Annotated in this window: 51 protein-coding genes and 1 tRNA gene (1 of these 52 running past the window's edge); 19 read left to right on the top strand and 33 right to left on the bottom strand. The window is 44.2% G+C overall.

Annotation, left to right across the window (positions count from 1 at the left end; all coding sequences use genetic code 11):
- Positions 1 to 852, top strand: the 3' portion of a protein-coding gene (mltG, locus tag B4G81_RS02425; protein ID WP_294079692.1) for an endolytic transglycosylase MltG. It extends 192 nt beyond the left edge of the window; 852 of the gene's 1,044 nt are visible here — the last part of the coding sequence; the start codon falls outside the window, past its left edge; the stop codon is at positions 850 to 852.
- Positions 853 to 865: 13 nt separating this feature from the next.
- Here mltG and B4G81_RS02420 read toward each other — a convergent pair whose 3' ends face one another.
- Positions 866 to 1,798, bottom strand: coding sequence for a bifunctional riboflavin kinase/FAD synthetase (locus B4G81_RS02420; protein WP_294079705.1), 933 nt, complete (start codon positions 1,796 to 1,798; stop codon positions 866 to 868).
- A gap of 258 nt (positions 1,799 to 2,056) precedes the next feature.
- On the opposite strand from B4G81_RS02420, the gene B4G81_RS02415 reads away from it, so the two are divergent.
- The 4 genes from B4G81_RS02415 to B4G81_RS02400 all read left to right on the top strand — a co-directional run bounded on the left by B4G81_RS02415 (position 2,057) and on the right by B4G81_RS02400 (position 7,036).
- Positions 2,057 to 3,298 (top strand): 3-keto-disaccharide hydrolase, encoded by a 1,242-nt coding sequence (locus B4G81_RS02415; RefSeq protein ID WP_294079703.1) that lies wholly within the window; start codon positions 2,057 to 2,059, stop codon positions 3,296 to 3,298.
- A 250-nt stretch (positions 3,299 to 3,548) separates the two neighbouring features.
- Positions 3,549 to 3,908, top strand: coding sequence for a ribosome silencing factor (rsfS, locus tag B4G81_RS02410; RefSeq protein WP_294079690.1), 360 nt, complete (start codon positions 3,549 to 3,551; stop codon positions 3,906 to 3,908).
- A gap of 56 nt (positions 3,909 to 3,964) precedes the next feature.
- Positions 3,965 to 6,082, top strand: a complete 2,118-nt coding sequence (ftsH, locus tag B4G81_RS02405; protein WP_414703150.1) for an ATP-dependent zinc metalloprotease FtsH — start codon at positions 3,965 to 3,967, stop codon at positions 6,080 to 6,082.
- A 378-nt stretch (positions 6,083 to 6,460) separates the two neighbouring features.
- Positions 6,461 to 7,036 carry a superoxide dismutase gene (locus B4G81_RS02400; protein WP_294079698.1) on the top strand — a complete coding sequence of 192 codons (576 nt, stop codon included), beginning with the start codon at positions 6,461 to 6,463 and terminating at the stop codon, positions 7,034 to 7,036.
- 61 nt (positions 7,037 to 7,097) lie between these two features.
- On the opposite strand, the gene pgeF is transcribed toward B4G81_RS02400, so the two are convergent.
- The 3 genes from pgeF to B4G81_RS02385 are packed head-to-tail and all read right to left on the bottom strand — an operon-like array spanning position 7,098 to position 9,651.
- Positions 7,098 to 7,916, bottom strand: coding sequence for a peptidoglycan editing factor PgeF (pgeF, locus tag B4G81_RS02395; protein WP_294079688.1), 819 nt, complete (start codon positions 7,914 to 7,916; stop codon positions 7,098 to 7,100).
- Between the two features lie 9 nt (positions 7,917 to 7,925).
- Positions 7,926 to 9,074: a GTPase ObgE gene (obgE, locus tag B4G81_RS02390; protein ID WP_294079684.1), complete on the bottom strand. Its 1,149-nt coding sequence runs from the start codon at positions 9,072 to 9,074 to the stop codon at positions 7,926 to 7,928.
- 1 nt (position 9,075) lies between these two features.
- Positions 9,076 to 9,651 (bottom strand): adenylate kinase, encoded by a 576-nt coding sequence (locus B4G81_RS02385; protein ID WP_294079682.1) that lies wholly within the window; start codon positions 9,649 to 9,651, stop codon positions 9,076 to 9,078.
- 107 nt (positions 9,652 to 9,758) lie between these two features.
- Between B4G81_RS02385 and B4G81_RS02380 the strand changes: the two genes are divergently transcribed.
- Complete coding sequence (locus tag B4G81_RS02380; RefSeq protein ID WP_294079680.1) at positions 9,759 to 10,106, top strand: hypothetical protein; 348 nt, start codon at positions 9,759 to 9,761, stop codon at positions 10,104 to 10,106.
- Here B4G81_RS02380 and B4G81_RS02375 read toward each other — a convergent pair.
- The 3 genes from B4G81_RS02375 to radA all read right to left on the bottom strand — a co-directional run bounded on the left by B4G81_RS02375 (position 10,099) and on the right by radA (position 14,037).
- Entirely contained in the window at positions 10,099 to 12,366 is a 2,268-nt protein-coding gene (locus tag B4G81_RS02375) for a cation:proton antiporter (RefSeq protein ID WP_294079678.1), read from the bottom strand. The genes B4G81_RS02380 and B4G81_RS02375 overlap by 8 nt on opposite strands.
- Before the next feature lie 112 nt (positions 12,367 to 12,478).
- Positions 12,479 to 12,549 (bottom strand) — tRNA-Cys (locus B4G81_RS02370).
- Positions 12,550 to 12,669: 120 nt separating this feature from the next.
- Positions 12,670 to 14,037, bottom strand: a complete 1,368-nt coding sequence (gene radA / locus B4G81_RS02365; RefSeq protein ID WP_294079675.1) for a DNA repair protein RadA — start codon at positions 14,035 to 14,037, stop codon at positions 12,670 to 12,672.
- A gap of 73 nt (positions 14,038 to 14,110) precedes the next feature.
- On the opposite strand from radA, the gene B4G81_RS02360 reads away from it, so the two are divergent.
- Positions 14,111 to 16,252, top strand: a complete 2,142-nt coding sequence (locus B4G81_RS02360) for a Tex family protein (protein WP_294079673.1) — start codon at positions 14,111 to 14,113, stop codon at positions 16,250 to 16,252.
- Between the two features lie 167 nt (positions 16,253 to 16,419).
- Here the strand turns inward: B4G81_RS02360 and B4G81_RS02355 are convergent, their stop codons facing one another.
- The 10 genes from B4G81_RS02355 to B4G81_RS02310 form a co-directional block, all read right to left on the bottom strand.
- A complete protein-coding gene (locus B4G81_RS02355; RefSeq protein WP_294079671.1) occupies positions 16,420 to 16,965 on the bottom strand; it encodes a hypothetical protein in 546 nt (181 codons plus the stop codon).
- Between the two features lie 129 nt (positions 16,966 to 17,094).
- Positions 17,095 to 17,721: a ribonuclease HII gene (locus tag B4G81_RS02350; RefSeq protein ID WP_294079669.1), complete on the bottom strand. Its 627-nt coding sequence runs from the start codon at positions 17,719 to 17,721 to the stop codon at positions 17,095 to 17,097.
- A 73-nt stretch (positions 17,722 to 17,794) separates the two neighbouring features.
- A complete protein-coding gene (locus B4G81_RS02345) occupies positions 17,795 to 19,054 on the bottom strand; it encodes a metallophosphoesterase family protein (protein WP_294079667.1) in 1,260 nt (419 codons plus the stop codon).
- Positions 19,047 to 20,450, bottom strand: a complete 1,404-nt coding sequence (dnaA, locus tag B4G81_RS02340) for a chromosomal replication initiator protein DnaA (RefSeq protein WP_294079665.1) — start codon at positions 20,448 to 20,450, stop codon at positions 19,047 to 19,049. The genes B4G81_RS02345 and dnaA overlap by 8 nt, the downstream gene beginning before the upstream one ends.
- Positions 20,451 to 20,979: 529 nt before the next feature.
- Positions 20,980 to 21,873 carry an MlaD family protein gene (locus tag B4G81_RS02335; protein WP_294079662.1) on the bottom strand — a complete coding sequence of 298 codons (894 nt, stop codon included), beginning with the start codon at positions 21,871 to 21,873 and terminating at the stop codon, positions 20,980 to 20,982.
- 17 nt (positions 21,874 to 21,890) lie between these two features.
- Positions 21,891 to 22,979, bottom strand: coding sequence for an N-acetylmuramoyl-L-alanine amidase family protein (locus B4G81_RS02330; protein ID WP_294079660.1), 1,089 nt, complete (start codon positions 22,977 to 22,979; stop codon positions 21,891 to 21,893).
- Positions 22,980 to 23,087: 108 nt separating this feature from the next.
- Positions 23,088 to 24,143, bottom strand: coding sequence for an MlaD family protein (locus B4G81_RS02325; RefSeq protein ID WP_294079658.1), 1,056 nt, complete (start codon positions 24,141 to 24,143; stop codon positions 23,088 to 23,090).
- A gap of 31 nt (positions 24,144 to 24,174) precedes the next feature.
- Entirely contained in the window at positions 24,175 to 24,909 is a 735-nt protein-coding gene (locus tag B4G81_RS02320) for an ABC transporter ATP-binding protein (protein ID WP_294079656.1), read from the bottom strand.
- A 6-nt stretch (positions 24,910 to 24,915) separates the two neighbouring features.
- Entirely contained in the window at positions 24,916 to 25,728 is an 813-nt protein-coding gene (locus B4G81_RS02315) for an MlaE family ABC transporter permease (RefSeq protein ID WP_294079654.1), read from the bottom strand.
- A 183-nt stretch (positions 25,729 to 25,911) separates the two neighbouring features.
- The gene (locus B4G81_RS02310) at positions 25,912 to 27,021 is read right to left on the bottom strand and encodes a TlpA disulfide reductase family protein (RefSeq protein WP_294079652.1); all 1,110 of its coding nucleotides are present in this window, start codon (positions 27,019 to 27,021) and stop codon (positions 25,912 to 25,914) included.
- A 143-nt stretch (positions 27,022 to 27,164) separates the two neighbouring features.
- On the opposite strand from B4G81_RS02310, the gene B4G81_RS02305 reads away from it, so the two are divergent.
- Positions 27,165 to 27,317 carry a hypothetical protein gene (locus tag B4G81_RS02305; RefSeq protein WP_294079650.1) on the top strand — a complete coding sequence of 51 codons (153 nt, stop codon included), beginning with the start codon at positions 27,165 to 27,167 and terminating at the stop codon, positions 27,315 to 27,317.
- A 38-nt stretch (positions 27,318 to 27,355) separates the two neighbouring features.
- Here the strand turns inward: B4G81_RS02305 and B4G81_RS02300 are convergent, their stop codons facing one another.
- The 11 genes from B4G81_RS02300 to B4G81_RS02250 all read right to left on the bottom strand — a co-directional run bounded on the left by B4G81_RS02300 (position 27,356) and on the right by B4G81_RS02250 (position 42,103).
- Positions 27,356 to 28,222 (bottom strand): alpha/beta hydrolase, encoded by an 867-nt coding sequence (locus tag B4G81_RS02300; RefSeq protein WP_294079649.1) that lies wholly within the window; start codon positions 28,220 to 28,222, stop codon positions 27,356 to 27,358.
- A gap of 89 nt (positions 28,223 to 28,311) precedes the next feature.
- On the bottom strand, positions 28,312 to 29,712 hold the full coding sequence (locus B4G81_RS02295) for a DUF4374 domain-containing protein (protein WP_294079647.1): 1,401 nt from the start codon (positions 29,710 to 29,712) through the stop codon (positions 28,312 to 28,314).
- A gap of 61 nt (positions 29,713 to 29,773) precedes the next feature.
- Entirely contained in the window at positions 29,774 to 32,182 is a 2,409-nt protein-coding gene (locus B4G81_RS02290; RefSeq protein ID WP_294079645.1) for a TonB-dependent receptor, read from the bottom strand.
- Between the two features lie 214 nt (positions 32,183 to 32,396).
- Positions 32,397 to 32,729: a DUF2149 domain-containing protein gene (locus B4G81_RS02285; protein WP_294079643.1), complete on the bottom strand. Its 333-nt coding sequence runs from the start codon at positions 32,727 to 32,729 to the stop codon at positions 32,397 to 32,399.
- Entirely contained in the window at positions 32,722 to 33,330 is a 609-nt protein-coding gene (locus B4G81_RS02280) for a MotA/TolQ/ExbB proton channel family protein (protein ID WP_294079641.1), read from the bottom strand. Before B4G81_RS02280 ends, B4G81_RS02285 begins: the two co-directional genes overlap by 8 nt.
- On the bottom strand, positions 33,330 to 34,031 hold the full coding sequence (locus B4G81_RS02275; RefSeq protein ID WP_294079636.1) for a hypothetical protein: 702 nt from the start codon (positions 34,029 to 34,031) through the stop codon (positions 33,330 to 33,332). Before B4G81_RS02275 ends, B4G81_RS02280 begins: the two co-directional genes overlap by 1 nt.
- Positions 34,032 to 34,101: 70 nt before the next feature.
- Positions 34,102 to 38,349: a cobaltochelatase subunit CobN gene (locus B4G81_RS02270; protein WP_294079634.1), complete on the bottom strand. Its 4,248-nt coding sequence runs from the start codon at positions 38,347 to 38,349 to the stop codon at positions 34,102 to 34,104.
- 37 nt (positions 38,350 to 38,386) lie between these two features.
- Positions 38,387 to 40,594: a TonB-dependent receptor gene (locus B4G81_RS02265; RefSeq protein ID WP_294079632.1), complete on the bottom strand. Its 2,208-nt coding sequence runs from the start codon at positions 40,592 to 40,594 to the stop codon at positions 38,387 to 38,389.
- 82 nt (positions 40,595 to 40,676) lie between these two features.
- Positions 40,677 to 41,279, bottom strand: a complete 603-nt coding sequence (locus B4G81_RS02260; RefSeq protein WP_294079631.1) for an HmuY family protein — start codon at positions 41,277 to 41,279, stop codon at positions 40,677 to 40,679.
- Positions 41,280 to 41,345: 66 nt separating this feature from the next.
- Positions 41,346 to 41,840, bottom strand: a complete 495-nt coding sequence (locus B4G81_RS02255; protein ID WP_294079630.1) for a hypothetical protein — start codon at positions 41,838 to 41,840, stop codon at positions 41,346 to 41,348.
- A 38-nt stretch (positions 41,841 to 41,878) separates the two neighbouring features.
- A complete protein-coding gene (locus tag B4G81_RS02250) occupies positions 41,879 to 42,103 on the bottom strand; it encodes a hypothetical protein (RefSeq protein WP_294079628.1) in 225 nt (74 codons plus the stop codon).
- 290 nt (positions 42,104 to 42,393) lie between these two features.
- Between B4G81_RS02250 and rpe the strand changes: the two genes are divergently transcribed.
- The 11 genes from rpe (at position 42,394) to B4G81_RS02195 (ending at position 52,877) form a co-directional block, all read left to right on the top strand.
- Positions 42,394 to 43,044, top strand: coding sequence for a ribulose-phosphate 3-epimerase (rpe, locus tag B4G81_RS02245; protein WP_294079626.1), 651 nt, complete (start codon positions 42,394 to 42,396; stop codon positions 43,042 to 43,044).
- A 133-nt stretch (positions 43,045 to 43,177) separates the two neighbouring features.
- The gene (locus tag B4G81_RS02240) at positions 43,178 to 45,142 is read left to right on the top strand and encodes a ComEC/Rec2 family competence protein (protein WP_294079625.1); all 1,965 of its coding nucleotides are present in this window, start codon (positions 43,178 to 43,180) and stop codon (positions 45,140 to 45,142) included.
- A gap of 35 nt (positions 45,143 to 45,177) precedes the next feature.
- On the top strand, positions 45,178 to 46,236 hold the full coding sequence (locus B4G81_RS02235; RefSeq protein ID WP_414703149.1) for a DHH family phosphoesterase: 1,059 nt from the start codon (positions 45,178 to 45,180) through the stop codon (positions 46,234 to 46,236).
- A gap of 122 nt (positions 46,237 to 46,358) precedes the next feature.
- Positions 46,359 to 46,916, top strand: a complete 558-nt coding sequence (locus tag B4G81_RS02230) for a DUF4827 family protein (protein ID WP_294079623.1) — start codon at positions 46,359 to 46,361, stop codon at positions 46,914 to 46,916.
- Between the two features lie 21 nt (positions 46,917 to 46,937).
- Entirely contained in the window at positions 46,938 to 48,320 is a 1,383-nt protein-coding gene (gene glmM, locus B4G81_RS02225) for a phosphoglucosamine mutase (protein WP_294079622.1), read from the top strand.
- Between the two features lie 71 nt (positions 48,321 to 48,391).
- Positions 48,392 to 49,237 carry a hypothetical protein gene (locus B4G81_RS02220; RefSeq protein ID WP_294079620.1) on the top strand — a complete coding sequence of 282 codons (846 nt, stop codon included), beginning with the start codon at positions 48,392 to 48,394 and terminating at the stop codon, positions 49,235 to 49,237.
- Positions 49,238 to 49,256: 19 nt separating this feature from the next.
- A complete protein-coding gene (locus tag B4G81_RS02215; protein ID WP_294079694.1) occupies positions 49,257 to 50,489 on the top strand; it encodes a sigma-54 interaction domain-containing protein in 1,233 nt (410 codons plus the stop codon).
- Positions 50,490 to 50,498: 9 nt separating this feature from the next.
- Positions 50,499 to 51,005, top strand: coding sequence for an LptE family protein (gene lptE / locus B4G81_RS02210; protein ID WP_294079619.1), 507 nt, complete (start codon positions 50,499 to 50,501; stop codon positions 51,003 to 51,005).
- 4 nt (positions 51,006 to 51,009) lie between these two features.
- Entirely contained in the window at positions 51,010 to 51,780 is a 771-nt protein-coding gene (locus tag B4G81_RS02205) for a hypothetical protein (protein WP_294079617.1), read from the top strand.
- Between the two features lie 38 nt (positions 51,781 to 51,818).
- The gene (gene secG, locus B4G81_RS02200; RefSeq protein ID WP_294079615.1) at positions 51,819 to 52,181 is read left to right on the top strand and encodes a preprotein translocase subunit SecG; all 363 of its coding nucleotides are present in this window, start codon (positions 51,819 to 51,821) and stop codon (positions 52,179 to 52,181) included.
- 54 nt (positions 52,182 to 52,235) lie between these two features.
- The gene (locus B4G81_RS02195) at positions 52,236 to 52,877 is read left to right on the top strand and encodes an outer membrane beta-barrel protein (protein WP_294079613.1); all 642 of its coding nucleotides are present in this window, start codon (positions 52,236 to 52,238) and stop codon (positions 52,875 to 52,877) included.
- Positions 52,878 to 52,919: 42 nt separating this feature from the next.
- Here B4G81_RS02195 and B4G81_RS02190 read toward each other — a convergent pair whose 3' ends face one another.
- The 5 genes from B4G81_RS02190 to nadB all read right to left on the bottom strand — a co-directional run bounded on the left by B4G81_RS02190 (position 52,920) and on the right by nadB (position 57,626).
- A complete protein-coding gene (locus B4G81_RS02190; RefSeq protein ID WP_294079611.1) occupies positions 52,920 to 53,213 on the bottom strand; it encodes a DUF721 domain-containing protein in 294 nt (97 codons plus the stop codon).
- Positions 53,214 to 53,218: 5 nt separating this feature from the next.
- Positions 53,219 to 54,325, bottom strand: coding sequence for a DNA replication/repair protein RecF (gene recF / locus B4G81_RS02185; protein WP_294079609.1), 1,107 nt, complete (start codon positions 54,323 to 54,325; stop codon positions 53,219 to 53,221).
- A 67-nt stretch (positions 54,326 to 54,392) separates the two neighbouring features.
- Positions 54,393 to 55,154 carry a diadenylate cyclase CdaA gene (gene cdaA, locus B4G81_RS02180; RefSeq protein ID WP_294079607.1) on the bottom strand — a complete coding sequence of 254 codons (762 nt, stop codon included), beginning with the start codon at positions 55,152 to 55,154 and terminating at the stop codon, positions 54,393 to 54,395.
- A gap of 6 nt (positions 55,155 to 55,160) precedes the next feature.
- A complete protein-coding gene (folP, locus tag B4G81_RS02175; RefSeq protein WP_294079605.1) occupies positions 55,161 to 56,000 on the bottom strand; it encodes a dihydropteroate synthase in 840 nt (279 codons plus the stop codon).
- Positions 56,001 to 56,045: 45 nt separating this feature from the next.
- Complete coding sequence (gene nadB / locus B4G81_RS02170) at positions 56,046 to 57,626, bottom strand: L-aspartate oxidase (RefSeq protein WP_294079603.1); 1,581 nt, start codon at positions 57,624 to 57,626, stop codon at positions 56,046 to 56,048.
- Positions 57,627 to 57,671: the final 45 nt, after the last annotated feature.

The following is a 57,671-nucleotide window of genomic DNA, read 5'->3' as shown; positions in this document are numbered from 1 at the left end:
AAGGCAAATCTCCCCTCTGAAAAAATATTCCGGATGCTGGCTGAACGGATGAACTATCCAAATAAAGTAAAAACCGGGAGATATTCCATTGAAGACGGCATAACCATGCCCGATGTAATCCGCCGGTTGAGGTCGGGGAATCAGGCTCCGGTAAATCTTACTTTCAACAATATACGTACCGGCGAGAATCTGGCCGGGCGTCTCTCGCAACAGCTGATGGTGGACAGCCTTTCATTATTGCAGGCTATCGATAATCCTGCCAATGCTGAAAAATTCGGGTTTAACCACTATACATTTGTCTCAATGTTTATTCCAAACACTTATGAAGTCTACTGGGATATGAACATCGATAATCTGCTGAACCGCATGAAAAAGGAATATGACTTTTTCTGGAACGGAGAACGGATGGAGAAAGCACGAAGAATCGGTCTTACACCGATACAGGTCTCTACCCTTGCCTCCATCGTGGAAGAAGAGGCTACATATGCAGACGAATACCCTATTGTGGCAGGATTATACTTGAACCGGCTAAACAGGGGTATGCGGCTGGAAGCAGACCCGACAGTCAAATTTGCAGTCGGGGATTTTTCATTGCGTCGTATCCTATACAGGCATCTCGAAGTGGAATCCCCTTATAACACTTATAAAAACGACGGGGTGCCGCCGGGACCCATCCGAATTCCATCCATACAAGCTATAGATGCCACTTTATCACCACAGCAGCATAATTATTTGTTTATGTGTGCCAAAGATGACCTTTCCGGACGCCATAATTTTGCGACTACCCATGCTGAACATGCTCGTAATGCAGCGGCATATCAGAAGGCGTTGAATGAAAGAAGAATATATTAGGAATTAAATAAAGTCAATATTCCGACTCCATAAGCCGTTGTTTTACAGATCTCCTATCTTGGTGTATCTGCGCCACCAGTTCCTCTTTGGAAGCAAACTTACGGTCGGGACGGATAAAATCGATAAATTCCACACATATCGATTGATTATATAAATTGCCATCAAAATCAAAAATATTGACCTCCACACTTACCTCATTATCTGAATGCAAGGTGGGTCGCCGCCCTATATACAACATCCCGGTATAGGCAAGATCCTGTAAATACACTATCACAGCATAAACACCTAATTCCGGCACTACCTTATAGCGTTCCCAGACCTGCATGTTGGCAGTGGGAAAACCAATCGTGCGTCCTACCTGGTAACCCTCCACAATCTTACCTGATAACCTGTAATGATAGGACAACAACCCGTTGGCCTCTTTTATCCTGCCCGCCTTTAAAAACCGGCGTATTTGTGAAGAACTAACCTCTTTATTGTCTAACCGAAATTGGCTTGCGAGGACTACATCTATTCCCAGCTCTTTTCCGTAACGGCAGTATTCGGAAAAACCGTCTTCCCTGTTGCGTCCGAAACGATGGTCATACCCTACCAGTAATGTATCAACATGCAGTTGCTCTTTCAACACCTTTTGCATGAATTCCTTGGCGGACAGTTGTGAAAGCTCTACGGTAAAAGGAATACTTATACAATAATCGATACCGGTCAAAGCCAGTTGTTCCACTTTCTCATCAAACCCGCATAAAAGAGCAGGTTGATAATCTTTTTGCAGCACTTTACGCGGATGTACCGGGAAAGTAATCACCGCGGAGGGCAAACCCCGTCGTTCAGCTTCTCTTTTTACTTGATCAATCAAATGCCTGTGTCCAATATGCACACCATCAAAAAATCCGACCGTCGCTACGAACGAAAGACTGTCAATTCCTTTCTCTACCGCTAAATCAATAAAATCCACAATCGAGTCAATTTATCTATTAAACTGCGAATATAAAACGAATTTGGCAAAGCATTGTTTAAAATTGAAAGATTCTTCTGCATTTTTCCTCATAAAAAAGAAAGAGGGAAACAAAAGTGTATGAAATGATGGAAATGCTTTTATATTCATACTATTTTTTTAACTTTGTACTTAAATTTATCCCAATATAAAATTTAATCCTTTAAAGAAAACGTGATGAATTCTAAATTTATTTTATTATCAACTGTAATGGTTATGCCTATTCTGATGGCAGGCTGCACCACAGGAGCAAAGCACAACACGCTGACGCAACAGGAAATTGCCGACGGATGGGAGCTTTTGTTCGACGGTACCACATTAAACGGATGGCGTGATTACAATGGGGAAGCACTGACCGCTCCCTGGTTTGCCGAAGATGGCATGATTCAGGCCAGAGGCGAAGGCGCCGATGAACACGGTTACATCGTTACCGAAAAAACGTATGAAAATTTCGAATTGGTATGGGATTGGAAAATCGCAGATGGTGGCAATAGCGGGGTGTTATACCACGTAGTGGAACATCCGAAATTCGCCGTCCCTTACGTGACAGGACCAGAGTATCAACTGATAGATGACCTCGGATTTCCCGAACCACTGGAAGAGTGGCAAAAAACGGGAGCCGACTATGCCATGCATACCACTGATCCGGCAAAGACCTCCATTAAACCGGCAGGCGAATGGAATACTTCGAAAATCGTTTTTGACAATGGACATGTAGAACACTGGCTGAACAGTGAAAAGGTGATTGAATTTGAAGCATGGACCGAAGATTGGTTTACGCGCAAACACAGCGGTAAATGGGAAAATGCTCCCGAGTACGGATTGGCACATAAAGGTGTAATCTGCCTTCAGGACCATGGTTCAGCTGCATGGTTCCGTAATGTGAAGATTAAGGAATTACCCCGGAAGACCAAAGAAATCAGCTTATTCAACGGATCAGATTTACACGGCTGGGAAGTATACGGCACTGAAAAATGGTATGTGCAGGATGGGCTTCTGGTATGTGAAAGCGGTCCTGACAAGCAGTATGGTTACCTTGGCACACGCGAATATTACGATGATTTCGACCTGACGGTTGAGTTCAAACAGGAAGCTGATGGTAATTCCGGAGTATTTATCCGTTCATTCGTTGAACCGGGTGCCATTGTCAATGGATGGCAAGTGGAAGTAGCTCCTAAAGGTCATGACACCGGGGGAATCTATGAGTCTTACGGACGTGGATGGTTAGTACAGATCCCCGACGAAAAAGAAGAGATATTAAAAGAAGGAGACTGGAATACAATGCGTATCCTGGTACAAGGCGATAACGTAAAAACCTGGCTCAACGGTGAAGAGATGGTTGACCTGACCGATGAAAAGATTGGCAAGGCACAAGGACGTATCGCATTGCAAATCCACGACGGAGGTGGCATCAAAGTACTTTGGAGGAACCTGCAACTAAAAACATTGTAATTGATATCAAGCAGGGAAGATATGTTTCAGGATAAAGTAGAACCCTGTCCCATAAAGACGGGGTTTTATTTTCCCTACCCTACCTGCATTACAGATCTCCCCGGCTCCCAGTCTCCCCAAAACCATCCAATCATCACTCCCTGTTCCGATTCATCGGGATCAACCCTTACTTTCCACTTTTCATATTTATTTGGATTTTATTTTGAAAAAAGAACCTATCTTTGTATGATGAACTCACTTAAAATAAAGAATGACAGAAAAAAACGCACTTTTACAAAGTATTATTGAAGGAATTCAGGAAAAGAAAGGAAAAAATATCAGCACTATTCAATTAAAGGGCATATCAGGCACCCTCTGCGATTATTTTGTTATTTGTGAAGGCAATACACCCACACAAGTATCTGCATTGGCAGATTCAATAGATGAAATCGTAAAGAAAAACACGGGGGAAAATCCTATCCGCATACATGGACAACAAAAGGCCGAATGGATAGGCATGGATTACGGCAACATCATTGTGCATATATTCCTACCCGAACTGCGCAGTTTTTACAATCTCGATAATCTTTGGGAAGATGCCCGGATAGAACATATACCTTCTATAGACTAAAAACTTATTCTTCCAAAAATTGTTACAATAATTCAGACGATATATAGAGTCAGCAAATGAACAAGACAAATAAAGACAATAAACAGGATAAACAACCGACCCTACGACCAAAGATGGGGGGGAATAACCCCAAAAGGCCGTTCAACCCCTACTGGATTTATGCCATTGTTTTGGCGATGCTCATGGGAATGTGGTTTTTTGGCCAAGACGCTGGTGTCAAAGAGGTGAAATGGTCGGAATTTCAACAATATGTACGGGATAACCGCGTGAAGAGCGTGGTGGTGTACAGCAACAAAGAGACTGCTGAAGCAATTGTGCGGGAAGAGTCTGTGCCCTATGTTTTTGGGGAAGATGCCAATAAGGTCACCAAACTACCTTTGATAGTAGTAAAAGTCCCTTCTACTGACGCCATATCAGAATTTATCGATAAGGTAAAAGCGGAAAGGAATTACGATATTGAAGTGCGTTTCGACACATCGTCGGAACTATGGGGAATATTACTCACTTTTGCACCCTTCCTCCTCCTAATTATATTCTGGGTATGGATGATGCGCAGGATGCAAGGCGGTGCCGGTGGTGGAGGTGGAGGTGTTTTCAATGTAGGAAAATCGAAAGCCCAACTCTTCGATAAGGATTCCAGCCAAAAAGTAACTTTCAAAGATGTAGCCGGCCTTTCCGAAGCCAAAGAAGAGGTACAGGAAATTGTAGAATTCCTGAAAAACCCCAATAATTATACCAACTTGGGAGGGAAAATCCCTAAAGGGGCACTTCTCGTAGGTCCTCCCGGAACGGGTAAGACACTATTGGCAAAAGCGGTGGCAGGTGAAGCCAATGTACCCTTCTTTTCTATCTCCGGATCGGATTTCGTGGAGATGTTTGTGGGTGTGGGCGCATCCCGTGTAAGGGATCTTTTCCGACAGGCCAAAGAGAAAGCTCCCTGTATCGTATTTATCGACGAAATCGATGCTGTGGGCCGGGCCCGTGGAAAGAACACCAATTTTGGTTCTAATGATGAGAGGGAAAACACCCTGAACCAGCTCCTCACCGAGATGGACGGCTTCGGGTCGAACAGTGGTGTGATCATTCTTGCGGCTACCAACCGTGCCGACGTGCTGGATAAAGCACTGATGCGTGCAGGCCGTTTCGACAGGCAGATATATGTAGAACTTCCCGACCTGAATGACCGCAAAGAGATATTCAAAGTACATCTTCGTCCCATCAAGATAGACGAATCGGTAGATGTGGAATTCCTCGCCCGGCAAACACCCGGCTTCTCAGGTGCCGATATCGCCAATGTCTGTAATGAAGCCGCTCTCATTGCTGCACGAAATAAAAAGAAATTCGTGGAGAAGGAGGACTTCATGAATGCTGTCGACCGCATCGTGGGTGGATTGGAAAAGAAGAATAAGATTATCACCCAGAACGAGAAGAAAGCCATCGCCATCCACGAAGCAGGACACGCCACCCTGAGTTGGTTTCTGGAACATGCCAATCCGTTGGTGAAGGTAACCATTGTACCTCGGGGAAAAGCATTAGGTGCCGCATGGTACTTACCCGAAGAGAGGCAAATCACCACCAAGGAACAAATGCTTGATGAGATGTGCGCCCTATTGGGGGGCAGAGCTGCCGAAGAATTATTCATTGGATCGATCTCCTCGGGTGCGATGAACGATCTGGAACGGGTAACCAAGCAGGCATACGCCATGATTACCTATATGGGTATGAGTGAAAAACTGCCCAATCTGAGTTATTACGATTCGTCCGGGCAGGAATATACTTTTTCAAAACCCTACAGTGATGAAACGGCCCAACTGATCGACAGTGAAGTGAAGGCAATGATCAATCAGCAATATGAAAGGGCAAAACAGATCCTTACCGACAAGGCTGAAGGACATAACAAATTGGCAAATATTCTTCTGGAAAGAGAGATTATCTATTCCGACGATCTGGAAAATATATTCGGGAAACGTCTTTGGATATCACGCTCTCAAGAGATATTGGAGAATGAAAAAGAGTCTGCAACAAGCATACCTCTCCCCTCCAAACCTCACGGTTCGGGAGACCATGTATTTATCGATACCGATGAAAAGATGGGAACCGATTCTCAGCGGAAAGATGAAAAAGAGAAGAAGGAGGAAAATAGCAAGACTGTCGACCCGGAGATGAATAAATAAAGGCAACGGGGAATAGAAAGAACCTATAAAGCCCCTCAATACACTTGATAGCCTGACTATTAGAAGTCAGGCTATCTTTTTTTAATATCCTCTTTTATCTAAATTAACACCAATAGACCTTACTCCTGTCGAACATTTCAAGGATTGTTTTCGTTATAAGCAGACAATAAGTTGATTTAATGATATGATAATGTAGTGATGTGATAATGATCATTAAATTAATTATTTCAGGTATTTAGACCGACAGGAAAATAAATTAGTCGTATGAAAACAATTCATTATTACTTATTGACAGGATTATTCGCGTTATCAGTGATCAGCTGCAATAATTCCAATGCGAAAAACAGTGAAAATAACAATTCTAAAAACAATGTAAATATGAAATTCGAAAAAGTAGCATTACCTTACGCAACCGATGCTTTAGAGCCGGTTATCAGTAAACAAACAGTAGAACTTCACTATGGCAAACACCACCAGGCCTATGTGGACAATCTGAATAAACTCGTAGTGGGCACCAAATTTGAAAATGCCGATCTTGAAACAGTGGTAAAAGAAAGCGATGGAGCTATCTTTAATAATGCAGGACAAATCCTCAACCATAACATATATTTTACCTCTTTCAAGAAAGATGGGGGTGGTGAGCCCAAAGGTAAATTGGCTGAAGCCATCAATGCCCAGTTTGGTTCATTCGACAAGTTCAAAGAAGAATTCAATGCAGCTGGAGTAGCCGTATTCGGGTCAGGATGGGTATGGTTGGCAAAGGACCGGGATGGTAAACTTTCTATTTTAAAGGAAAGCAATGCCGGCAATCCCATTACAAGTGGTTTAGTTCCAATCTTAGGTTTTGATGTATGGGAACACTCTTACTATCTTGATTATCAGAACCGCCGCGCCGATCATCTAAAAGAAATTTGGAAGATTATAGATTGGGATGTGGTAAGTGCACGTTATTAAAAAATCAAATTTGTCAACTGGTATCGAGGGAGTGAATACAAAAAAATTCACTCCCTCTTTTTTATCTATTCATCATAATACCTGTTAGCATCCTACCGGAATGCACTGTTTGCCGGCGCGCGGAAAAAAAAAGATCTTCCTTTTCAAAGGTACAGAATGCGCTTTTTTCGATATGGGATTCAGGAATCCCTAACCGCATCAACTCTCGCTTGTTAATTTCCTTCAGATCAAGATAAAATTTGGATGACGCCATTTTTTTAAGAAAGAGGGTAGTATCCGAAAGATCGAACCCTTCCTCCTGAAATCGTCTTGTTACGTCCTCTCCCACCTCATAATGCGACATATCTATGGCTGGCCCAATGCCGGCAGTTATATCAATAGGAGAAGAGCCAAACTGTTGTTTCATCCTGTCAATGGTTTTTTCTACGATACGTCCCACTGTTCCTCTCCAACCTGCATGAATAGCCGAAATTACCTCCTTTTGAGAATCATATAGGATAATAGGCACACAGTCGGCAGTGGTCACGCACAAAAAAATACCTTTTTCAGCGGATATGGTGGCATCAACCCCATACAATGTTTCAATGGCGGTTGCACTGTCAAGGGCAAGGAATTCCCTGTCAATTGTCAGGACATTTGCTCCATGTGTCTGATGGGGAACAATGAAACGGCTAATATCCATGTAGAACATTCGGGCTAATATTTCCCGATTTTCCCGGATATACAATGGATTATCATCCGAAAAATTCCCCATATTAAAAGAGGAAAAAGCCCCGTGGCTCACCCCCCCTTCGCGGGTAGTAGTGAAATGGACAATATTCTCTTCTTTTTCGAACAGATCGAAGAGAAGCAGATTATCATATTGGGGGTGGGGGGTCATTGCTAAATATTAAAAATCATCTTCATAGTAATTGTCCTCTTCTTCCATCTCATCATCGGAACCGGAATCATCTACCGGAAAATCTTCCTCCGGTTCAAATTCAAGTCCGGAAAGATCGAGATTTCTATGGACCAGCGCATTACGTGAAGTCGATATCGGCACATAATTATCCGAATTGAGTTCCCGCCAAAGCAAATCTTTCAGTGCATGAATTCCATATTCCGTAATAGAAGAGATAAACAAATAAGGAATATCCGGCAGATCAAGAGAAATTTCATGCATTAATTCCTCATCCAGCATATCCGCCTTGGAAATTGCCAACAGATGAGTCTTATGCAATAACTCCGGATTATATTGCGTCAATTCATTCAACAAAATATTATACTCCTTCTCTATATCGTCCGCATCGGCAGGAATCACGAAAAGCAGTAAAGAATTACGTTCTATATGCCGGAGAAACCGTAAGCCAAGGCCCCGCCCTTCACTGGCTCCTTCAATAATTCCAGGAATATCGGCCATCACAAACGATTTTCCCTCCCTGTATTCCACAATACCCAAATTGGGCTTGAGAGTGGTAAAAGGATAATTGGCAATCTTTGGTTTGGCAGCCGACACTACAGAAAGCAGGGTAGACTTCCCGGCGTTCGGAAAACCGACCAATCCAACATCCGCCAGCAACTTCAACTCAAGGACTACCCATCGTTCTTCATAAGGCTCTCCGGGTTGAGCGTATCGAGGGGTCTGGTTGGTCGCAGACTTAAAATGGACATTGCCTTGGCCACCCCGGCCTCCCTTCAACAACACTACTTCCTGTCCATCATCGGTGATATCACATAAATACTCTCCGGTATGAGCATCATAAGCCACGGTGCCACAGGGGACTTCAATCACTTTGCTTTCTCCTTTTTTCCCCGACCGCTGGGCTTTTCCTCCACCTTCACCATGTCCTGCAAAAATATGCCGCTGATAACGCAAGTGGAGCAATGTCCAGTAGTTACGATTGCCCCGGAGAATAATACTTCCGCCATCACCTCCGTCACCTCCGTCGGGACCACCTTTCGGAATATATTTTTCCCTTCTCAGATGAGCAGAACCGCGTCCACCCTTTCCTGATCTACAGAAAATCTTTACGTAATCTACAAAATTTGTTTCTGCCATTTTATTTTTCTATCCGGTCGATCTCTTTTTCGATAGAGTTAAAAATCTCATCGATAGAACCAATCCCTTCTATATTTTTGAGTATGCCGCGTCTACGATAAAAATCCTTGAGCGGCTCTGTCTGCGTATGGTAAACCTTCAACCTCGATTCAATAGTCTCCCGGTTGTCATCTTTCCTGCCGGAAATCTGACCCCGTTTCAACAGACGGTCGATCAATTCTTCTTCATCCACTTCCAGACTAAGGACAACATCTATGTCCTCACCATGCTTTTCCAGCATCTTGCTTAGCGCCTCTCCCTGTGCAAGGGTCCGGGGAAATCCATCAAAAATGAAGCCTTTAGCATTGGCATGCTTGCCGATCAGGCTATCAAGTATATCAATCACTAACCCATCAGGAACCAGATGTCCTTTCGACATATATGAATCTGCCAGCTTTCCTAATTCTGTGCCAGCTTTGATCTCTTCGCGCAATATATCTCCCGTGGAGAGGTGTTTAAGGTGATATTCCTCAACTAATTTAGCGCTTTGCGTTCCTTTTCCCGACCCGGGAGCTCCAAAAATTACTATATTCAACATTTGTTACTTCAATTAAGTTACAAAGATAAGATTTTTTATTTTTCCATAAACCAATTCATTTGTCATCTGTTTATTAAGAAAATGTTGAATATAAAATATGTCCTACAATGAAAAAAGAAGAATTCAAACAAAAAACAATCGGTCTAATAAATGAATTAGCCGATTATATCACCAAACTGGAAGATAAGGCGGGAGAAATTGCAGATGATGCGAAAGAAGAATATAGTGAGCGGCTGGAAAAACTGAAAGAGATGAAAGATAATCTTTCCTCCAAACTCTACGAGTATGAACAGGTAGCCGATTCCAAATGGGATGTGGTACGAGAGAGCGCGACCAATTTCTTGGGGTCGGTATGCGGTGCATGGAAAGAGAATTTCGACAAAGTAGCCGATGCTTTTAAAAAAGAGAAAATGACCGGCAATAATAGAACTTTTGATGATGACACCTCTATTTAATATTTTCTTCGAAATCGTTTAATTTATTTTTTTCACCGGCCAACCAAAGGATATCCCCGGATTCGAACATAAAAGAGGGTATAAGTTTAGTTTCCGACTCGCCTTCGCGATCGATGCCAATAATCATGCACTCTGTTTTTTCGCGTATGCCGGAATTGCCAATGGTTTTTCCCAATAATGAGGAATTGGAGTCGATAATATACTGTGAAACACTGATATGATGGTCTCCGTCTGTATCCTCCTTTTTGTCAACCCAACTGTTTCTTTCTTCCAGAAGTTGAAAGAAAGCCTGAATTTCATTGTCAGATCCCGCTACCACGATCCGGTCGAATGGGAAGATTCTCTGGTCCGGCGCAGGAATATTAATCTTCTTGTTGCCCCGGAGGATAGCTACGATATTGACTCCTGTCTTTTCACGGAAATCAAGTTCTCGAAGCGTTTTCCCCGCACTGGGGGATAATTGAGATACTTCAAATTCTTCAATATGGATATTCTTATTCAGCAAATCATTGGCGACTGTCGGTAAGATGACCGATTTATCTTCTTCATATTTCTGCTTCTCATTGAAATTCCTGAGAAAATGACTCTCCATTTCATGCGATTGCTTCCTTAATCCCTGAGAGAAGATGACGAACGTGACAATATTCAGGGCAATCACCACCATCAGCACGGCCAATCTCGGGAACAAGGGAATAAGTACCATTAACACAAGAACCGTCGCCAGCACCACCCGAACCGCCGTTAATGAGATAATTGCTCCCCGGTTGATAGCCCGTTCATGATTCCACACTTTCTTGAATTCCGGTGTCTGTGTTCTACCAATCACTATGGCCTGTATAAAAGGAGACATAACCAACAGCGTGGCAAAAGCCGATAAAATACGCCCCAACGTGTCCGGCACATGCAACATGATGAAAGGAGTGACAAAGTTCCTGAACAGCAATAAAACCGCAATAGAAAGCGTGAAATGGATGGCTGTATAGGTCAAGACACTCTTCAACAAACGATTCCAATCGCTCTGCTTATTTACGGCCTTATAGCTGGTTGCCGCATAACCGGTAACAATTCTATTCCACTTTTTAGGAATCTTTTTTTCTATAAAAGCAGATACGGGATCAGCAATCTGGATACAGTAAGGAGTGGTAAAGGTGGTGATCACAGATACAGCCACGATAATGGGATATAGCATGTCACTGATTACCCCGAGCGTCATGCCAAGTGTTGCGATAATAAAGGAAAACTCTCCGATCTGCGCCAGACTGAACCCCGCATTGATAGATACTCTTAAACTTTGCCCCGATGCCATTACACCCAGCGTGGCAAAAACGATGCGACCGACCAATACCACACCCGTAAACAGGAGGATCAGGTCAACATGATCAATGATTACCCGAGGGTTGATCATCATCCCCACAGAGACAAAGAAGACAGCACCGAAAAGGTTCCTGAGCGGCTCCACCAGGTGTTCAATACGCTTTGCCTCAACGGTTTCTGCCAGAATGGAGCCCATGATGAAAGCACCCAAAGCTGGAGAAAAACCAACATGTACGGCAAACAGTACCATCCCCAAAGCAAGCCCCACCGAAACAATCAACAAGGTTTCATCGTTCAGGTATCGTTTCAATTTCTTCAATAAGGTAGGAACAACATAAATTCCCACAACAAACCAGATAAGAATAAAAAAGAGTAGTTTCAACACGCTGTTGATCATCTCTACACCTTCAAAATGCTGGCTTATAGCCACGGTGGAAAGCAACGCCATCATCACTATTGCGGCGATATCTTCCACAATCAACATGCCAAACACAATGCTCGCAAACTTCTTTTTCTGCAATCCCATATCGTTGAACGCCTTGATAATAATCGTCGTAGACGACATTGAAAGCATTCCTCCCAAGAAGATACTGTCCATCGTAGACCACCCCAATAGCTGCCCGATAAAATAACCGATGACAATCATCGAGCCCATATTGATCAGTGTGGCAATAGAAGCCGTTCCCCCCACATCGATCAATTTCTTGAAGCTGAATTCGAGGCCCAAACCGAACAAAAGAAAGATAACACCGATATCTGCCCAAACCGACACATTCCCCATATCCGCCACGGTGGGGAGCCATGATATATAAGGACCAGCCAGAAGGCCCGCAACGATATATCCTAATACAATCGGTTGTTTTAACCATTTAAAAATTATTGTTGCTATGCTGGCGGTAATCAGGATCAGTGCCAGATCACCGATAAAATCGGGTAGATGTCCCATTGGCGTTTATATTTTGCATAGAAAGATATTTTTTTGTGATTTAATTCTAACCACAAAAATAAGAAAAAAACTCCGAAACTGCTTATAATCAACAATTTCGGAGCATCACACGAGGTACCTGGCGGATTCGAACCGCCGTCGACGGTTTTGCAGACCGGCGCCTAACCACTCGGCCAAGGTACCAAAAGCCTAAATTAGGTTGCAAAGATAAAATATTTTTTTGATTTAAAAAAGCCATTTCTCTTTTTCTATTTTCCCGATCCATCTTTCTTCCGATCTATCTTTCTTTGCCAATCCGCTTTCTCATGAGAACAAAAGTCTGAAAGCATCACTCACCCTTTTCACCTGTTGAACATCAATTCTGGTCTTCTTATTAAATCCTTTCAGATTATTGAAAGGGATAAGAATACGGGAAAAGCCCAGTTTTTCGGCTTCCTGGATACGCTGCTCAATACGATGCACAGGCCGTATCTCTCCCGACAATCCTACTTCCCCACAGAGACAGATGTCATTTTCAATCGTCATATCAAGGCTCGATGAAAGTACGGCACTGATCACGGCAAGATCCATACCGGGATCACTCACCCGCAAACCACCGGCGATATTTAAAAAGACATCTTTTTGGGCTAGCTTAAATCCGGCACGCTTTTCCAGCACTGCCAACAACATATTCATCCGCCGGATATCAAACCCGGTGGCGGAACGCTGGGGTGTGCCATAGGCAGCGGTACTGACCAACGCCTGGGTTTCGATAAGGAAAGGACGAACACCCTCCACAGCCGCGGCAATAGCCACACCACTCAAACCGTCATGGTTTTGGGTTAACAGCAGCTCGGACGGATTGCTCACCTCCCGCAACCCCGACTGATTCATTTCGTAAATAGCCAACTCGGCGGTGCTGCCAAACCGGTTCTTGACCCCTCGGAGGATACGGTACAAATAGTGCTGGTCACCTTCAAATTGTAACACGGCATCCACCATATGTTCCAGAATTTTCGGTCCGGCGATGCTTCCTTCTTTGGTAATATGTCCAATTAATAATACGGGAGTACCCGATTGCTTGGCAAATTTAAGCAACAGTGCGGCACATTCACGCACCTGTGAAATACTTCCGGGAGACGACTCCAACGCCTCGCTGTATATGGTCTGCACCGAGTCAATAATCAACAGCTGAGGCGACACTTTTTTCACATGCTTAAGAATCTCATCGAGATTGGTCTCGCAAAGGATCAGACAGTGATCATTCCGTATGCCGATCCTGTCAGCACGCAGCTTCAATTGTCCGGCACTCTCCTCTCCCGACACATACAGCGATTTGATATCCGTTAATTTCAAAATAGTCTGCAATACCAGCGTAGATTTTCCTATACCCGGTTCCCCTCCGACCAGCACGACCGAGGCAGGAACCAATCCTCCTCCCAGCACACGGTTCAACTCGCCATCGTTCATATCTATCCGGGGTAATTCATCGGCCTTGATCTCGTCCAGTGTCAACGGCACACTTTTCCTTTCCCCAAAAGAGCGGGAATCTTCCTGCTTCGAAGCGGTATCCTTGCGCACCAGTTCTTCCACAAAAGTGGACCATTCACCGCAAGCAGGGCATTTCCCCATCCACTTGGGTGATTCATAGCCACAGTTGGAACAAAAATATACAGATTTCAGTTTCGCCATGTTGTCATCGTTTAGAGAGGTAAAGATAGAGAAATTTCTTGTATTTTTGTACCACATATAAATCCTTATAAAGATGTCAGTCATTCATACACTCATTGCCAAATCATTGAATATCCCCCTCAAAAATGTGGAGAATAGCATCAAATTGCTTGAAGAAGGTGCTACTATCCCTTTTATCAGCCGCTACCGCAAGGAAGTGACCGGGGGACTGGACGAAGTGAAGATCGGTAATATCAAAGAATTACATGAGAAGTACATAGAACTCGAAAAGCGCAAAGAATATATATTGAAATCGATTTCGGAACAGGAGAAACTGACTCCCGGACTCGAACAGCAAATCACTGAATGCTGGGATAGCACAACATTGGAAGATATCTACCTGCCTTATAAACCGAAACGGCAGACCCGTGCCGAAATTGCCCGTAAAAACGGTCTGGAGCCGCTCTCCAAATGGTTGATGGCGCAGCATAGCGGTTCTACAGAAGCAAAAGCGACACAGTTCCTCAATGAAAATGTACCTGATGCGGAAGCGGCACTTAAAGGAGCACGTGATATTATTGCCGAATGGGTGAGCGAAGATACCAATGCCCGTCAGTTGGTACGAAATATATTCGCCCGTGAAGCGATAATCACTTCAAAGGTAGTAAAAGCAAAAGAGGAGGAGGGGGAAAAGTACCGGGATTATTTCGATTTTTCCGCGCCGTTGTCACGTTGCCCGTCACACCGGCTCCTGGCGATTCGCCGTGGAGAAGCAGAAGGATTTCTTCGTGTTTCCATTTCTCCCGATGACGAAAAATGCCTTGACCGGCTGGTACCCCGTTATGCCAAGAGCGACAATGAAGCAGGAGATCAGGTGGAAGATGCGGTGACTGACAGCTATAAACGCTTGCTAAAACCTTCTATTGAGACGGAATTCGCCAACCTCTCCAAAGAACGGGCCGATGAAGCAGCTATCGGTGTGTTTGCAGAAAACCTGCGGCAGTTGCTGCTTGCACCGCCATTGGGACAGAAACGCATCCTGGGCGTCGATCCGGGTTACCGAACCGGCTGTAAGTTAGTCTGTTTAGACGAACAGGGAAATCTACTCCATAACGAAACGATCTACCCTCATCCACCGCAAAATGAGACATCCAAATCGGCGAATAAGGTGGTGAAAATGGTTTCCACCTACAGAATTGATGCTATTGCCATTGGGAATGGTACGGCCAGCCGTGAAACCGAACGTTTTATCACTAACCTGCGGTATGAAAAAGAGGTGAAAGTATTTGTGGTAAGCGAAAGCGGAGCCTCTGTATATTCCGCTTCGAAAATTGCCCGTGAAGAGTTTCCCGAGTATGACGTGACGGTGCGCGGTGCAGTTTCGATCGGACGGCGACTGAGTGACCCACTTGCCGAGTTGGTAAAAATCGATCCAAAATCGATTGGCGTAGGCCAGTATCAACACGACGTGGACCAAACAAAGCTGAAACGCTCACTCGATCAGACAGTAGAGAACTGCGTGAATCTCGTAGGAGTGAACGTCAACACAGCCAGCAAGCACCTGCTTACCTATGTATCGGGTTTAGGAGAATCACTGGCCCAGAACATCGTAAACTATCGTGCGGAACACGGACCGTTCCATTCACGCAAGGAACTCAGGAAAGTACCGAGACTGGGAGATAAGGCTTTTGAGCAATGCGCCGGATTTCTCCGCATTCCCGATGCGGAAAACCCACTCGACAACTCCGGCGTACATCCAGAGAGTTACACTATCGCGGAAAGGATGGCCAAAGACTTGCAATGCACGATAAAAGAGTTAATCCGCAACAAACCACTGATTGAAACCATCGATATCAACCGTTATAAAACAGAAACCGTAGGTGATGAAACGCTGAAAGATATATTGCAGGAACTGGAAAAGCCGGGGCGGGATCCACGAACACAAGTACAAGTACTGGAATTTGATCCCAATATCCGCACCATCAACGACTTGAAAGAAGGGATAACGCTACCCGGTATCGTAACCAACATCACCAATTTCGGTTGTTTCGTGGATGTGGGTATCAAGGAAAACGGATTAGTGCACATTTCGGAATTAGCCGACCATTTTGTTTCTAACCCTATTGACGTGGTATCACTTCACCAGCATGTAAAGGTCAGGGTATTGTCTGTCGATTTGGAACGCAAACGAATACAGTTGAGCATGAAGAATGTGCCTAAGGGACCGAGTGCCTAAATGGCTGAGAGGTTGAGTGACTTGTCTAAAACTGGTGGACCGGGAAACAGGGGGACGCTTGGCGACTGGGTCCGTAAGTGGAAAGGTGACTGAGGAGAAAGGGTGAAAAATGGAAACCCCCGTAAGTTTTTTGACTTACGGGGGTCAGTTGATATTATATCAGACTCTTATTTCAAACTTTTATACATTGAACTGGGAAAATATATCTGGAATCCAACATTCAAAGACAGTCCGTTAGAGCTGCCACTCCCGAATGTACCATTATAAAGTAGCAGACCTTCCACAGCGATGTTATCTGTCAGGAAATAAGCATAACCCGGGCCGAAATTTATATTAAAGCCTATATCAGCCCCTCTTGCTCCACCAATTCCCGCTCCGGCTTCCAAAAACCAACGGCCTTGCTTCAATAAGGTGTTAAATTCATTTTCACCAAAATAATAGCGACCAAACGCATTTATATTGTAGGCATACGCATCTTCGCCGGGTTGAGCCGTATAATTCAGACCTACCTTACCACCAATGGCCACATTATCCTGAATAAAATAACCTACTCGGGGTGTCAGGGTAATACTGAACACATCGTCATCCCCCAACCCTAAATTCAGATCGGCGATACCTCCTCCTACCAGAGTGCTTCCTTTCTGAAGTTGGGCAGTAGCCACTCCCACGGAACAGACAAAAACTAATAAAGTACTAAACAAAATTTTTTTCATTTCTTAAAGTTTTAGTGATTCTACAAAAATGTTACTCTTCGGGGTGTTTTATATTACCCCGGATATTACTACAACAACCTTTTTTTATTTTTGTTTACAAGTCATCATGGAAAATTACATTTAAGCTCGTCAGTCAATTCTATCCCAATCAATTCCAAGTTGTTGTTCTGTAAGATGAAAACTCTTCCGATGATAAGGTGTGATACCGAAATGGGAGATCGCCTGCCGATGTACTTTGGTAGGATATCCTTTATTATGATCCCAATTATATGCCGGGTAAATTTCATGGAGTTGCCGCATATATTCATCGCGATATGTCTTTGCAAGGATGGAAGCAGCTGCGATAGACTGGTATTTCGTATCACCCTTGACCACACAAGTATGTGAAATATTTCTAAAAGGACGGAAACGGTTGCCATCTACCAAAATATGTTCAGGGGATATGGGGAGGCGAGACAAAGCACGATGCATAGCCTTTACCGAAGCCCACAGGATATTGATCTCATCAATCTCTTCGGGTGAGCAGCTCGCCACTGCATAACAAAGTGCTTTCTCTTCAATAATCAACTTCAATTGTGAGCGTTCCTTTTCAGAAAGTTGTTTGGAGTCATTCAATCCTTCACATTGAAAATTATCAGGGAGGATTACTGCTGCAGCAAAAACAGAACCGGCCAGGCAACCCCGCCCGGCTTCATCACATCCTGCCTCCAGACGCCCCTCCTCCAGACAGTTCAATAAGGGATTAGATTGTTTCATTCCACTTCTCGACTTCCTATACTTTCTATACTTTGATTTGTCAATCTTGACGACTAGCCCTCTCTCCCAGTTATCACCACAACGGTATCATCACCCGGTTATCTTCCGGTGGAAAATCGAATGTAAACGACTCCGGATTCGCCTCACTTCCCAACTGATCGGCAAAGAGACGGATCGCCATTTTCATCGCCAGATCCGGCTTTTCATCGCCTTTGACATGCATCAAATTCAACTTTACAATTACATCGGTAAGCGCTTTGAGCGTCTCCGCAGACATAGGTATTCCCAGTCCCTCGATGCGCCTGGTCGCCACCCGCCGTGTCATGGAATCCAGTTTATCCTTGTATATCTCCGTCAAATCGGGATTACCGGGAATGGAGGTCACGAAACGGCTATCTATCGAAAGACCGTCATCGGTCAATGTCATTATTCGGTAAGCAAAGGGGTAGTGTGCCAATGAAGCAGTCTCCACATCATAAATAGCGTTTCCGGCAGACGAAGTTCGCATAGTAATATCATTGGCATGAAAATGTCCGGTAAAAACCACTTTTAACCCCGCATCGGCAAGGAGATCGGCATTCTTCTGCCACTCATCAATAAGGTATTGCGAAAAAAAAGTGGATTGATAGGGCATATGCTCCACAAGACCGTGGTGCATCATCCCCAATACAGTAACTCCTTTCTCTTTTGCCTCATGTAGGATATCCAGTGCCCATTCCATTGTCGCAGGCAAAATACGCCCGGCAGTGATTGAACTTGTCGTATGCTCTTCATACCGGTTAGTATCAAAACAAAGGAGCCATACAGATTCATTGATCGCAGCCAGGTAACTCAATGAATGTTCATCTCTTTTCAGCGCATCAGCATAACCGAATTGGGCATATAATTCAGCAAATTCTTCTTTAGAAATTGTCTCTGCCGGCACAGCCTTATCTCCCCTATAGGCTTTTGCATCAGGAATATTGATATCATGATTTCCCGGTATAACTAAAATACGGGTTCCCCGGTTTTGTAATGTCCTAAGTTTCTCAATAAAACCGAGATGGCTCTGTTTCTCTCCATGGTTCGTGATATCTCCCGTCACCAATAACCACTCCGGCGCTTCCGTTTCCAAGTCGGCCAGAACCTTCTCCAATACCTCATGTAAATCGTTTATACCCCTACCTGTTGCCTGTTCGTATGCGGAAAGGGCGTCTCCCTCAGAAACAAGTAATGTGTCAAGAAAATGAATATCGGTAATAACCGCGATCTTTATTCCTTCGGGATTACCCGATGAAGCGCATCCGGCAAAGAGGATAAATAGGGAAATAAGAACAACCCCTATATCATGCATTAAGCAAGTTTTCGATCTCATCGATATCGGACCGGAATCCTTTGTCCACTTCATAAAAATCTTTTACTGTGTTGCAGGCATGAAGCACAGTGGCATGATTACGGTTCCCCACCTGGGCTCCTATTTGGGAAAGCGACAATTCGGTATGCTTCTTAATGAAATACATAGTCACCTGACGTGCTTGTACAATTTCTCGCTTACGTGATGCCGATTGAATAAGGTCTTTCTTTATTTGATAGAAATCCGATACTGTATCCTGTATCTTCTGCACGGTAATGCGCTTCTTCTCAAATTTAATGCTTTGCTCCACTACCCTGCGGGCCAATGACAGATCGATTTCACGATTATTGATAATGGAATGCGCCATCAGGGAAACTACGATTCCCTCCAGGTCACGCACATTTTCAGTCACATTCTCAGCGATAAATTCAATCACGTTATCAGGGATGGTAAGCCCATCGGCAAGCACTTTATTCTGAAGTATTTTTTTACGCAATTCCTTATCAGGACGTTCCAATTTCGTAGTCAACCCCCAACGGAAACGGGTAAGCAAACGTTCTTCCACGCCCTGCATATCCATGGGCGGACAATCGGAAGTCATCACCAATTGTTTGTTATTTTGATGCAAATGATTGAAAATATGAAAGAAAGTGTTCTGCGTTTTTTCCAATCCCGATAATTCCTGAATATCATCAATCAGAAGGATATCAATACTCTGGTAAAAATTGATGAAATCATTGATCGTATTGAACCGCCGTGCATCGGTATATTGCACCTTAAAAAGGTGGGCCGAAATATAAAGCACCTTTTTGTCGGGATAGAGTTCTTTCACCTTTGATCCGATAGCGTGACAAAGATGGGTCTTGCCCACGCCCGAACTACCATGTACGAAAAGCGGATTAAATGCTGTCTTGGCGGGGTTCATTGCCACTGCCTCGGCAGCTGTCCGGGCAAGACGATTACTCTCTCCTTCAAAAAAGTTGAGAAACGTATATTTGGAATTGAGTTGGGAGTCGAACTCCGATGTTTCCACCCTATCAAAAGGACTCGGCACTTTAGAAGAGATATTGCCTGAACCATTCTTCTCTACTCCGGCATAAGACTTGCTCTCACCACGAAGTTCTACAGCAGTATTGCTCTGCGTCTCTACCAAGATACGATAATTAAGGATAGTACCCTCACCGATCTCCCGATAGAGTGTATGTTGGATAAGATCAAGATATTTGTCTTCCAGATATTCATAAAAAAACTGACTGGGTACCTGTACGGTAAATACATGATCCTGATACTTTAGCGGAACAATAGGTAAAAACCATGTATTGAAAGCCGGTTCGGGGATATTGTCCCGAATGACATTCAAACAGTTATTCCATAAAAGTCGGCAATCCTTATTCATTCGATTTCATTAGTCGTTTTGAGGCACCTTTGCTCCTCGATTTTCAATTCTATACTTGGCAGAACAAATAAATTTAACTTTATCCTCCTCTTTCGCTTCTCACCAAAATCTCATATGCTCATCCTTTGGCTCGGTTTGTTGCCGTTATTCTACCTTTGTTCAACAAAAAGCATTGATTAAAATGATCTTTTGATTCTTCACAAACGAATTACAAATTTTCAAAAAAAAATCGAGATAAAAAAATAAACTTCAGGACGGTTTTTTTATAACCTAAAAAAAATGCTATTTATCAACAAAATAGACATAATCAATTTTACATCAACGAATTAATACAACAGCAGCAATTTGATAAGACTGATTGACAATAGAATATAAAAAAACGACAGTTTCTTTTATATTATCGAAAAAGTTACAAAAATGTTACTTAGCTTCGGTCAGCCAGAGAGTTCTCTCCTATTTCCACGGAACGCATTATTTAGAATGATTCTATATATTTTTTCAAAGAGTATTAAATTGAAACTTGCACCCTTTAAAAAAGTTTTACCCTTATCGTCAAATATCGACTTGGATTCTGGCGGATATCTTCCAGCAATTTCGTCGCCGTATCAATTGTCACATTGAGGCTATCGTGCAGTTTAGTGTCATTCAGCAGCAGACCCAGCGAATTATCATTACTGTTAATCTTTGTGGTCAGCAATTTCAGATTATTCACCGTTTCATCAATCGACGTGAACATACCTGCCATGTCCATTTGATTAAGTTCTTCACTCACTCCCTTCAGGTCACTGGAAACTGACGATAGATTTTTACTGATCTCAGGGATATCCTGTTGAAGAGATGCCATCATTTTATTGAGGCTTGCACTTGAGCTATTCAATTGTCCCACTGTATTCCCAATCCCTTTAATCGCCCCTTCCCATGCAGGATCGGCGGCTATTTTATGCAGCGAATAAAGCAGTGAATCTACTCTTAGAAGGATAGAATCGGCTTTAGGCATCACTGCTGCCACTCCATCCATCAGGTTGAACAGTTTTCCACCGGTAATGGTATCACCGAGGTGTATGTACTCTTTCGAAGGTCCCATCACAAGAGTAACAGTAGACGCTCCAAACATATCGAGATCATATTCGAGGTAACTTCCTTTTGGAATCTTTATGTCTTCCGACAAATTAAGTCCTACAGCAAAACGCATAGGCTCCTCACTCGCCATTTCTATCTTATTGATTAAGCCGATCTGATAACCTTTCACATAAATAGGTGATGATATCAGCAACTTCGACACATCATCAAATAAGGCATAATACTGATTCTGTTGCTTGAAAATATTGACTCCTTTCAGAAAGTTGATTCCGAAATAAAGCATTACAAGACTGGCAATAAATGCCAATCCGATCAGTCCATTCCTACTCAATTTGGTTTTCATACGATTGAAAATCTATTTTATTTCACGCGGATTCCGTCTTCGAATTCGATGATAAAGGCATCCTTGAAAATTCTACGTACTTTTCTTAATAACTCCCGACTTTCGGACGCATTGGTCGTATTACCATATGTATATTTATACGTTCTCCCGTCAGTGTAATAATCGACTGGATTTAACCCTTTAAAAACAGCAGCACCATTTTCATACTTCTTGGGAGAGGTAAGAAATTGCACCCTATATTCTCGTCCGTTTGCCGATGATGCCTGTTTTACCTGTTCCTGGCGGGATTTAGTTCCTCCTGTAAACACATAACTCTTCTTATCGTATTCCCGTTTATACTCTTTGAAGCCGTTGTAAATGCTTGCGGCAAGCGATATCTGCCCTGCTTCACTCTTCAGGTATCTCTCCTCCTCCCTGTTACTGATATATCCCAATTCCACGAGTACACTCGGCATAGCCACTTCTCTCAATACAAGAAATCCTGCCTGGCGGACATTCCGGTTAACCCTCCTGGAATTGGACACCAGCTGGTTCTGTACCATAGAGGCAAAATAAACACTCCGGTCAAGGAATTCATTGGCCATAAACTCAAAGATAATATAAGACTCCGGTTCATTAGGGTTGAATCCCTCATATTTCACAGAGTAATCTTCTTCATACATGATCACAGAGTTTTCCGTTTTGGCCACATCAAGATTATCCTTACTACGATGTAATCCCAGGACAAAAGTCTCTACCCCTTGCGGGGATGTTCTCCTGCGATCAAGAGCATTACAGTGAAGCGAGATAAACAGGTTGGCATGAGCCTTATTGGCGATCTCCGCTCTCTTGTTCAGTTCCACAAAACGGTCATTCTGACGGGTGTATATCACCTTTACATCAGGATAGTTACTCTCGATAAGCTTACCGAGTTTCAAACCCACCGCCAATACAATATCCTTCTCTTTTGAACTCGACCCTACTGCCCCGGGATCCTTACCGCCATGACCGGGATCTATCACAACAGTAAACTTTCTGTCTTGCGCAGACATCCGTCCCCCAGTAACAAAAAAAGCAGGGATCAAAATCCAAAAAAGAAAAAACAGCTGTTTCCTGTTCAGCTCCATATAAATACTTTTTGCAAAAGTAGATATAAATTTTGTATTGGAAACAGTTTCAGAGTGTGGACTGGATGAATTTACCCAACTTTGAAAGAATTTAACATGAAATAGGGCTTAGTTTTTCCCTCTTTTTATTTCGATTCCGGCCGCTTCATTTACCGGAACTATTATCGTATCTCCGGGCTGTACCTCAAATTCACGGGATTGCGCCGGGGCAGGAGTATATTGAGTTTGGTTATTCTTTTTCTTTTTTGAAAATAACCTGAAAATCCAACTGTCGGCTATGGTCTCGGCAGCCCTGGTAACCTCAAAAATACCCTGGTCCACCCTTGTGATGGCTGTATCCACGCTCAATCCCAATTCCTTATCATGAAGCAATCGGGCCAAAACACCTTCCCCGTGATTGAGGGCATACGTTGTCTGATGTAATTCGTCTATCACGGCATCAGCCTTCACCGATACCGACTCCACATTTGCCATGACCTCCGACAACCGGGTCGTAATGGCATCATCATTGATCAATTTGCCCAAGTCGCCCTGTCCGTCACTTACGCTCCTCGTTATGTCATTTACATCAGACATGGAATTGTTTAATTTCCGGGTTGCGATGGCCAACTGCGTGGTTAAATCATTATTATTCAATAAACGGGCTATGTCTCCATCCCCTTCGTTCATTTTATCAGTCATCAAATTAAGATTGGACACTGTCTGGGTAGCTTCTCTCAGCAGTGTCTGTGCCTGTGCTATCATACCCTGTATGTCCAATCCTTCAGCCACCGCAAGATAGTCATTATCCTCAATCATGCCGGCATCGGGAGAACCGGAAGCGATCAACACGATCTTTCCTCCCATCAGGCCTTCCTGTCCAATCTCCACAGTGGAATTCTTATAGATATACTGTGTATAATCATCCCGGATTGACATTGTTACAACCACAGACGAATCGGAGATAATACGGATATTTTTCACCGTACCCACATTTATACCGGCAAACCGGACATTGTTACCTACCGAGAGCCCCCGTATATCCTTGAATGACGACAATATATCTTTCGTGGGGCTGAACAGGTTTCCTTTACTCCCTATCAAATATATTGCGACAACAAACAAGACCAGCGCTGCCATAACAAAAATGCCTAAGCGTAAAGCTTTTCTTTTATTATCTTTCATAACTATCCGTGATATATTATATGTGTAACTACTAAATAAAATAATCGCGTATCTCTTTGTCAGTGCTCGCACTGAGCTCATCATATGTACCCTCGACCACGAAAACGCCCTCTTTCATGATCTGAATGTTGTCCGTGGCTATTTTGGCGCATTTCATATCGTGGGTGATAATAATGGAGGCGGTACCATATTCTTCCTTCACCTTGATTATCAGCTCGCTGATCTCCCCCGATGTAACCGCGTCTAAACCGGTGGTGGGCTCGTCATAAAGGATGATCTCAGGCTTCAGGATAAGTGCCCGGGCAAGGGCTATCCTCTTTTTCATCCCACCCGACAATTCCCCCGGCATCTTGTCTATCGCATCCAGCAGGCCCACACTCCGCAAGGAATTTTCCACCAACTCCTCACTATCCTGCTCTTTATCCACAAACTGGGTCCTTCTTACAGGGAAGAGAAGATTCTCCCGCACGCTCATTGAGTCATACAAGGCGCCTCCCTGAAAAAGATAACCCACTTTTTTCCTTATCCCGGTCAACTCAGCATCGTCACATGCCAACACATCCGTACCCAGCACATTAATCTCCCCCTTATCGGGCTCTATCAGCCTGACGATACATTTTGCAAGTACCGATTTACCGGTGCCCGACTTTCCCACAATACCCAAATTTTCGCCTTTGTGCAAGGTCAAGTCAATTCCCCGGAGAATATGCTTATCTCCAAACGATTTGTATAGTTGCTTTACGACGATTACCTCTTCCTTTTGCATATAAAATCAGAGAAGATTAGTGATTAAAACAAAAACTAGGTCTATCACGAAAATGGTCAATGACGCCGACACCACTGCCGAATTGGCCGCCTTTCCTACCGACTCCGTACCGATTCCGGCGTTATATCCCTTATAACAACCGATGAGTCCGATAAAGAAACCAAAAAAAACGGTCTTTATAGTGGCCGGCATCAAATCCCGGAAACCCAACATGGAAAAAGACCTGTCCATAAAAAGAGTAAAGGAGGTGTCTTCAAAAATGTTTACGGCCAGGAATGCACCGAAAAGACTAAAAGCATCGGCAAAAATAACGAGCACAGGCACAGTAATCATTGCCGCCATCACACGGGTGGTAACGACAAATCCCAGCGGGTTCGTTCCGGAAACTTCCATGGCATCTATCTGCTCGGTTACCCTCATGGCGGCAATCTCGGCTCCAATACCGGAACTCATTTTTCCGGCACAGATAAGCCCCGTTATCACGGGTCCCAGCTCCCGCACCATCGCCACAGAGATAGCACTCGGCAATAACGACTGCGCCCCGAAATCTGCCAGAACAGGATTCATCTGCATAGTCAAAACCAAACCCATGATAAAGCCGGTTACACTCACCAGCCCAAACGATTTATTTCCCAGTATAAAGCCTTGTTTTATCAACTCCTTATACTCATACGGGGGACGGAAAAGTTGCTTTATTACGTTTATCGTAAAGACGACCAACTCTCCCAAATCAATAAAGATTCCATTATAGGAATGCCGGATTTCTTCTGAGACATGGATACTTTTCAGGCTTAGTCGACTTAATATATGTTTCTTCATATTGACAGTTTATTGAAACTTCTATTAGAACAAGAAAAAGAATACATTTGTTTTGCTGACTGCACCTGACTATACTTCTCCGGATTTCCTAAAAAAAAGAGCCTGTCTCTATTATGAAACAAACTCTTTTCTCCATCACTTCACAATGAAGTTTCACAGTAAGTTACTTTCTATCCGTGCCAATTAAGGCATTAACTCAGCCAGTTTAGTTTCCAAAGCATCTCCTCTCAGATTCTTCTCGATAATGGTTCCTTCCCTATCAAGAAGTACAGTGTGGGGTATTCCTTGTATCGCATACAGATCAACCACCGGACTGCTCCAATACTGAAGATCGGACATTTGCGGCCAGGTCATGTTCATGTCCTTGATGCCTTTTTCCCATTGATCGTGATCCTGGTCGAACGACACACCTACTACTTCAAATCCTTTCGATTTGTATTTATCATAAGCAGTCACCACGTTAGGCATTTCCTGACGGCAAGGTCCACACCATGCAGCCCAGAAATCCACCAACACATAATTCCCTTTACCGGCATAATCAGAAAGAGAGACTTCGTTGCCTGCCGGATCCTTCAGCGTAAAATCGGCAAATTTCTTACCGATGGCAACATTTTCCATATTTTCCAACCTCTGTATGATGCGCTGGATATTTTTACCTGATTTGAACTCATCCGTGGCAAGATTGAGAATATCCTTCTGCTGTTCCGGCTCGAACATGGAAGAAGAAGTCTGGAAAACAAACTCTCCCAACTTATTTCCTATATTTTCCTTGATAAAATCGAAATTCTGGTCGGTCAGCTGCTTATTGATATCTTCATACGATTTTTGCAATTCTTCATCCCGCTCCGGAGTCATTGTCCCGGCCGCATTCTCGCTGTTGAATTGTCCTATAACACCTCTGATTTCCTTTACCAGATCTTTTTGTTGCAGTCTAAAGTTGGTGTAAGCATCATTTACTTTTGTTCCTTTTACTGTGACTACAGTATCGAAAACCACTTGTAACCTGCCCGGTTCAATCAATAGCGGGACTCGGTTTTCCTGCTGCGGATTCACAGTTTCATCCAGAACAATGAAACGAAGCACCGTGGTGTCGGCCGTTCCGGAGAAAGTAAACTTCCCATTCTCAACAACAGCCGTATCGGTTGGCTCCATTGCATCATCTGTCATCTCTTGCAGATAAACGTTGGTTCCTTCATAAGCGTCACCGGGGACAGTGCCGTTAATCGTATAATTATTGTTCTGACATGATAACAAGATACCTGCAGTAATAAAAAGATAAATTAGTTTTTTCATCTTATTTCTTTTTTATAATTTAAGTTACGACAAAGATATGTAAAATGGTTTGATGAAAGATGTTTTTTTCGATTTTTTTCAACCAGTTGCAATAAAGATACTTTGGAAGCGTTCTATTCGTGTAAAAAGGAAAACAACCTGTTATGGATACACCAGAGAAAAAATCCGGCAAACCGGCGGGTATTACCGGTATGAAACCATCGGCTTTATCGTTGGCGCTTATCTGTCAGTTTGTCCAATGCGTGTATGTGGAAAAAAAACTTCATATACCGGACAAAGTATTATACCTGAACTGATTGGGGAAAGGTGCCTGAGTGATTAATTGCCTAAGTGATCAGATTGGGGAGGTGGAACTTGCAACGTGTACAGTTTCCCTCAGGAATTCCGGTATAGAACTTCCATGGTTTTTTCCTTCAAACAGGATAAAACGGGTACCGGGAACTTCTTTGGCGATCATCAAAGCCAGTTCACGTGGTGATATTCCTCCTTTTCGTTGCTCTTTCTTTTTCAGTATATCGGGTGATAAATTCTTTCTGGACGGATCTGATACAGGATTTTCTTCATATTCGCCCAAAGTAATGGTTACCGAATGGGGTACATAGGTAAAGAGCGGTCGCCGTTTGGGTACAACCATCCCTTGTCCCCACCAGATAGAAGGACTGGCAGCCACATAATGCTGAAAATTTCGGGTGTGATTGAACATCACATACAAGGTAAAAAGACCTCCGTGGGAATGTCCGCACAATGTTTGGCGTGTAGTGTCGACAGTATAATGGGATTCTACAAAAGGTCTCACTTTATCCACTATAAATCTGTAAAAATCTTCGGCACCTCCTCCCTCATCGTTTTCCTCAATCGGGATCGTATAATCCCGGGTACGCTCTTTAGGGTATGCCATATCCGAAGGATAACCGATACCTACAATTAACGGTGTATTTTCAGAAACTTCTTCTACCCCGTTGACCAGCATTGGGAACTGGCCATTGCCATCCAGCATATATAACACCGGGCGGGACGCATCTCCACTATCGACAGGCCGGGCGATATAAAGGCGGTATTCTCTCCCGTTGTATGCCAGGTCATGTTGTTCCAAATCAAATAACTGTTTTGCCGATTCTTTAATGGGGGTTATCACCTGGCTCGGTTGTCCCTGCATGGAATAAACGACAAAAAAAAGAGATAAGAAAAGAAGGACTCTCATAATTATACCTCTGAATATAACTATTCCTCCCACCTTCAGCCACACGACCAAAATGGGAGGAATAATAAAAAGATGGGATAAATTGGCTATTAGTTGGCCGTTGAATTCAATTTACCGATAGCCTTGATCTGATCCGCCTGCACTTTAAGCCCTTCAGAAGCGGTAGCTGTCGCCGGATCGATTACATATATGGAATGATAATTCTCTGAGGTCGTAGTGATACCCACATAAGCCTTTCCGTTTTCATAATAAGGAGCGTCTGCAAACCCCTTGATTGTATTATCGGCCGGCAATCCGGTCACATAAGTCAGTTGTTTGGTACTTCCCTTGAAAACAGCCAATTGGGTAGCAGATGTCTCGCTCGTACTGAAGCCTTCCGTGTACGGTGCATCATACATTAACAACAGGAAATAATCATCACCGATATGCCAGCAACGCAGGAAAGAGTTACCCTCGGTCTGTTCTTCCAGGTTGCAGTAATAATCACTGTCAAACTCTGCGGTTCCTGCTTTTATACGGACTACACCTGCCGGTAGCGTGGTTTTCTGCCTGTCGTCGGTCATTGTTTTGGCATAACTTGGAGAGAAAACGTAGATATCACCGTTATCGGCAGCCCAAATGGTTTGGTAATACGCCGATTTGAAACGTCCGCAAGCATAGCTGATCTTATCGGTTTTAATCAATGTCGGATTTTTAAGGTTTTTATCATTGTAGATAGCGACCCATGCCTCATCGGGATGCTGTGTCCATTGCAGTTCGTCTTTTTTATAGGAGCTACTGTTTGATCCTCCGTTTTCCGTTTTCACCAGATCGGGATATATCACATACTTTCCACCTTCCGCTTTCACTCCATATTGGCTCAATCCCATAGGGATGGGAGCGGAGTAGATTTTATTGTTGGCTTCAAGGATACCCGCCAATGTCACAAATTCGCCGTTACCCAAATAGTTCTCAGCCCTGATCTCTTCTTTGTTTGTACTGTATTCTCCATTTTCCACTTCAAAATAAGAGAACAGGAACCCTTTGGGCAGGTAACCATTTTCGTCGGCACCCGATCCTAGATCGCCCGTGGAAGAGGTGATGAGATAATTTTTGTAGGTGCCGAAAGAAGTAAACCGCTGTATCTGATAGGTATGGTCGCGTTGATCAATTTTCCCCTGCTTGTTCAGGATATAGGAAGAACCGATGCCGGGGCTACCTTGTTGGTAAACAAGGCGGAACAGATATTTATCCTGATAATATATCCAGGAAGTACCGGTCTCGGTTTCTTTCCCATTATTGTTAGTCGTCACTGTTCCCGTCTGCAACGCATCGGAAGTCAACAAATAATTGGCATCTTTTGATATGGCGGCAATCACGTATGCTGATGAAATCTCGTCCTCATTGCCATTATCGGGGTTCAAATCATCGCTATCGCTACAAGAAGCGAGGGTGAAACCTGCAATAAATAACGTCGAAGCGAGAAATGGCGTAAAAAATCTCTTTTTCATTTTGTTTGAATTTATTTGGTGTTTATAAAAATTAAAAATTACTGTCGAATTTGTGGTTGTCTCAGAGAGAAATTCTCAGCTTTCCATAAAAGGCACGTCCGGCTTTTTGCAAGCTGAAATTGTCATACAACTTTTCGTTGGCGATATTCTGGCACTCGAACGACACATTATATTTGCCGTCATTTACAGAGTATGAAACAGCGATATTGTGCGAAAACTGTGTCGGCACGTAAGATTTTGACTCACTGCTTCCGAAAGCCTCCGAATAGAGCGGAAACCGTTTCATATAAAAATTATCATATATAAAGCTTAGCACATTTCCCTTTTTACCGAGATTGTGCCAGTAAAAAGTGGCATCGGAATTGGCAAACAGGTAAGGCACATTCGGCATACGCGATTTATAAGCCATATTGGAAGCATCACTGTCCAATGATTTCTTCACATTGTCTCGCGTGTTTATGCTTGTGAAATTACCGCCCACACTCATCCAGTTCGAGAGGTTATACCGGACTGCCAGGGTATAGCCTTTGGTCAGCACCTTACCGTGATTGACGTACGCAGCTCCATATCTTCCACCACTCAACCCCGTGATGTTACGCTGAATATAATCTTTGATATCACGATAAATGAAACCACCTTCCAGATATACCCCATGCCTGCCGAACGACTCAGAATAACTGACATTGAAGTTGATATTGTCACTGTTCTCGGGTTTTATGGCAAGGTCACCCGATTCCAGGTCGTTATCGCCAAACATTTCTGTGTTGTTGGGCAGCCGGTACACTTTTTCATACGACAGCTTCGCCTGCAGGTTGGGCATGACAAAATAGGTTCCTGCCGCACCATATCCGGTAGTATGGACGTTTTTTGTCATCCGTTCGAACTGGTCCTGTGCCGAATTCACAGCCACCGGACCGGCCACTTGTTGATAGTAATATTTGCCAAAAACAGAAACGTTCCACATCTCATTGGGCATCAATTGATAAGACAATCCACTAACGCTCTTTTGGGTTTCTTTGCTGATTGCTTCAGGCTTTGCATCAGGCACCAACATCGACCGGTTGGAGCGGGTAAATGAGTTAAACACACTGTTCAATGTGAACGAGTGGATATCTTTTACCCTGTAACGTGCGGTGAACGTTCCACTCCAGTTTTTATCATCAGAGCGTATATGCTGGTAAATATGTTCCCCTCGCATTCCGTTCTGACGGAGGCGTTTCTCTCCACGCCAATTGTATTCGTAAGCCGTGGTATCGACATTATGCGAAATATTTTTGTTGTAGTTGGCCGTAACCGTCACATCCAGTCCCTTTACCAGCAAATTGCGTTTACGGTATTCAAGCGATGGCATCACAGAGTGGCCTTTACGGTACTTTCCACCAAAAACAATATCCTGAAGTACCCCCGTCTGCTGTTCAGCGTATACATGAGAATAGGTCAGGCCGAATAGCAACCGGTCGGCCCATGATTTATCCACCAAGCCTACTTTTGAGATGACCGTTTCGTTGTGGTACGTATCATGGAAACGTTGTACATGCTCCAGTTTATTCTTGTTCGTCTTACTGCCCCCATTGTCAAGAAATTCCGTCACCGGCGTATCCACCCGATAATTGTTGTCGGAATAGTTCTGGAATGCATTCACTTCGTATGTCAACCCATTGTCGAACGTTTGTCCGAAATTGAGATAAGATTTATGGGTATTAAAAGAACCAAACGAATAAGAGGCATCGAGATGCCATTTCTTATTAAAACCTTTCTTGGTCACAACATTGATTACGCCGCCAATGGCATCTGTCCCGAATTCTACCGGCACCACACCCTTGTATACTTCTATGCGTTCGGCATAATTGACCGGAATATTGTGTAGTCCAAACGCACTACCTACTCCTTCCTGGGGAACTCCATCAATAAATACTTTCACATGTTTACCACTGAAGCCGTCCAGCATCACCTGCATGTCAGAACCCACGCCGCCGGTTTCCCGGATACGTACACCCGACACCTTATTCAACATATTCGACAGATTGGCTGTCGAGTTATGTTGTACCGTGGCATCCAACGCTACTGCATTGTACGCCGACTCATTGATGCGTTGTACAGAGGATTTGGCTTCTATCACCACCTCCTGCAACGCATATCGCTTTTCTTCTAACGTCACAGGAATAGTCATTTTCTCACCCGGCTTCAGGGTAATGGGTTGTTCATAAGTTCCATACCCCATCATTTGTACACAAAACGTGTAACTTCCCGGTGCAACCCGCAAAAGGAAATTACCCTTCAAATCCGTTTGTGTCCCTTGTTGTGTTTCTTTTATATAGACGGTAGCAAATTCTACCGGAGCACCTTTACTACCTTTTACGCTTCCCCGAATAACGGTTTGGCGATCTTGCTGTGAAAATAAAGATTGAACAAAAAGAATGAAAACGATTATCCCGATCAGCCTTACATAAAGACCTCTAAATTGATCCATTTTTTATATTAATGAGATTACCTAAAATTACAGGACAAAGGTATAGGCTATAACAATAGGCATCAATTACAAGAAATAGGTATTTTTCAGGCTGAAAAGAGCCATATATACCCACAAATAGTAGAATTTGCAGACATAACAATGGCCTACATCCTCTATTATTTATTATCACAGGGAATGATTTAAGTGTTATGACAAATAAGTGAAGGGATTTCTACTCCGGCACGTAAATGATTTCACCGTTTTCGAGTTCATAAGCCACCCCTACCCTGCGGCCTTTGGAACCGGAGGATTGATCTTCCGACGGTGTATATTTATTGATTTTATTTCCTTCTTTGGTGATAATCTCCATGTTATCCTTACCGGGATTCTTCACGATGGTATAATCTTCCTGCGTAAAAACTTCCGTCATATTCATGTGCATCACCATGGCCACCATCAGGGCGACAGCAAATACCATGGCCACATCAAACAGGTTCACGATAACGCTGAGCGGATCGGTATCCTCTTCGGCCGAAAACTGGCTGATTCTTCGTCTTCTACTCATGATGGTTGCTGTTTTGTTCTGTTAAAATCCGGGAAACATAATCGAGGTTGTTCACATCTTTCGCGTACCAGCGCTGTTTGGTTTGCAATGTCACCAATCCCACGGCAGATACCACCAACCCCACGACCGTAGTGGCAAACACCACCTGCATATTATAGGCCATTCCGGAGATATCACCGGTGGAGAGTCCCACCAGGGCGGGACTCATCGCGATAAGCGTCCCGATCAACCCGAGTACGGGTCCCATTTTGGCCAGCATTTTTGAGAGCGCCAGGTCTTTGCCCGCTTCGTTTTCGAAATTCGAAATCAAGAAATCGGAATATGCCTCACTGGGTGTGGTGGTCAACAAGTCACGCAGGTATTTGATAAAAAGAGAATTATCATTTTTAGGCATGACGGCCCTCAATTCGTCCATGCCCAAATGCGACAATTCCTTGATCCGGTTTCCTATTGCCTTGTCGTTTTTCCGTTTGGTCATGAACTGGTCGTAAAAGCTGCCGATCAGCAACAACGAACGGCCAAACAGAAACAACAGAATAATAATATCGGGTATCAATAAACTGTTGGCTACCCAGAATAACGTTTTTGAAATAACTTCCATTATTTATTTTTTACTCCTTTAAATCTCTTACTAAACTTCCATTTATATTTGTTCCGGATATATCCTATTGCAAATAACAATGCAAACAGGATCACTGAATAGAAAATAGCCTTTATATTCAACGGCTCCTTCACTGCCGCATAGGTCACATTCCCATCCACGGTGGTTAACAGCCCCAATACAGCCACAAAAAGGCTTACCAGGAAGTGTACTTCCAACCGCAGCTCCTTCTCGGGCAACAGAAACTTGGCACCGTAAGAAGCGGCAGGAATAACTACCAGAGTGATTGCGGCAATGGTGTAAGTAATGGTGCTGAAATTAGTCCCGGAGAGGCTGAAAATAGCTTGTGTAAGCAGATAAAATAAAACCGGGAACAGCAAAAGGCTGGGATACCAGTATAATAACTTCACCCAGCGCTTCTTTTTTTTACCGAACATATTCATCAATGCGGCAAAGCAAAAGGCAAGGCAGATGGCCGATTCAACCGTGATCAGCACTGCCATGTCCTGCAGAGCCCGGTGATTGGAGAGGTAATCGTGCAACTGCGTTTTCGACTGTATAATGGCATATTGCTGTGCCCAAACCACGAAAGCCGCGCAGATCACCCCGAAAATCACCGTCTGCCACCATTTCCAGAAACTAAGCTTCAGGATGGTGTTGATAATGATGAACAGGATCAATACCTGGATGATAATTTCCATATTCTCCTGAGATACAAGAGCCAAGAGCCAAGAGCCAAGACTATATGGTCATGTCTTGATTCTTGGTTCTTTACCCTCTTCTTTTCCTCCGCAAAATTAGTAAAAGAACCACAAATATCACAAGAACTACTGCAGCAACAATGATTCCGTTAAGTGAATTCTTTTCCCCATTCTCAATTTGTCCCACTTCCTCTTTCTTGAGGACTTTGCCTGCCGGGGTTACATTTGCATCGGTTCCCCCGGTTTTCATCGCGCGGATCCGGCTGTTGTAAGCCTGTGCATCGGCAGGATCCACAGTCTGTGCTATATAATCCTGCAGCTTGGCATTTCCTCCCGCGAAGCCTGAGCCTGTGGAACCAAACTCTTTTACCAGGTCGGTATGCAGCCGGGCTATATCGGAGAGCTGCTCGGGTGTGGCTTTCCACATGCCTTTTCGTGCCGATTCCATCATGATGGCGGTCACCTCCTGCAGCACGGCGGGGCTTTTTTCCCTGAAGAATGCCTCCGTGCCCAGATCGAACTTGTCCTTTACGTATACATCGTAATATTCATCCCATAACTCATTGTCGATGACATTGGGTTTGGTCACATTCCAGCCAAAGGTGTTGGTCATCACCTCAGTAATCTGGGCGGCGCTGGAAGCTCCTCCTTTCATCATCTCCTTGATATAGGCGGGATTGAGCACGGTGGCACGCGATTCAACGCCGATGGCCTCTTTCAGGTCCTGCATCTTCGCGTTATTGCGGTTGCGGTAGTCGGCAAAATAGGCATCGGGATCCTTACCGGTCACATTCCGGATGGCCAGGTTCATCCCGCCCATGAATTCATACACATGGTCGAGGCTCAACGCGCCCCAGGTATTGTTCTGGCGCGGCTGCACGATGACATCGGTATTGGCGAGCACCGTGCGGAGGAGCCCTGCCTGAAATTCACCCCAGTTCTTATCGCTTCCGTAATCCGCCCCCATATTGTTGATATAGACATCGGCAATCTCTTTTTCCGATTCCCATTTGTCGCTGCTGGTGATCATTTCCTGAATGCCGGTACCATACATGCCGTTGATTCCACCAAATATGCGGCGGGTGGACATGTCACGGGCATCTTTGGGCGATATCCCCTGTTCTACCAGCTGATGCTCTATCTCCACCGTACTTTTCGACACCAGGTTCTCATATTTTTCGTCTTTTGCCGCCGCGGCCATCTCCACGGCCCTCGTGATAAGCATCAGGCGCGATGCGGCCAAGTCACGGAATTGCCCCGATGTCTGTACCACCACATCGATGCGGGGGCGTCCCAGCTCCTCGGCGGGTATCAGCCGGAGCTCCGAAACACGTCCGTAGGTATCACGTACCGGCTCCACACCCAACATGTACAGCACCTGGGCGATGGTGGTTCCTTCACTTTCGATAAACTCGCTGCTCCAGAAAGTATAACTCACCTTGCGGGGGTACTCGCCGTGCTCCTTCCGGTATTGGGCAAGCGTGGTATTGACCAGCATTACGCCCCTGTCCCATGCCACCTCAGATGGAGTGGCTTCGGCATTGACAGAATAGAGGTTTTTTCCCGTGGGAACAGCATTGGGATTCGCCACGGCATCCCCCCCGGAGGAGGGTTCCACATACCCACCCGACATGGCATTGAGTAGCGCCTTGAACTCCAGTTCGGGACTGTTCTCCAACGCCGATTTATAATGACGGATATTATTGATCGTACGCTCTATCTCCGCAATCATACGGGCTTTCTCTTTCTGTTCTTTCGTATATTCCGGCGCTTTCATTTGTCCCGGCATGCCCATTCCCGCCGTAGGTGATTCCCTTCTTGTTACCGAGGAATCTTGAGAAGTTCCTTCTCCCGGACGTTGAACCATACCATCTTTGGGCATACCGCCGGACATTCCCGTTTCCGGTTTTTTGGTTTCCATTTTGGGACCATCACCACCTGCTGCCATAGCTGCCATCATGCCTCTTTTTGGCGGATTCAGGATAGCGTTGCTTTCTTCCAACTCCGCAGCGGTAATACCCGCCACAGCACAAATAAGCTCATCATTGACCGTTCTTCCCGCCAACACCTGATTGACCAGATTTTTGGCCGGATCGAGATAAGTTTGGGTGAAGAACGACTTGCTCTTCAATTGCTGTTCGGTCACTTTTCCCCGCTGCTTGTCCAATGAGGATAGGCTGTAAGCAATCGGATCGGCACTCATGGCCAATACGGTGGAGTTTATCTTCTCCGGCGTATAGGGCTCGCCCGAAACATACAACTGTCCGTTGATCTTTTCATTCGCAATCTCTTCGGCATAATTGTCGATGCGTTCTATATCCTCCATGGTGTAAGGCTTGGAAAGGACGCTGTCCAAACGTAAATCGCGGTGCACACCCATCGCCACGGCAATCTTCTTCACCTCCAGCGATGCTGTTTCTTGCCCGGTCTCATCGCTCTTGTAATATTCCCGTATCTTATCCTGCAACGTTTTGAACTGAGAGCGGGTATGGCTTTCGGTGAAAGCAGGGGTTAGGTAGGAGATGGTGGTGGCATACGAACGGCGTTTCGCCATCATGCTTTCACCGATATTACCGATAGTGTAATAGTAGAAGTGGGGAATGGTACCCACCAAGCGGTCGCCCCAGTCGTTACTGCTCAACGCCACCTGCTTTTGGGGTGTGAACTCAAGGCTGCCGTGCGTACCGAAATGGATCAAGGCATCGGCTTTAAAACCATACTGGGTCCATAGGTAAGAACCGATATAGGTATGGGGAGGCGGCATCTTTGCCCCGTGCACGATGGCAAAATCATCATCTCCCAGCGCCGCCATAGGTTGTGGCAACAAGACTACATTTCCGAATTGTATGCGTGCCACGGCAAGGTATTCTTCATCGTTCTGCACCACGCTCATATAGGTGCCCGGCGCTTCACCGTATAGGTCGGTCACCTCTTTATAGGATTCCTTCGACAAGGAACGGTTTACCCAAGCCTCATAATCCTGTTTTTTCACCAATTGAGGATGGCCATTTTTCAGGAAATCGTCGAATGCCCCTTCGGCATAGGTGTTTAGCACCGATCCCTGTGTCATCAACAGGTGCTCGAAATCTTTTTCTATCACCGGCAAGTTATCCACCTTATATCCTTCGGCTTTCAACCGCTTCAGCAGGTTATAGAGGGCAGGCACAGTCTCCAGTCCTTGTGCCGCCAATGTTTCCTGTCCCGCTCCTTTAAAATAGTAGATGGCGACCTTCTTCTCGGCGTTCTTCTTGTCTTTGAGGGCGATCATATTGTTGATGATCTCGGTGAAGCTTGCGAGCCTGTCGGGGATTGTCCTGAACACATACAGGCCGTCGTTGTTCTTTTCCTGTGCCACCAATGAATAGGGATAAATGGCGCCGTCGAGCTCCGGCATGACAATGGTCTGCCCCATAAATCCGCCGAACATGCCCATCGGATCTTTCATCCACTCTTCCTTCAACTGCAGGATGGTAATCGGCGCGAAGATAGGAATGTTCCGGCTCTTCAACCACTCCACCGCCACATCCGGCTGCCCCATCAGGAGGCGTCCGTGCGGGAAATAAACCACCGCATCGGGATTAATCCGGAAAAGGAAATCCATCCGTTTGGTAAATGAAGAGATGGGATAGACATTCAACCCCGAATGCTGAAGGGAAGCGATCAGGCTGTCCAGATGTTCCTTATTGCCACTGAACGGATCATGGATACCCGCCACAATGGCGACCTTAGCGGCTCCTTCCTTGTAAAAGCCCTCCTTTTTGAGGTAGGCCTCATATTCATCCACCTCCTCAAAGGATACATTCTCATCGATATGAAAAAGCGCGTCCGACACGCTCTCCACCACCGGCTCCGCCTCGGTAGCAAAAAGGATTTTCTTGTCGATATTACGGCGGATGTAACGTGCCATATTTCGATAATTGGTTTTATTGCCACTGTTGAGGTAGCCGGAGATCTGTTCCAGGTCCACACTGTCTAAGTTGCAGATATTGTTCTGCGGATTGGTCACGGCAAACATATACATCGGCGTACCCTTGTCGGCAGTCGACTGGATTTGCGTTCGCTGCTCTTCCGACACTTTCAGCCCCATGCCGAACCCCAGCACGAAATCATAATTTTTCAATTTCCCGGTCTCTTCCGCCGCAACCTCGTCGAATTGGATAAATTTATCGCTGTTCGACAACGAGATGTTCGACACCTGGAAAGGCTGGAAATTATAGAGTGCGATCCGGGTGGGAGAAGCCATTTTCTGCCAGGCGATCCACCCCGCGGCGACAATGACCACAATACATGAAACAATGAGTATATTTTTCTTTTTCATACTGATGATAAACGTTGTGCGTATTTAGAGAATTTCTTTACAACTTCCATTTTAATCCGATGTAATAGGTTCTGCCGGGCGATATACTCGAATAGAAACTTGAAAATTTAGTCTTGTAATTGAAGAGATTATTTATACCTGCATTGAGAGTGAGATTAAATGGAAGCGGCTGTGCAAATGACAACCGGCAAACTGCGTAGCCGTCGTATTCCACCTTGTATTCTTCTCCTGTTTCTTTTTCAATCTCCGTTTCATTATCTGTGTCGGGGATGTCTCCGGTTCCGTAAATATCCATTCCGCTGAAATATTTTCCGTTGAAACTGACAATAGGATGATATTTTCCAAATACAGGCACAATATAATCTACCCGTGCGGTCAGTGAATGAGGGCGGTTAATAGACTTTTTTCCAAGATTATCATGCACATAGGAATAACCACCCCGAAGGGAGAGGTTGTTGTTTATCTGGCTGGTAACCGACAATTCGGTACTCAACACTTTGGCTTGACCGATATTAGTATACAACACCGTATCCTGATTTTGCCACAGTGTATTCACCATATTTTCGATCAATGAATACTGGGCTATACCCGTGATAACCGTTTTACCAAGGGATATTTCGGTGGAAAGGTTGAAATTATTGCTTTTCTCCGCCTTCATATCCTTGTTACCGATTATCTGGAATCCTCCACCATCAGGATGGAACCAGTCGGTGTATAACTCTTTGAGCGTAGGCGACCGGAAACCACCTGAATACCCACCCCTGAACGTTATGTGGGAAATAGGCTTATACATCGCGGATAACCGGGGCGTAAGATGTCCCTTGAATTGCGAATGGTAATCATAACGCAAACCGGTAACAAGCGTCAAATTCTGTGCCAGTAACCATTCCTGCTGCGTGTAAACGGCATAAGTCTGTGCGTCGCGCTTTGCCTCACTCCCGTCGCTTTCAAACATGAATGTCATCAGGTGATCGGAAAAGTATTCGGCGCCGGCTACCAACGAATGTCCCCCTGCAAAAGAAAGCGTATACATCCCATTGAATCGCTGTTGGGAGTTTTCATACGTTTTTTCTTTTTCGGTCAACAGCTTGTAGTATTTGTACTTGTCATACCGGTCGAAATTTCCGGAAATCTGCAAATGCTGGTCGTCCGTTATTGTATAATCAGCTTTTACACCACCGGAATAGTTGTAGTAGCGGTCGGTTACTTTTCTCCCGTCCAGCCCTCCGGGGTTTCTCTCCTTATAATAATATCCTCCCTTTGTTTCTATATGCAATTTCTCTGAGACATCTATGCCTAGCCGGGGATCAATGCTGTAATCCTTGTATCCGGCAATATAGGTTTCCCTTAACGGGTATTCCTCTTTGTCTCCATTGGCAAACCATCGGATCTGTGGCTTCCGGTCTTTCAGCAAATAAGGATCCATCGATTTGAACGATGCCGACAAATTCGCATATCCCCATTTTCTACGTGATCCTACCGAATAGCGGTAGTTTTGCTCATTATTACTGCCCAATCGGATGTTGGCTCCTGTCTCAAATGCTTTCTGAGGCTTTTGGGTAATAATATTGATCACTCCGCCAACTGCATTGAACCCATAGAGGGAGGATGCCGCCCCTTTGACAATCTCAATCTGCTGCACATTATCCATATCCACCCGGTTGTAATCTATATTGTCGAACGTCTCACCCGCCATCCGTTCACCGTCCACCAGGAACAACACATATTTCCCGCCGAAACCAAGCATGTTGATATTGGCGTAACCGCCATTGTTCGTAAACTCCACGCCGGGCAACTCGTATTCCAGCAAATCCCTGAAATTTGTGACTTGCATACGCTCAATAGCTTTGGCCGAAATCATCTGGGTTTGTATTGGCACGTTCTTCAGCAATCGCTCGGTACGGGTTGCCGTCACCACCACCTGATCCAGGTCAATGGCTTGTTCACACAAGGATATGGTGATTACGGGATTATCTCTTCGGGCAGGAATGGAAACCGGAATACGTTTGTCCTCATAGCCAATCGATGAAACGGCGAAAGTATAATCACCTTCCGGCACCCCTTCAATAACGAATTTTCCTGATTCGTCGGAAATAGCTCCTTTTGTTGTACCAAGTATCCCCACGCTGACAAGATGTACCCCTTTCTGCGACCTGCAATCAACAATCCGTCCTTCTATCCGCTGATGTTGAGCATACAGTGTTCCAACGGCTATAAAAAACATTGCCAATAGAATTATCCTCATACCGCTTATCTAAAAAACAAGATTGTCCGGACAGTAAAAACTATCAGACAATCTTGCCAATCTTTTCTTGTTATGCTCTCTGTTAGAAATTTGTGGATTCGCTTGCACTGTACTGATACCTGAAACTCACATATCCGGCATCAGTCCGCTCATTCTTATTGTCGTACAACCATAGTTTCACATAGTCTCCGTCTGCATCTTTCACTACATAGATATAGTTATGCACGGTGTAAACGGGTGGTGGGGTGCTCGTATCAACCGTCAGCCATGTCGTAACGGTCTGGGAAAAAGGCTGGTCTTCTTCCGTGATCCCATTCCCGATATAGGCGGTTGTAATCTTTCCGATCTGATCTTTTATATAACCACTGGTGGGTGCTTCAGTCACATCAGTCCAACTTGTTTTTTGGGTATTGAGCGCTTCCCCTTTACCTATACCTGATTCACCTCCGTTCAGACGAACATCGCCACGGTGGAAAGCAATATCCCATGTCAGGTCATTCTTATAATCAGTTACAGTCACCACTTTACCTTTTGAAAAAGAGAAATAGACCCAATCGGTATATGATTTGGCGTCAATAAATTGAATATCTTTCACGTCACCCGGAAGAGCGGTTTCTTTTTCATCTTTATCACACGCTGTAATGAATAAAACGCTGAGCAACACTAAAAAACTGATCTTTTTCATTTATATTGAATTTATTATTGATAAATTTGCGACAAAGTTATCGGGAATTAACTCCTCCCACAATCCCTATATATTATTATTTTTGTCGGCATTTATCCTTATTTTAGGGTATTTTTGTTTTACAACTTGTTGATATCTACCGAAACCCCGGCAGAAAATGTGGTACCTGTCGCATAGGGCGAATTGCTGTAATAGTAACCGGGAACGTAATTGAAGAGGTTGTCGCCCCCCCACGATCAGGCTCAATCCTTTACGGAAAGTCTGCATCAGGCTGAGCTTCCAGATCGTGTAAGCGGGATAGGTGACCTTCTGTGTCTCTTCGTAGGAAGTGAGGGAGATATACTCATTGGCGGTGAGCTTCGACAGGAAACGGCCGTTCAGGGCTATGTTAAAACCATATTTCTTCCACGATTTGCCGTATTCCACGCGGGCCGTGGCGGCATGGGGACGGGTACTCGACAACTGGGGCTGCCCTTTCTCTATTTTTTCGTGTGCGAAAGCGTAGGAAAGGGAGAAATTGTGGCTCTTCTCAGCTTTCAAGTCTTTATTCCCATAAATCATAAACACACTTGTCATATCGAAACTCATGTACATCTCCTTCAGCGTGGATACGCCGCATCATTGGGCATGTCGATCTTGCCGGTAGTCCACTCTTCAGCTACATAATCGCCTTGCGGAATCTCTCCCGAGACTTTGAGGGTTGAAAGTCCGGTAAATCCGGTTTCGAGGACGGAAGCGCCGTTGGTCTTGGCATCGTAACGGTGGATGGCAATGTCCTGCACAAGATTTATTTCAGGTTCGTCGTCATCTCCGCATGATGTCATACAGAATATGGCAATCAACATCGTCAATAAAGTTTTAGTTTCATCTTGTCTAAAATTTAAAAATCTCTGATAAATCAGCCAAGTCTAATGATAGTCTCGACTTGTGACTACAAAAGCAGGTACTCTTTAAGGGGCGTTCAATCCCTAAAAACTATGAAATTTTTCAAGTTTTATGGCTACTTATAGGTATAGGGGATTTATAATAGATTGCATTGATCTCGCTTTACTTTTTAATTTTTCTCCTCTCAATCATTTTTTTTCATAACTTTGAGTCGATAAACGTTGAATATATGAGTACAATTGTAGCGCCGTCGCTATTGTCGGCTGATTTCCTGAATCTTGAGAACGACATAAAAATGTTGGACCGGAGTGAAGCGGATTGGATTCATCTGGATATCATGGATGGTGTTTTCGTGCCCAATATTTCTTTCGGGTTCCCGGTAATAGACCGGCTGAGAAAGGTCACTCAAAAGCCGTTGGATGTACACCTTATGATCGTACAACCGGAAAAATTCGTCAATGAAATAGCTGCCACGGGAGCTACCTTTATGAATGTACATTACGAGGCTTGCATTCATCTCCACCGGATTGTACAGGAGATAAGGAAAAAGGGGATGAAACCGGCTGTCACGCTTAACCCTCATACACCTGTGTCGGTGCTCGAAGATATACTGCCCGACCTGGATATGGTGTTACTGATGTCGGTAAACCCGGGATTTGGCGGACAACAGTTTATCGAGCATTCGGTCAAAAAAACAGCAATGCTCAAAGAGATGATCTTACGACAGCAAACTTCAACCCTGATTGAAGTGGACGGTGGAGTAAATCTGGAAACAGGTAGAAGATTGGTCGATGCAGGTGCTGATGCACTTGTCGCCGGAAGCTTTGTATTCTCCTCGCCCAGTCCCGAAGAGACAATACAACGGCTGAAAGCATTATAATTTATCTTTCACTTAACTTTCGCCAACCGTACAATTGCGACTAAAGCATCCGCTTTCAATTTACATGCGGAACTTGGCTCCGTTGTTGTATAGTAAGGAGGCCGGCGTAATGATTAACAAAAAATCTAATTGTATGAGCGCCCTGATCGGAGAATCACCTTTCTTCCGCCTGTTACTTCCTGTGATGGCCGGTATCATTGTGGGAGTGCTCTATCCCGTTATTTTATCCGCTGCGTTGCCACTCAGTTTATGCGGACTTCTTCTGATGTTACTCTCATTCTTTATCCATCCCGATAGCCAATACAATTTCAGATGGTTATTTGGCGCGGGTATCTGTTTCCTCCTAATCTCCCTTTCCTTTTATCAACTCCGGCAACACAATAAATCCACCCAATTACTTACCTCCGCTTCTCCGCAATATGACCTTGGCATCCTATTGGATATTCCGGAAATCAAAGCTCGTAGTATTGCAGTCAATATAAAAACAGCGCCACCCGAAGAGAGAAAAGTAATTCTCTATCTAGCCCCTACCGATGAGGCAAGGAAACTCGTACCCGGCGATGAAATAGCCTTCCGGACAAGGCTGGAGCCTTTCAAAAACCAGGGTAATCCGGATGACTTCAATTACGCAAGATATATGCAGATGAAAGGATTTGCCGGATCGGGATATGTCCCCGCTAATGACTGGCAGAAAACGGGGCGGCAATCCCGAAGTATTCCGGTCAGGGCACAGCGGGTCAGGGCCAAAGCCCTCGACTTTTACCGTTCTTTCGATCTGGAAAGTGATACGTATGCTTTTATCTGTGCAATCACACTGGGATATAAGACTCATCTCTCCAACGACCTGCAAGAAGCTTTCAGGGCATCGGGGACAGCACATATATTGGCTTTAAGCGGATTGCATGTGGGAATTATCTATGCGGTTATCAGCTTGCTGTTCTCTTTTCTTGGAAAGAATGGATACGGATTTATTATCCGTCAATGGTTGACCATTATTGCACTCTGGGCATTCGTGTTCGTAGTAGGGATGTCCGCCTCTGTCGTAAGGGCCGCTATTATGCTGACTCTGTTGGGCATAGGGAATCTACACCATCGTAACAGATTCTCTTACAACTCATTGGCCGCTGCTGCGTTTCTCATTCTTATTTTCCGACCGCTTTATCTGTTCGATGTAGGCTTCCAGATGAGCTTCGGAGCTGTGTTTGCCATCCTCTTTTTTAATCCGAAGCTACTCCGGCTATACAAACCACCCAACAAAGCGGTTACATATATATGGGAGTTGTTTTGCATCACTACATCGGCACAATTAGGTGTTTTTCCATTGGTACTTTACCATTTCGGAACATTTCCCACCTGGTTTTTCGTCTCTAACATGCTGGTCGTACCATTGGCCGGTATAATTATTTATGCCACTTTTCCCCTTATTCTCTTTGGATTACTTCGTGCCCTCCCATATGGTTTTGTTTCTACGCTATATACTTTTTTTCGATGGGCTGAAAAAATATTGATAGAGACATTACTGAGGATTGTCTATTTTTCCGAAGCCATCCCGGGTGCGCAAATCACGGACAAGAAAATATCTCTTATTCAGCTCATTGCGATATCATTATTCATCTACACTCTTAGCCGGTTTTTTATATCGCACCGTGCAAAACCCCTTATCACAGCACTTACGGCATTACTCCTTTTTCAACTGACCCTTACACATAAAAACCTGACGCGCCCGGAGCCACAACTCGTCGTATTCAACAATTCCGGCCAAAGCGAGATCGCTGTTTTTCATCAGCATAAACGCCATTATCTCAACTTCCAGGAGAACAACTTTATCCCTCATCCGGAAAAACGTATTTTCCTATTGTCGGATAATGATCTTACGGAATCCCTTACCGACGGACAATTCCCGGTGGATATCCTAATTCTCTCACAACAGGGGCATTTCAAAATCAACCGGCTTGCAGAACTGTTTCATCCCGACTTAATTGTTTTAGACAGTTCAATCCCCCGTCGCACTGCAGCCGGAATAGCCCGAGAGTGTGCAAATTTGAACATTGAGTTACATGATGTTACGAAAAACGGTGCCTTTTCATTAAAATTTTAGTACTTTTGTCGCTCTATCTCACTACAAAAAATAAAATGAACTATACAGCACCGATTTCAGCCGTGATTCATCCCGAGAAAGTAAACCAAATTATGGAGGCCATCAATAGGGCGGAAAAGATTGTTATCACCACACACCGCTCGCCCGATGGTGACGCATTGGGATCTTCACTCGCTCTCTATCATTTCCTGAAAAGGAAAAACAAAACTGTAAAGGTCATTGTACCCAACTCCTTCCCCTATTTCCTGAAATGGATGCCGGGGGCAAGGGAGGTCGAGGTATATGAATATAATCCTTCCGCGGCACAACATATCCTTTCCCATGCAGACCTGATCTTTTCGCTGGACTATAATATACCCAAAAGAGTGGGAGACATGGCTCCTTACCTGGAACAATCCCCGGCAAAGAAAATACTGATAGATCATCACCTTCTTCCCGGTAATATTTTTGATATAACGGTGTCGCATCCCGAAATATCATCCACAGCAGAACTCATGTTCAGGTTATTCTTCCAGGCAGGTTACTATGAAGAATTGACGAAAGAGGAAGCCGAATGTATCTATTGCGGTATGATGACCGATACCGGAAGTTTCACCTTCAACTCGAGTGACCCGGAAATTTTTGAGATTGTCAGTCTTTTATTGCGAAAAGGCATCAATAAGGATACTATTTATTCACAGGTATTCGACAATTACTCCGAAGAGCGGTTCCGACTCCTCGGCTTCACCTTGTCGCAACGCATGGAGGTATATCCCGAACTGCATTCAGCACTCTTATATCTTTCCAGAGAGGACCAGGCACAATTCCGATTCAGTAAAGGGGATACAGAAGGGTTTGTAAATTACCCACTCAGCATCAAGGGGATCATCTTTACTACTTTTATTCGCGAAGATGAAGATCTGATCAAGCTCTCCTTCCGTTCCCAGAAATCATTCCCTTGCAATGAGTTCGCAGCCGGTTTTTTCAACGGTGGAGGTCATCTGAATGCCTCCGGAGGAGAATTTTATGGCTCGTTCGAAGAATCGTTACGTGTTTTTAAAGAAGGACTAAAACAATACGAAGAGAAACTAAAGAAGGCTGCCCGGGAACTTTAACCCATTTTTAAGAATAGATAATGTTTATTTCGGAGCAACCTCTGTTTTTTTGAAGCAGATTGTGTATTTTTGTAGGCAAATGCAACTGTTCCATACATCAAAATGAAAAATAAAATAATCATATGAAACTGTTCAAACCCGTAGTTCTCTCTTTAATCGGTTTGTTGCTTCTGGTCTCTTCCTGCAATAAGGGAAAAACATACGCTGATCGCCTTAAGGATGAAAGAAAAGCGATCGACCTCTTTATCGCAAAAAACGACTTGAACATCCTCAGCGAATTTCCAAAAGATGGCAAATTCGCCAGCAAGAATGATTTCTATAAAGATCCCTATACGGGTGTCTATTTCAATATTATGGAGTTAGGCGAGCCGGTAGAATTATCAATTAGGGATGAAGTATATATCCGATTTAAAGAAGTAATCTATCTTAAGGATAACGACACCATCAAATATAATAACCAGGAATATTTTACTGAAACATTTTACGGCCCGGTGAACTCTAGCACAAGAGATGCTTACACTATACCCGGATGGATGGTTCCCTTGTCTTATAATGTAAAGCATACAGGAAAGGCCAGGCTAATCATTCCTTTCGATATGGGCTCGACATATGACAGAGGTACCGGTTATCAGCCGACCTTTTATGATGATGTGGTATATAGGTTCGAGAACGGATATTAACTGCTAAAGAGATCAAATTCTATGACATTAATCAAATCCATATCCGGCATTAGAGGAACAATCGGCGGCATGATTGGTGAAAACCTCACCCCGCTCGACATTGTGAAATTTACAGCAGCCTATGCCGCATTTATTAAAAAATCGACACAAAAGCAAAAGCCTTGCATAGTGGTGGGAAGAGATGCCCGTATATCAGGTGAAATGGTACACCGTATTGTTACCGGTACGCTGACAGGCATGGGTTGTGATGTGACCGATATAGGGATGGCAACCACCCCTACCACGGAAATAGCAGTGGAAAAAGAGGGTGCTTCCGGGGGAATCATTATTACAGCCAGTCATAACCCAAAACAGTGGAATGCCCTGAAACTGTTAAATGGCAAAGGTGAATTCCTGAATGCAGCAGAAGGGGAGGAAATACTGACGATCGCCGAATCAGAAGATTTTTCGTTCTCACCGGTGGATGAATTGGGAAAGATAATCCAGAAGCAGTATCTGCATGAACATATACAACAGGTATTATCACTTGATTTAGTGGATAAAAAAGCCATTGAGGCCGCCAATTTCCGCGTAGCAATAGATTGTGTGAATTCTGTGGGAGGAATCGCCATCCCTGAACTATTATATGCACTGGGAGTAAAAGAGATATTTAAACTCCATTGCGCTCCGCATGGTAATTTCTCCCATAATCCTGAACCGCTGCCACAACATCTCACAGAACTGGCATCTCTTACACGAAGTTCAAAAGCAGCCGTCGGTTTTGCTGTGGACCCGGACGTAGACCGGCTGGCTATCTATTGTGAAGACGGAGAACCATTCGGAGAGGAATACACACTGGTAGCCGTATCGGATTATATCCTCCAGCGCACGCCGGGCAATACGGTATCCAATCTCAGTTCAAGCCGTGCATTGAGAGACGTGACACAGGCAAGGGGCGGACAATATCATGCCGCTGCCGTAGGAGAGGTGAATGTGGTGACTAAAATGAAAGAGGTAAATGCCATCATCGGAGGAGAAGGTAACGGAGGGGTCATCTACCCCACCCTGCACTATGGACGTGACGCACTGGTCGGCATCGCACTGTTCCTTACTTATCTTGCCAAGTCGGGGAAAACACCGGCTGAATTGAGGGAATCATATCCTCCCTATTTCATGGCAAAACAAAAAGTAGAACTCACACCCGATATCGATACGGAAATGATCCTTGCCAAGGTGAAAGAGAAATTCAGCGATCAGCAAGTAACCGACATCGACGGCGTGAAAATCGATTTTCCCGATAAATGGGTACATCTGAGAAAATCAAACACTGAACCTATTATCCGTGTTTATTCTGAAGCTCATTCTATGGAAGAGGCAAAAGATATTGGCAAACAAATTATTAACGTCATACAAGAATTCTCATAATTTTCATCCTAAAGCCACCTCACCCGTATGAAGTGGCTTTTGAATTAGATAAATTAACAGGTACGGAATTAATGAAAGATACACTGATTAGCCGCGAAGAGTTGCGCAGTCTGCACCCGATACTCAGGGGTAAATATGGGGACAAATTGATAAATTTGGGCATAAAAATATCCGCATTGAATGTTGCGAATGAAATTTACAACCGGTCTAAACATCTTACCGGTCCTGCTTTTTGTAAAGATTTGCTGGATAAACTCGAAATCACTCGCACGGTAAGAAATGCGGAGGTACTGGATGAATTCCAAAACCGCCCCTTTATCACGGTATCTAACCATCCTTACGGACATATTGACGGGATAGCGGCCATAGAAACAGTGGGTAGCCGGGTAGAGAATTACAAGATGATGGTAAACGTTATCCTGGGATTGATCGACACCATGTCTGAAAACTTCATCACTGTGAATCCAATGAATTATGGCGATAAGAACAGTATCAATCTTTCAGGTATCAAAGAAAGTATTGCCCATGTAAAGGCGGGACATCCATTGGGATTTTTTGCTGCAGGAGCTGTCTCCAACCTTATTTTAAAAAAAGGCAAAATGGTGATTGAAGACCGGGAGTGGCAACCGTCCGTAATGAAAATCATCAGGAAAGCAAAAGTGCCGGTCATCCCGATGCATATTTCCGGCCACAACAGCCTCTCTTTTTATATGTCAAGAATATTCGGCTATCAAGTGCGGACACTCAGATTATGTCACGAGTTCTACAATAAAAAAGGGAAGGAGATGGTAATCACCTTCGGGAAACCCATTGCGCCGCATAAAATCCAATCGTTTAAAGATGATATATCCGGTCTGGCACAATTTCTGAAGAAAGAAACCTACGCTTTATACGAAAAAAATTCTATCTTTGGATAATAAAAATAACAGCGCGCTTATGGCAAAACACTCTTTACAACAGGTGAAGCAACGTTTTGGGATCATTGGCAATGACCCTAAGCTGGATCGTGCCATTGATGTTGCTCTCCAGGTGGCTCCTACCGACCTATCGGTACTCATCACCGGGGAAAGTGGTGCGGGGAAAGAAAATTTTCCGCAAATCATACACCAGTACAGTAACCGGAAACACGGACCCTATTTTGCCATTAACTGTGGATCGATCCCCGAAGGAACTATCGATTCAGAACTTTTCGGACATGAAAAAGGCTCGTTTACAGGCGCTACAGGAACCCGAAAAGGTTATTTTGAAGTGGCAGACGGGGGTACTCTTTTCCTTGACGAAGTGGGTGAACTCCCACTCCCCACACAGGCACGACTTTTGCGTGTACTGGAAAGCGGGGAATTTATCAAGGTGGGATCATCCAAAGTGGAAAAGACCAACGTCCGGGTAGTGGCAGCAACCAATCTCGACATGGTGCAGGCAGTAGAAAGAGGAAAGTTCAGGGAGGATCTCTATTACCGGCTTAATTCGGTACCTATCCGTATTCCGCCATTACGTGACCGGGTTGAAGATATTCCTCTTATGTTCAGAAAATTCGCGGGCGACTGCGCCGAAAAATATATGATGCCTACCATCACATTGACCGATGATGCAAAGGAACTACTAAAAAATTATCGTTGGCCGGGTAATGTGCGCCAACTGAAGAATATTACCGAGCAAATATCTGTCATTGAACAGGAACGACTAATCACATCCGACATACTTCAGAAATATTTACCCCACAATGAAGTAGGAATGTTGCCGGTATCGATCCATCATATCCATGAATCAGAACAAAAATCATTTGCCAACGAACGGGAAATCCTGTATCAGGTATTATTCGATATGAAGAAGGATATTACCGATCTGAAACAAGTGGTGAAACATATGATGGAAGATTCAGAAACACATCCGTCCTCAATCATTACCAGTGACAATACCCGTGTTTCAGTACCGGTGAAATATGAGGCCGTGCCAAAAAAAATCACACTGGATGAATCCGGGACCAATAATATTCCTGAAACTGCCGAATACGAAGAAAGCGCTTTGTCGATCAGTGATGTGGAAAAAGAGATGATTCTGAAGGCGTTGGAGCGCCACAACGGAAAAAGAAAACTTGCCGCAAATGACCTGGGGATCTCCGAGCGTACACTTTACCGAAAAATCAAGGAATATTCCATCTTAGACTAGATTATAGCTATGAAGAAAAATATATTTATCCTCTTATTGTTATTCATCACCGTAAGTTCATGCAGGGTATCCTACTCGTTCAGAGGCACCTCTATCAATTATGACCTTACCAAAACGCTTCAGATAGCGCATTTCGTCAATCAGGCACCCTTGGTTTATCCTCCACTCGAACAGCGGTTCAATGAAGAGATGAAGGATATGTTTACCCGCAATACCCGGTTGCAGTTGGTAAATCAGAACGGAGATATGGAAATCGAAGGGGAAATTGTAGGGTATGAACTTACACCGATGGCAGTACAGGAGGATGCGTTCGCTTCAGAGACGAAACTGACCATGACCGTAAGAATGCGTTTTCGGAATAATAAAACCGATGAGCCGGAAATAGAAGAGAGGATTTCGGCTAACCGCATATTCTCCAGCAATGAAGTATTCGATTCCGTACAGGATCAGCTCTTGTCTGAACTTATCACCGAAATTATAGATCAGATATTCAACGCCACCATGTCAAACTGGTAATCATATGCAAAAGGAAGATCTATATAGATGGATGGCGGATCCGGAGAGGTTGGACACTTCATCACTGGAGACGCTGAAAACAATAGTGGATGAGTACCCTTCTTTTCATACTGCAAGATTGCTGTACACAAAAAACTTAAACATTACCGACAATCAGGAATACGAAAAAGAATTAAGCAAAACTGCTATCTTGTGTAATGACAGACGAAAATTATTTTATCTTATTTATCGAGAAGAATATAAAAATTTACTGAACCAGAACAATGAAAACCGGCTTCACAAAGAAGCGGACAGGACAGAAGAACTACTTGAATCATTCCTTGCATCACTCGGCGAAAGAGAGATGATTGAACCGGCAGTCAACAATATAGAATTGAACTTGGCTACCACCGACTATCTGACCTATTTACAATCATTGGGAGATACCGCTGATCTGGATCAAGGTGATCAGTCGGACCTGCATCAAAGTCAAAAACTGCAACATCATGATATTATCGATTCCTTTATCGAAAAAGCCGAGTCTGAGGCATTGTTCGTACCCTGCGAAACACCCCTTGCTGAAACAAAACAGGAGAAGGAGGAGACAGGAGAAGGAGGCGAATTTTTGACTGAGACACTTGCCCGTATTTACATTAAACAGAAGAAATATGAACAAGCGCTTACAATTATTAAAAGGTTAAGTTTGAATTTTCCAAAAAAAAGTGTTTACTTTGCGCACCAAATTCGTTTTCTTGAGTTGTTGATTATTAACGAACGTTCTCAGGAAGCTAAATGAAGGAGTTAAAGTCAAATTGAAATAATAAAAAACAAGATATGTATATTTTCATCACAATCCTTATTGTACTGGCAGCGATACTGATGATCTTTGCCGTATTGGTACAAAAATCAAAAGGGGGAGGACTGGCAAGCGGTTTTGCCTCGTCGAACCAAATCATGGGTGTCCGGAAAACTACTGACTTCCTGGAAAAATTCACATGGACACTGGCCGGGGCAATCATTTTTTTAAGCATCCTGACAGCCAAATACACAGCCTCTCACTCACACATTCCGCAATCCCAGATAGAAGTGGAACAACCCGCTCCGCTGAATCCCGCTACCGCGCCTAATGTGACTCCCGAGATGCCTATACCGTCACAAATACCTGCTCAGCCGGAAGAAGGAACACCCCAAGAGTAAGCATAAATAATATTTGCCATACGGCCATGGCATTAATAACAAAAACATTGTCGTATGAAACGAATGCTATTCTTTTTCCTCCTGTTATCGTCCCTATCCGTAGGGGCGCAGGTTATCAGGTATGATACGATCAGGGTATCTCCTGACGACGAGCGCAATATCCATCGCAATCGTACTGTAAATGCAACACCTGCCAACAAGTCTCAGCGAAAAGGAAATGCAAGAGTCGAAAAACAGCCTTCCACATTCGACAAGAGTAAACTCCGTTTTGGAGCAGATCTTGGCTTGTCGGTAAGCAGCAACTACACCAATTTTGGGCTCGGCCCGCAGATAGGCTACCAGTTTAGCCCGTACTTCATGGCCGGAGCGGGAATAAGGTACTATTACAACAGGTCTCGCAACTATGACTACGAGATAAAAAGCAACCTGTTGGGAGCCAATGTATTTGGATATATCTATCCGGTAAGCTTCCTTACCATCTTCATACAACCCGAAGTTAACTATATCTGGTCTAAGTTGGAGCCGAGGATAACGGGTGTGGAATCTTACAAGGACGATGGAGTTGTCGCTTCGATGGTAGTGGGGGCAGGCTTCCGCTTGGGGAGATCACATGTCACACTGAACTACGATCTGGTGCAAGACGACAAATCGCCCCATCCGAGCGGAGTGTATTTAGGTATTTCCGCCTTCTTCTGAATCTTCAGCTCAACTACTTGCCCACTTATTATCCACCTTTAATCATCGAAACATAATATCCTGGACAACCGTCATCCCCGCATGTTCGTTCAGTTTTTTGATCAGATCACCTTTGATCATTAAAAGTTCCGCACGAAGTACGGCCGAAGTAAGATGCACATAAAGTATCCCCCGGTTAAGATAAAGATTACCGGTATATTTCGAGATACCTTCACCGAGCAGTTCATCCCATCCCCTGAGAACCCGCTGTTGGGACAGTTTCACTCTCAATCCACTATTTTCTTCAAAGAAATCAGAGAGCGCTTCCGATAATGATTGGGCATTTTTTTTCTGCATCGTGACTAATCTTTTATCAGTCTTATCTCTCCATGCTCTACGGAATAGATATGAGAACTGTTATCCACCCTTTCCAGTATTTTATCAAGCGACTCCCGATTGGTATCCGAGATAAATATCTGTCCGAATTCTGGTCCGGAGACCAGTTTTACAATCTCCTCCACACGGCTGGCATCCAGTCGGTCAAAAATATCATCCAACAGTATGATCGGCGTTGTCCTTCCTGTTTTCAGCAAAAAATGGAATTGTGCCAGCTTCAGTGAAACAAAATAGGTCTTATTCTGTCCCTGGGATCCCACCTTTTTAATGGGATAATTGTCAAGCAACATCTCCAGTTCGTCGCGATGAATACCCACAGAAGTATGGCCGAGAAAGATATCACGTTGCCTGTTTTGTTTCAGCTTCTCACTAAAATCAACATCATTCAGTTGAGAAATATAGCTAAAAGAGACTTGCTCCCCTGACTGGCTGATCCGGGTATAAAACTGATTGAAGATAGGAGTAAACTCCTCAATGAATTCTTTCCTTTTATGATGGATAAAATTGCCTGCTTCAACCATCTGCTCTTCCCAAAGATCTAACAGAGTATGGTCTAAAAGCATTTCATCGTTTTTCAACAGCACATTCCGTTGCTGCAACGCTTTGTTATATCGGACCAATGCACGCAGATATTCCTTGTCAAACTGAGAGATAGCCATATCCATAAATCTGCGCCGGATTTCACTTCCTCCGGAAATCAATTCATTATCGGCAGGAGATATCATCACCAGTGGTACCAGGCCTATATGGTCTGAAAGCCGGTCATACTCCTTCTTATTCCGTTTGAACTGCTTCTTCTGCCGGCGCCGGATAGCACAGTAGATCTCTTCCCTGGTACTATCCTCAAATTCATACCTGCCCTGCAACATACAAACCTCTTCATCATGCTTTACAATCTGCGTATCTACGGGATTCGTATAACTTCTGCAAAAAGAAAGGTAATACACGGCATCCAGCAGGTTAGTCTTTCCCATTCCGTTTCCACCAATAAAACAATTCATTTTGGGAGATAACGTCAGATCGACCTGACTAAGGTTCTTATAATTGATAAGAGAAAGTTCTTTCAGAATCATTTTTTTCAGCGTCAAATCAGTAAATCATCACTGCTCATCCCGACTTGTCAGGATCATCAAATCAACATCACTCTTCCAACAACAGCCGTTGCAGGTCTTCAGGTGAAATATTCATTTTAAGTCGACCCTGGGAAGCAAAGGAAATCTTCCCTCTTTCTTCAGAGACAATGATCACTTTGGCATCGGTTTCCTGAGATATACCCAATCCTGCCCTATGGCGTAACCCTAAGTGAGTAGGGATATTGGGATTCTGGGAGATGGGCAGGATACACCCGGCTGCCTTGATTTTCTTGCCGACAATAATCATTGCACCATCATGCAATGGGCTGTTCTTAAAAAATATATTCTCGATAAGGCGCGACGAGATATCTGCATTGACAAGCTCACCAGTCTGCTCGTAGAGCCCCAGATGAAGATCCCCCTGAATAGCAATCAAAGCCCCTGTATTCGTTTTTGACATATTCATACAAGCAAGCACAATGGGTGTAAGGTACGACTTGTCGTGCTTTTGCTTCTCCCCCGGAAAGAATACTTTTGTGATGAAATGCCATCCTCTTTTAGAACCCAACGACATCAGGAAGCGACGGATCTCATCTTGAAAAAGGATTACCAGCAGGAACAGTCCCACACTCACAAACTGGTCGAGAATAGAACCAAGCAACACCATATTGAATACCCGTGATACCAGTATCCAGATTAGCATGAAAACCAGGATTCCGATAAAAAGCGGGCGCATCCCCGATATCTTTACCAACCTGAACAGGTAATAAAGGAGTAGTGCCACCAGGACTACATCAATAAAATCTTTTATTCCGAAATGTGTCAACATACTTATTTATGAATCAAAATCTGATATCTTGGTGATGATCTTTATACACTCCACGGCTTCCTTCACATCATGTACCCGTAAGATGTTGGCACCGGATAACAATGCCAGTGTATTAAGTACGGAAGTTCCGTTAAGGCTCTCCGCGGGTGTGGTATCAAGCAATCTGTAGATCATCGATTTTCTTGATACGCCTACTAATATAGGTTCCTCAAAGATATGAAAATATTTCAGATATGCCATCAATTCATAATTTTGAGATATCGTTTTACTGAACCCGAAACCGGGATCAATGATCACATCATTTACACCAAGCAGGTTCAGTTTCGCTTTCCGTTCCGAGAAATAATAGAGGATATCCTGTATGAAATTGTCGTATCGGGTCATCTCCTGCATAGTTTGCGGTGTGCCCCTCATATGCATAAGTATATAAGGAACGTTCAGTTGCGCCACAACAGGGAACATTCGTTCATCGAGCTGACCTCCCGAAATATCATTGATCATATTGACCCCATATTCCTCCACCGCCTGTTTAGCCACATCGGCATAAAAAGTATCGACTGAGAGGATCGCATCCGGAAATTCTTTCCGGATCAACCCCAGGCTCGGCATCAACCTTTCCGCTTCCTCCTTCGCTGCAAGAAAACGGGAAGCAGGAGAAGTGGATTGCGCCCCTATATCAATCATTGTTCCACCCTCGCTGATTATCTGATAACACCTTTCCACAATCTCATGGGCTCCCTCTGTCCTGCTCCCGGCATAAAACGAGTCAGGAGTAAGGTTCATAATACCCATCACCTTCGGTGTGGAAAAATCTATCAGCTTACCATTTATATTGATGGTTTTCACTTTTATTTTTTATTTTTTATTTTTTAATTCTTCATTCCTAACTTCCTAAAGTACCGAATTCGGATCCTTTTCCGGATAATCAACAGTATAATGGAGTCCTCTGCTCTCTTTGCGTGCCATCGCCTGTTTGATCACCATATATCCCACTTTGATAATGTTCCTCAACTCACAAATATCACGCGACACTATAGAACGTTGGAAAAGATCTTCGGTTTCACGGAACAGGATGTTCAATCGGTTGAGCGCCCTTTGTAAACGCAAATCCGAACGGACAATCCCCACATACGACGACATGATCTGCCCCACCTCCCTGTAACTCTGTGTGATCAATACCATCTCCTCGGGAGAGGTCACCCCTTCGGCATTCCATGATGGAATATCCTCCCTGAACAAATACTGTTTGAAGAGAGGAATGGAGTGTTTTGCCGCTGCATCCGCAAAAATGACTGCTTCAATCAATGAGTTCGATGCCAACCGGTTCGCACCGTGCAATCCGGTACAGGCACACTCTCCATTGGCATAGAGACGGCTGATGCTTGTCTCACCATCCATATTCACTTTGACTCCTCCACATAAATAGTGGGCTGCCGGCGCCACGGGAATCATATCCTTGGTGATGTCGATCCCGTAGGAAAGACACTTCTCGTAAATAGTTGGAAAATGTTTCTTTGTCTCTTCGGGATTTTTATGGGTTACATCCAGAAAGAGATGGTCAAACCCCTTCTCCTTCATCTCGGTATCAATTGCCCGGGCAACAATATCACGAGGTGCAAGCGAACCCCGCTTATCGTACTTGTACATGAACTCCTTACCATCAAGCGTCTTCAACACGCCACCATAACCACGCATCGCCTCAGTAATAAGGAACGAAGGACGTGCTCCGGGATGGTACAATGCCGTAGGATGAAATTGCACAAACTCCATGCCTTTAATTTCCCCCTTGGCTCGCGCTACCATCGCAATACCGTCGCCAGTAGCGACCAACGGATTAGTAGTGGTCTGATAAATACAACCGATCCCACCGGTAGCCATCATCGTAATCCGGGCAAGGAAAGTATCGATTTCATTGGTCTCCTGATTAAGGATATATGCTCCATAACATTCAATCCCCGATGTATGCCTTGTGACAATCTGCCCCAGATGGTGCTGGGTAAGAACTTCTATGGCAAAATGATGATCAAACACATCTATATTCGGGTGATTCCGGATCGTTTCGATCAGACTATCCTGGATTTCGGCACCCGTATTATCTTTATGATGCAAGATACGAAACTCCGAATGTCCGCCTTCCCGATGGAGATCAAAATTCCCTTTGTCGTCCTTATCAAAATCTACTCCCCATCCTATCAATTCCCTGATCTGAGCAGGCGCTTCACGTACCACTTTCTTCACAACATTCACATCACATAAACCGGCACCGGCATCCAGGGTATCGGCAATGTGCTTTTCGAAATTATCCCATGGGTTGGTTACCGAGGCAATTCCCCCTTGTGCATAATACGTATTGGCATCTTCCAGTGAATTCTTCGCCACAATAGCCACCCTTCCGTGTTTGGCCACCTTCAGGGCAAAACTCATTCCGGCAATGCCCGACCCGATCACCAGAAAATCATATCTATAAACCATTTTCCTCTTCTTTAGGATTGAGATGCAAATTTACAAGTTTTCCCG

Source organism: Proteiniphilum sp. UBA5384, from assembly GCF_002410825.1.
In the GTDB taxonomy this organism is placed as follows: Bacteria; Bacteroidota; Bacteroidia; order Bacteroidales; family Dysgonomonadaceae; genus Proteiniphilum.
The sequence above is the reverse complement of the archived record's forward strand: the minus strand, read 5'-3'. Positions and strand labels throughout refer to the sequence as shown.

Bases quoted from the DNA above. Each gene is read 5' to 3' on its own strand.
- B4G81_RS02415 (WP_294079703.1), top strand. From the start codon at position 2,057: ATGGTTATGCCTATTCTGATGGCAGGCTGCACCACAGGAGCAAAGCAC.
- rsfS (WP_294079690.1), top strand. From the start codon at position 3,549: ATGACAGAAAAAAACGCACTTTTACAAAGTATTATTGAAGGAATTCAG.
- ftsH (WP_414703150.1), top strand. From the start codon at position 3,965: ATGAACAAGACAAATAAAGACAATAAACAGGATAAACAACCGACCCTA.
- B4G81_RS02400 (WP_294079698.1), top strand. From the start codon at position 6,461: ATGAAATTCGAAAAAGTAGCATTACCTTACGCAACCGATGCTTTAGAG.
- pgeF (WP_294079688.1), bottom strand. From the start codon at position 7,916: ATGACCCCCCACCCCCAATATGATAATCTGCTTCTCTTCGATCTGTTC.
- obgE (WP_294079684.1), bottom strand. From the start codon at position 9,074: ATGGCAGAAACAAATTTTGTAGATTACGTAAAGATTTTCTGTAGATCA.
- B4G81_RS02385 (WP_294079682.1), bottom strand. From the start codon at position 9,651: ATGTTGAATATAGTAATTTTTGGAGCTCCCGGGTCGGGAAAAGGAACG.
- B4G81_RS02380 (WP_294079680.1), top strand. From the start codon at position 9,759: ATGAAAAAAGAAGAATTCAAACAAAAAACAATCGGTCTAATAAATGAA.
- B4G81_RS02375 (WP_294079678.1), bottom strand. From the start codon at position 12,366: ATGGGACATCTACCCGATTTTATCGGTGATCTGGCACTGATCCTGATT.
- radA (WP_294079675.1), bottom strand. From the start codon at position 14,037: ATGGCGAAACTGAAATCTGTATATTTTTGTTCCAACTGTGGCTATGAA.
- B4G81_RS02360 (WP_294079673.1), top strand. From the start codon at position 14,111: ATGTCAGTCATTCATACACTCATTGCCAAATCATTGAATATCCCCCTC.
- B4G81_RS02355 (WP_294079671.1), bottom strand. From the start codon at position 16,965: ATGAAAAAAATTTTGTTTAGTACTTTATTAGTTTTTGTCTGTTCCGTG.
- B4G81_RS02350 (WP_294079669.1), bottom strand. From the start codon at position 17,721: ATGAAACAATCTAATCCCTTATTGAACTGTCTGGAGGAGGGGCGTCTG.
- B4G81_RS02345 (WP_294079667.1), bottom strand. From the start codon at position 19,054: ATGCATGATATAGGGGTTGTTCTTATTTCCCTATTTATCCTCTTTGCC.
- dnaA (WP_294079665.1), bottom strand. From the start codon at position 20,450: ATGAATAAGGATTGCCGACTTTTATGGAATAACTGTTTGAATGTCATT.
- B4G81_RS02335 (WP_294079662.1), bottom strand. From the start codon at position 21,873: ATGAAAACCAAATTGAGTAGGAATGGACTGATCGGATTGGCATTTATT.
- B4G81_RS02330 (WP_294079660.1), bottom strand. From the start codon at position 22,979: ATGGAGCTGAACAGGAAACAGCTGTTTTTTCTTTTTTGGATTTTGATC.
- B4G81_RS02325 (WP_294079658.1), bottom strand. From the start codon at position 24,143: ATGAAAGATAATAAAAGAAAAGCTTTACGCTTAGGCATTTTTGTTATG.
- B4G81_RS02320 (WP_294079656.1), bottom strand. From the start codon at position 24,909: ATGCAAAAGGAAGAGGTAATCGTCGTAAAGCAACTATACAAATCGTTT.
- B4G81_RS02315 (WP_294079654.1), bottom strand. From the start codon at position 25,728: ATGAAGAAACATATATTAAGTCGACTAAGCCTGAAAAGTATCCATGTC.
- B4G81_RS02310 (WP_294079652.1), bottom strand. From the start codon at position 27,021: ATGAAAAAACTAATTTATCTTTTTATTACTGCAGGTATCTTGTTATCA.
- B4G81_RS02305 (WP_294079650.1), top strand. From the start codon at position 27,165: ATGGATACACCAGAGAAAAAATCCGGCAAACCGGCGGGTATTACCGGT.
- B4G81_RS02300 (WP_294079649.1), bottom strand. From the start codon at position 28,222: ATGAGAGTCCTTCTTTTCTTATCTCTTTTTTTTGTCGTTTATTCCATG.
- B4G81_RS02295 (WP_294079647.1), bottom strand. From the start codon at position 29,712: ATGAAAAAGAGATTTTTTACGCCATTTCTCGCTTCGACGTTATTTATT.
- B4G81_RS02290 (WP_294079645.1), bottom strand. From the start codon at position 32,182: ATGGATCAATTTAGAGGTCTTTATGTAAGGCTGATCGGGATAATCGTT.
- B4G81_RS02285 (WP_294079643.1), bottom strand. From the start codon at position 32,729: ATGAGTAGAAGACGAAGAATCAGCCAGTTTTCGGCCGAAGAGGATACC.
- B4G81_RS02280 (WP_294079641.1), bottom strand. From the start codon at position 33,330: ATGGAAGTTATTTCAAAAACGTTATTCTGGGTAGCCAACAGTTTATTG.
- B4G81_RS02275 (WP_294079636.1), bottom strand. From the start codon at position 34,031: ATGGAAATTATCATCCAGGTATTGATCCTGTTCATCATTATCAACACC.
- B4G81_RS02270 (WP_294079634.1), bottom strand. From the start codon at position 38,349: ATGAAAAAGAAAAATATACTCATTGTTTCATGTATTGTGGTCATTGTC.
- B4G81_RS02265 (WP_294079632.1), bottom strand. From the start codon at position 40,594: ATGAGGATAATTCTATTGGCAATGTTTTTTATAGCCGTTGGAACACTG.
- B4G81_RS02260 (WP_294079631.1), bottom strand. From the start codon at position 41,279: ATGAAAAAGATCAGTTTTTTAGTGTTGCTCAGCGTTTTATTCATTACA.
- B4G81_RS02255 (WP_294079630.1), bottom strand. From the start codon at position 41,840: ATGATTTATGGGAATAAAGACTTGAAAGCTGAGAAGAGCCACAATTTC.
- B4G81_RS02250 (WP_294079628.1), bottom strand. From the start codon at position 42,103: ATGACATCATGCGGAGATGACGACGAACCTGAAATAAATCTTGTGCAG.
- rpe (WP_294079626.1), top strand. From the start codon at position 42,394: ATGAGTACAATTGTAGCGCCGTCGCTATTGTCGGCTGATTTCCTGAAT.
- B4G81_RS02240 (WP_294079625.1), top strand. From the start codon at position 43,178: ATGAGCGCCCTGATCGGAGAATCACCTTTCTTCCGCCTGTTACTTCCT.
- B4G81_RS02235 (WP_414703149.1), top strand. From the start codon at position 45,178: ATGAACTATACAGCACCGATTTCAGCCGTGATTCATCCCGAGAAAGTA.
- B4G81_RS02230 (WP_294079623.1), top strand. From the start codon at position 46,359: ATGAAACTGTTCAAACCCGTAGTTCTCTCTTTAATCGGTTTGTTGCTT.
- glmM (WP_294079622.1), top strand. From the start codon at position 46,938: ATGACATTAATCAAATCCATATCCGGCATTAGAGGAACAATCGGCGGC.
- B4G81_RS02220 (WP_294079620.1), top strand. From the start codon at position 48,392: ATGAAAGATACACTGATTAGCCGCGAAGAGTTGCGCAGTCTGCACCCG.
- B4G81_RS02215 (WP_294079694.1), top strand. From the start codon at position 49,257: ATGGCAAAACACTCTTTACAACAGGTGAAGCAACGTTTTGGGATCATT.
- lptE (WP_294079619.1), top strand. From the start codon at position 50,499: ATGAAGAAAAATATATTTATCCTCTTATTGTTATTCATCACCGTAAGT.
- B4G81_RS02205 (WP_294079617.1), top strand. From the start codon at position 51,010: ATGCAAAAGGAAGATCTATATAGATGGATGGCGGATCCGGAGAGGTTG.
- secG (WP_294079615.1), top strand. From the start codon at position 51,819: ATGTATATTTTCATCACAATCCTTATTGTACTGGCAGCGATACTGATG.
- B4G81_RS02195 (WP_294079613.1), top strand. From the start codon at position 52,236: ATGAAACGAATGCTATTCTTTTTCCTCCTGTTATCGTCCCTATCCGTA.
- B4G81_RS02190 (WP_294079611.1), bottom strand. From the start codon at position 53,213: ATGCAGAAAAAAAATGCCCAATCATTATCGGAAGCGCTCTCTGATTTC.
- recF (WP_294079609.1), bottom strand. From the start codon at position 54,325: ATGATTCTGAAAGAACTTTCTCTTATCAATTATAAGAACCTTAGTCAG.
- cdaA (WP_294079607.1), bottom strand. From the start codon at position 55,154: ATGTTGACACATTTCGGAATAAAAGATTTTATTGATGTAGTCCTGGTG.
- nadB (WP_294079603.1), bottom strand. From the start codon at position 57,626: ATGGTTTATAGATATGATTTTCTGGTGATCGGGTCGGGCATTGCCGGA.